The sequence below is a fragment of the Pseudomonas sp. KB_15 genome (genome assembly GCF_052114525.1).
Lineage (GTDB): Bacteria > Pseudomonadota > Gammaproteobacteria > Pseudomonadales > Pseudomonadaceae > Aquipseudomonas.
Map to the genome: position 1 here is coordinate 57672 of NZ_JBFREX010000012.1, position 57671 is coordinate 115342.

The window sequence follows — 57671 nt, forward strand, 5'->3', positions numbered from 1 at the left end:
GGAGCGGCCACGGTTTCACCGATGACCTTGGGGTTGGCCCCCGGGAAGTTGGCGCGCACCACAACAGTCGGCGGCACCACCTCCGGGTATTCGCTGATCGGCAACTGGAACAGCGAGATCGCACCGGCGATCAGGATCAGCAGCGAAAGCACCGCTGCGAAGATCGGCCGCGAAATGAAGAATTGGGAAAAATTCATCGTAAAAATCCCTTAACCGCGTGGGGTCGTGGCAGCCAGTTTCACAGCCGTGCCCGGCGCAACCCTGACAGGCGCGACTTGGGGCAGGTTGCTGGCTTCCAGCGCTTGGCGTTGTTGTGCGAGTGCTGCGAGGGTTTGTTCGCTGGCCATCGGAATCACTTCAGGTGTGACCGGTGAACCAGGGCGTACCCGTTGCAGGCCCTTGACGATAATGGTGTCGTCCTTGTTCAGGCCGTTGCGCACGATACGCAAGCCTTCAATCTTCGGACCCAGTTCCACCGCGCGGTAGGCGGTCTTGTTGTCGCCATCCATCACGATCACGAATTTTTTGCCAAGGTCGGTACCGACCGCTTCATCGTTGATCAGCATGGCGTTGTAGGTGCCGCTGCCCACCAGTTTCAGGCGTGCATACAGGCCCGGGGTGTAGCTGCCATCGCTGTTGTCGAACACGGCGCGACCACGGATGGTGCCGGTCTTGGGGTTGACCTGGTTGTCGACGAAGTTCATCACGCCCTGGTGTGGGTTGCCGTCTTCGTTGGACAGGCCCATGTAAACCGGGGTGGTGGCGCCGCGTTTGCCCTGGCGGGCAAGTTCGGTGTACTTGAGGAACACACGCTCGTCTGCGTCGAAGTAGGCGTAGACCTTGTCGGTGGAAACCACGCTGGTCAACGGGGTGGTGTCGGCGGTCACCAGGTTGCCGGCGGTGATCTCCGCACGGCTGACGCGGCCGCTGATGGGGGCGGTAACGCGGGTGAAGCTCAGGTTCAGTTTGGCCAGGTCAAGCTGCGCTTGCAGGGCACCGACAGCGGCGCGGGCTTCCTGGGCAGCGCTGGTACGCGAATCGGCCAACTCGGCGGAAATGGCGTTGCTGGTGCGCAGGCGCTCACCGCGCTGGGCTTCGTTTTCGCTGCGGGTGGCATTGGCGCGCGATTGTGCAACCAGTGCTTCGAGGCGGCGGACCTCAGCCTGGAACGGACGCGGGTCGATCTGGAACAACAGGTCGCCTTTCTTGACCAGCGCACCTTCAGTGAACGCCACTTCATCGATCTGGCCGGAGACCCGTGGACGAATCTCGACGGTTTCCGGAGCTTCGAGGCGCCCGGTGAATTCGTCCCACTCGTTGACCGGTTGTTCCAGCACCTTGGCCACGCTGACCTTGGCTGCGGGCATGGTAGCGGCGGTTTCCGGGGCCTTGCCGCAAGCGCTGATCACCACTACGGCCAACAAAGCCAAGGGGAAGCGCAAATGTTTGAATGACTGTTCCATGGATGCATCCGCCAATGTGTTGAGATTGGCGAATGATGCGCGGCGGGGTTGTATCTCACGAATCGAATGGGGCAAAGGTAACTATCATTCGGAATGATATAAGACCCAAGCCAGCCGTCTAGATTGCGCCTTTGATTAATCGGCGATCAATTGGGTTGATGACAATTGTGTGTTGCATTGGATGCAATAGTCAGACTTGAAACCGTGTTGCGGCCATCGCGAGCAAGCTCGCTCCCACACTGGATCTCATCAGCCATTGGTTCAACGGGGTCCAACTGTTTGCGCTGTGCCAATTTCGTCACCGCCAATGCCCAAACCCATCAAGCCATAACGCCTCGGACAGACCACTCTGACCGGTCTGTCCAAGGAGATGACCATGATCCGACTGACCCTGATCGAAGCCCGTGAGTTGGCCGAATCGATCTTGTTGCACAACGGTTTTAATCTGGCCCATGCACAAGCGGTGGCGGCGACGGTGATTGCTGGCGAACGTGATGGCTGTGCCTCCCACGGTTTGTACCGGATTCTGGGGTGTGTGAATTCCCTGAGGGCCGGCAAGGTGTCAGCCGATGCCGAGCCACAGGTGATCGACCAGGCGCCGTCGATTGTGCGGGTGGATGCTGGCGGTGGGTTTTCGCAGTTGGCATTTCAGGCGGGGTTGCCGTTGCTGGCGCAGAAAACCCGGGCCAACGGCATTGCGGCGTTGGCAATCAACCGCTGTGTACATTTCTCGGCGCTGTGGGTGGAGATCGAGCAGCTGACTGCTGCCGGTCTGGTGGCACTGGCGTGTAATCCGAGCCACGCCTGGGTGGCGMCGGCTGGAGGACGACTGCCGGTGTTCGGCACCAATCCCATTGCCTTCGGTTGGCCGCGTGCGGGGCAAGATCCGTTTGTGTTCGACTTCGCCACCAGCGCGATTGCCCGTGGCGATATCGAACTGCACCGGCGTGCCGGCAAGGCGATTCCCGAAGGTTGGGGCGTCGACGCCCAAGGCCAGCCGAGCACCGACGCCAACGTGGTGCTCGACAGCGGCGCGATGCTGACGTTCGGCGGGCACAAGGGTTCGGCGCTGGCGGCGATGGTGGAGTTGATTGCCGGGCCGCTGATTGGTGACCTGACCAGTGCCGAGTCGTTGGCTTTCGACGGGGGCAGCAAGTCGTCGCCGTACCATGGCGAGTTGATCATCGCCCTGGACCCTCGGCGCTTTCTGGGGGACGCCACTGAAGAACATTTGGCCCGGGCCGAAACGTTGTTCCAGGGCATTGAAGGGCAGGGCGCACGCTTACCGTCGCAACGACGTTACGCGGCGCGGGTACGCAGTCTGGTGGAAGGCGTGCAAATTCCCGAGGCGCTGTACAACGACCTGAAAGCACTGCTGGCTTGAATGGAATGGGTGCGCCCACTCCTGTGGGAGCGAGCCTGCTCGCGATGAGGGCATCAGATTCGACATTTTCGTCGACTGACACACCGCTATCGCGAGCAGGCTCGCTCCCACAGGAGGTCGTGTTGTTAAACCGGCTCGCGTTGGCTGCTGCCATCCACCAGCCGTGCAATCCCCAGCGGGTTGGCGTTTTTCAAGGCGTCGGGTAGCAAGGCGTCCGGGCAGTTCTGGTAGCACACCGGACGCAGGAATCGCTCGATGGCCAGGCTGCCAACCGACGTGCCACGGGCGTCGGAGGTTGCAGGGTAAGGCCCGCCATGGACCATGGCATCGCAGACTTCGACCCCGGTGGGGTAACCGTTGAACAGTACCCGGCCGACTTTTTGTTCCAGCAGTATCAGCACGTCCCCATGGGTCTGAAGATCCGATGCTTCGCCAATCAATGTCGCAGTAAGTTGCCCGTGCAAACTGTTCAACGCCTGCCGCAGCTCAACCTTGTCCGCCACTTCAACGACAATGGTGGTCGGCCCGAACACTTCTTCCTGTAGCAGCGGATCCCCATTGAGCAGCAGGCTGACGTCGGCCTTGAACAGTTGCGGCCGCGCCTGATTGCCCTGCTGGTCGTGGCCCGCCAGGTGCGTCACGCCCGGATGCTCGAGCAAGGCCCGCACCCCTTTTTCATAGCTGCCGAGGGTGCCAGCATTGAGCATGGTTTGCGCCGGTTGTTCGGCCATCAGGTTGCTTAGTCGCGCAGTGAACGCCGTCCATTCAGGGGCGCGAATACCAATTACCAACCCCGGATTGGTGCAGAACTGCCCGCAACCCTGGACCACCGATGCCACCAGTTCAGCGGCGATTTTCTCGCCGCGCGCACGCAAGGCTTCGGGCAATACCAACACTGGATTGATACTGCTCATCTCGGCGAACACCGGGATGGGTTGTTGCCGTGCGGCGGCCATGTCGCAAAGGGCACGGCCACCTTTGAGCGAGCCGGTGAAACCGACGGCCTGAATCGCCGGGTGCTTGACCAGCGCTTCGCCGACGCCAGCACCGTAGATCATGTTGAACACACCCTTGGGCATGTCGGTCTGCTCGGCGGCGCGCAGGATCGCATTGGCCACGCATTCGGCGGTTGCCATGTGCCCGCTGTGGGCCTTGAACACCACCGGGCAACCGGCGGCCAGGGCCGCTGCGGTATCGCCGCCAGCAGTCGAAAAGGCCAACGGAAAATTGCTGGCGCCGAACACTGCCACCGGGCCGACGCCGATCCGGTACTGGCGCAGGTCAACCCGTGGCAGCGGCTGACGCTCCGGCAGGGCACGGTCGATGCGCGCGCTATAGAAATCGCCCCGACGCAGGACCTGAGCGAACAGACGCATCTGGCCGCTGGTGCGGCCGCGCTCGCCCTGAATCCGGGCGCTGGGCAGGGCGGTCTCACGGGTCACCAGGGCAACGAACTCGTCATCCAGGGCATCCAGTTGCGCGGCGATGGCTTCAAGGAACTCCGCCCGGCGCGTCGCCGGCAAATTACGAAAGGCTGGATAGGCGGCCGCAGCGGCCTGGGCGGCCGCGTCGACTTCTTGCGCGGTGGCTTGCACGAAAGAGTAGGGCAGTGCTTCGCCGGTGCTGGCGTCATGGCTGTTCAGGATGATGCCGCCGCCGGCGCTGCGCGCTCCGCCGATGTAGTTGTGGCCAAGGATTTCGAGCATTGAAAATCTCCGGTCTGGAAAGGGTAAGGGCAAAAGATCGCAGCCTGCGATCTTTCAGGGCCATCAAGCCAAAGAGTCACCCCGGTGCGGGGTGGCTGGCACGGCTGCGTCCACGGCAGCAACCCGCGCCGCCGACTCGGCATCCACCTGGCGCAATGACTTGCCACGGGTCTCGCGGGTCAGGCTGACAGCCACCACGGAAATCAGCGCGGCGCCCACCAGATACCAGGCGATCGGAGTCGAGCTGTGGTACTTGTTGAGCAAGGTGATGGCGATCAGCGGTGCCAGGGAACCGGCGAAGATCGGTGCCACCTGGTAGCACAGGGACAGAGCGGTGTAGCGTACGTGGGTCGGGAACAGTTCAGCCATCAGTGCCGAGTAAGGCGCATAAGTCATCGACTCGATGGCCAGGCCCAGGGTGATGGCGGCCATGATCAGCCAGTTGTTGCCGGTATCCATCATCGGGAAACCGATGAAACCCCAGAACGCTGTGAGCACCGCGCCGGTCAGGTACACCGGCTTGCGCCCGACGATGTCCGACAGATAGCCCATCAGCGGGATCAGGAAAAAGTGCACCAGATGCGCGCCGAACATCAGCAGCAGAATTTGCGAAGTGTCCTTGTGCACCACCAGTTTCAGATAGGTAATCGAGAACGTCACCACGGTGTAGTAGAGGATGTTCTCGGCAAAGCGTGCGCCGATTCCCACCAGCACCGAGCGCCAGTGATGACGCAACACTTCCACCACACCGAGCTGTTGTTGTTTGGTCTGTGCCTGACGGGCCTGGGCTTCCTTGAAGATCGGCGCGTCATCGACGCTGGTACGAATCCAGTAACCGATCAACACGACTACCGCCGAGAACCAGAACGCCACGCGCCAGCCCCAGGCAAGGAACTGTTGCTCTGACAGGTTCGACGACAACAGCAGCAGGGCGACCGTGGCCACCAGGTTGCCGGCCGGCACCCCGGCTTGCGGCCAACTGGCCCAGAAGCCCCGACGATTGTCCGGGCAGTGTTCGGACACCAGCAGAATCGCGCCGCCCCATTCGCCACCGAAAGCGAAGCCCTGGATCAACCGCAACAGCACCAGTAGCACCGGCGCTGCGTAACCGATCTGGTCGAAGCCAGGCAGGCAACCCATCAGGAAGGTGGTGATGCCGACCACTACCAGGCTCAGTTGCAGCAGGCGTTTTCGGCCGAATTTGTCACCGTAGTGACCGAATACCAAACCGCCCAACGGCCGGGCGAGAAAGCCGACCGCGTACAAGGCGAAGGCGGCGATGATGCCGTCGATGGGGCTGTCGGTCTGGCGGAAGAACAGCTGACCGAAGACCAGCGCCGAGGCGGTGCCGTAGAGGAAGAATTCATACCATTCGGCGACGGTGCCAGCCATGGCGGCGGCCACTACGCGTTTGAGTCCCGAGGGTGTGGTTGCGCTTTGCGTGTGTTGAGGATTGGACATGCTGACGTTCCTTGTTGAGGCGCAAAAAACGGGCAGCCGGGCTGGGTCCGCATAGACCCGCCCGGCAATCACTCAGAGACCGACGTCCGGCAGTTCCGGGCGGTTGGCCAAGGCCTTGGCCATGATCTGCTCGACGAACACGCGGTCGGCTTCCGGCAGGGCCAGGCGTGGCGGACGGGTCAAGGCGCTGCCGCGACCGGCGATGGCTTCACACAGCTTGATGCACTGCACCAGGTCGGCACGGGCATCGAGGTGCAGGATCGGCATCAGCCATTCGTAGATCGGCATGGCTTCGGCGAAACGACCGGCCTTGGCCAGGCGGAAGATGGTTTCGCCTTCTTTCGGGAACACGTTGGACATGCCCGAGACCCAACCTTCGGCACCCACGGCGATGCTTTCCAGCACCACGTCGTCGAGGCCGGCGAACAGCACGAAACGGTCACCGACTTCGTTGCGCACGTCGATGAAGCGGCGGGTGTCGCCGGAAGAATCCTTGAAGCACACCACGTTGTCGCAGTCGGCCAGGGAAATCAGGATGTCCGGGGTGACGTCGTTCTTATAGATAGGCGGGTTGTTGTAGACCATCAGCGGCACGTCGGCGTTTTTCGCCACGTAGCGGTAATGCTCGGCGGTCTCGAACGGCTTGGAACCGTAGACCAGCGCCGGCATCAGCATCACGCCATCGACGCCGACCCGGCGTACGGCATTGGCGACCTTGGCCGCTTGTATGCTGGTGAACTCGGCCACGCCGCAAATCACCGGTACGCGACCACGGGCGGCATCGACAGCGACCTCAGTCACGGCGATTTTCTCTTCGGCGGTCAGCGAGGTGTTTTCACCCACCGAGCCGCAGACCACCAGGCCCGACACGCCGTCGCGGATCACGTTGGAAATCACCTGATGGGTTTTTTCCAGGTTGATGGAGAAGTCATCGTTGAATTGAGTGGTCACCGCTGGGAAGACGCCACTCCAGTTAATGCGCTTGCTCATTGTTGCCTCCGGTTCGTTAATTGTATTTCGTATACGATATTTAAAATGACAATGCTCGGCTAGTGTTTTTTTTGGTTTTCAAGGGTTTTTACTGGCCGTTGGTCTGGGGGTTCAGGGATTGCGTGATCAGGCGCCGGGCCAAGTGTCGGACAGGCGATAGCCTTGTGGCCACGGATCGCTTGGGTCGAGCAGCAATTGATGGGTGCCGGTGATCCACGCCCGGCCGGAAATGCACGGGTAAATCGCGGCGCGGCCGGCGACTTCGGTCAGCGAATCAATGCGGCAGTGGAACTCGGAGCCGATAATCGAACGGCCGACAAAGCGCTCGCCAACCTGCATCAAGCCTTTGGCCTGCAACACCGCCATGCGCGCCGAGCAACCAGTGCCGGTGGGGGAGCGGTCGATCTTGCCCGGTTGAATCACCACCGCATTGGCGCCGGTGGCGATGCCGTTCTCATGGACGATGGGCGCGGCGATCTGGCAGAAGGAAATGTGCGACCACTCGGGATTCAGCGGATGCACGAAGCCCAGTTGTTCGTTGGCCGCCCGAGTGATTTTCAGCCCGACCGCCACCAGATCGGCCGCTTCATCCGGGCGGATGGAGAAACCCAGGCCTTTGGCATCGGCAATCACAAAACTGTCGCCACCATAAGCGGTGTCAACCTTCAGCGAGCCGATGCCTTCGACTTCAATCCACGCATCCAGTCGATCAGCGAAGGACGGCACGTTTTTCACTTCCACCCGTTGCACCTTGCCATCCCGGCAGTCGGCCACGGCTTCGATCAGGCCGCCGGGCGCTTCCAGCACCAGGCGGGTTTGCGGCTCGGTCATGGGCAGGATGCCGCTGTCGAGCAATACGGTGGCGACGCACAACGAGTTGGAGCCGGACATCGGCGGGGTGTCCGCCGGTTCCATGATGATCCAGGCCATCTGCGCCCGTGGGTCCTTGGCCGGGACCAGCAGGTTGACATGGCGGAACACGCCACCGCGGGGTTCGTTGAGGACGAAGTTGCGCAGGGTTTCGTCCCGGGCGATCCAGCGCGACTGTTCCCACACGGTGGCGCCGGGCGGCGGGGCGACACCGCCCACGATCACGTCGCCGACTTCGCCTTCGGCGTGGCAGCTGACGACGTGGATAACTTTTGATGAGCGCATGGGTGACTCCTTGTTTTGTCTGTGCGGGCCTCATCGCGAGCAGGCTCGCTCCTACACTGTTCGATATGCACCGCTAACCCTGTAGGAGTGAGCCTGCTCGCGATTGGGCCGTTAGTTATTTCACCGATTTCAGAAACGCTGCAGTCTCCGCATGCACCGGATTGCCGATCACTTGATCCGGCGAACCAATCTCATGCACCAGGCCATTGCGGAAGAACGCCACGCGGTCGGACACGTCCCGGGCAAAGCGGATTTCGTGGGTCACCAACACCATGGTCATGCCGTCTTCGGCGAGCATGCGCATGGTGTCCAGCACTTCACCGACCAACTGCGGGTCGAGGGCCGAGGTGGCTTCGTCAAACAGCATGTAGTCCGGTGACATGGCCAGGGCGCGGGCGATGGCCATGCGTTGTTGCTGTCCACCGGACAGCTTGCCAGGGAAGGTCTTGAGCTTGTCGCCCAGACCGACGTGGGCCAGTTGCTTCACCGCTAGCTCTTGCGCTTCAGCCTTGCTTTTGCCCAGCACTTTGCGCGGCGCGAGCATGACGTTTTCCAGCACCGTCAGGTGCGGGAAGGCATTCCATTGCTGGAACACAATGCCGATTTTCTGCCGCAGGCGATTGAGGTCGGTGGCGCTGTGATGGACCTCGACGCCGTCAACGCGGATGTTGCCTTTCTGGATCGGTTCCAGGCCGTTGATGCACATCAGCAAGGTCGATTTGCCGGAGCCGGAGCCGCCGATGATCGACACCACTTCGCCCTTGTTCACCGTCAGGTTGACGCCCTTGACCACTTCGAGGTTGCCGAAGGATTTATGTACGTTGTCGATCTCAATCATTTTCTTGCCACCTTCTTTCCAGACGAGCGCCCAGGCGTGCGACCACCAGGCTCATGACGTAGTAGATAAGGCCCGCGATGCACAGCACCAGCAACGGTTCCTGGATGCGGGTGACGATGGTTTGCGAGGCGCGCAGCAGTTCGACGATGCCGATCCACATCACCAGCGCGGTGTCTTTCATTACACCGAGCACCAGGTTCAGCCAGCCGGGGAACGCTACTCGGGTGGCCATCGGCAGGACGATCCAGCGCAAGTCCTGCAAGAAGCTCAGCCCCAACGAACGGCTGGCCCGGCGCACGGTGAACGGCACCGCCAGCACGCCGGCACGCACGATCTCGGTGAAGTACGCCGCAGCGTAAACCCCCAACACAATGCAGCCGACGCTAAAGGCGCTGATGTTCAAACCGATGATGCTTTTGAGTGAGTTGAACAGTACGAACTGGATCAGCAACGGCACGCTGCGAAACACGTCCAGCACCCAGGCCAATGGCTGGCTGGCCCGTGGCAACAAGGCCCGCAGCAGGCCGAAGAACAACCCGGCCAAGGAGCCGAGAATGATCGACCAGAACGTCAGTTGCATCGTGACCCACGCACCGTTGAGCAGGAACATCAGGTCATTCGAGGAAAAATCGGTGGAAAACATGGACAGCTCCTCAGTAACGGAACAACCGCCAGGCCATCAGCCGGGCTGYCGCGACGATCGCCTTGGCAATCAAGTAATACAGCACCGCTGCGATGGCGAAATACTCGAAGGTGCGGAAGGTTTTGACGTTGTATTCCTGGGTCACACCGGTCAGGTCATTGTTTAGCCCGACGATCACCCCCAGCGACGTCATCAACACCGCCCAGACCATCTGATTGGTCAGCGGGTAGAACACGATCCGCAGCAGTTGCGGGACGATGATCATGCGGTAGGCCTGGAAGGCACTCATGCCGAGGGAACGCGCCGCACGCACCTGCGTGTCAGGTACGGCCTTGAGGCCGCCGCGAAAGTTCTCCGCCAGATACCCGGCATTGTTGAAGGTGATCCCGGCCAGCAGGGCGAACCAGGAACTGACATGCAGGTTCAGCGAGCCGAGACCGAAGTAGAGGATGTAGATCTGAAACAGCGACGGGGTGTTGCGGGCAATCGATACCCAACCGTTGCCGAACCCGCGCAGTAATGGGTGTTTGGCCTCGCGCATCACCGTCAGGGCCAGGGCGATCAGCACGCCGAAGATCATCGACAGCGCGGCGGTTTCGAAGGTGACGATGGCACCGGCAAGCATGTCCGGCAGGGCGCGCAGGGCGGAGCGCCATTGGAAGCTGTAGTCAAACATGCGCAGGGCTCTCCAGTAGGGCGGCAGGTTGTAGCCAGGCCGGCAAACGTCCACTGGCCGTTGCGGTGCAGGCCGCGTCGACGCATTCGGCAAGGCTGGCGAAGTGCACCTTGCGGCCGACCAGGCCCGGTGCGTAGTGGGCGTATTTGCCCGAGTTGGTCATCAGGGTTTTAGCCGCCAGGGGGATTACGGGTTCGCCGAGCATGCACCAGCAGGTGTCGGTAACCAGGGTCGCGCCAAACGCTTGGATCACGGCGATGTGCCCGGCCTCGCGGGCCTGCTCCAACACCGCACGGCCGCAGGTGATGGCAAGCACCACATCCGGGTGTCTTTGTCGTCCCCGGCACAGTCGCGCCAGGTGAGCGAACTCGCTGAGGGAAAAGTGCGGGTTACCCAGCGACACCACATCCACCCGGTTATCGCGAGCACTGTTGAGTTCGCGCCAACTGCGCAGCAGGTCCTTCAGGCGGATTTTTTCCGCGGGAATGGAAGTGTCCGCATCCAGTACCTGCGCCGGGTCAATGGCCTCCGGGGTGACCCCGGCGATGTGGAACAGTGGCGCCGCAGAGGTGGTGGCGAAGGCCGCGCCAAAGGCTTTGAGGTCGTCCAGGCTCGGCTTGCGTTTTTCCAGTCCCAGCACCAGCGGCACGCGACTGCCAGTCAGGGCACCAATGTGGTAACCCAGCAGCGGGTAGAAGGCATCGTCCAGTTCACCGAGGGCAGGCAACTCGAGCTGCAACCGGGCCTTGCGTGGCGCGTCCAGGTGGCAGCCGATCAGCGGGGCGCGACCGGTGAGGGCGATGCTGATGTCCAGGTAATCCGGGTATTTCAGGGTGCGTGCACCGAGCACGCTGTTGGCGTAGACCACTGCGTTGGATTCCGCCCAGACGATTTGCTCGCCAGCCTTCGGTGCAGTGTCGAGCAGGTACGGCGCGCAGGTGAAACTGAGCTGTGCGCCCATCGCCATATAGGCATCGCCCAAGGCACTGGCCGGTTCACCCAGTGCCGGGTCGATACCCAGTTCGCGCCAACGGCGCTGGTCGACGGAAATTGAATTGAGGGTGGTGGGCACTCGCACTTTTGCTCCCCATTGCACCAGTTGCCGGGCAAAGCGCAGGCTCGCAGGTCCCGTGTAAATGCAGCCGTCGATGTGTGCTTGGGTGACATCCACCAAGTGGTCGGCACCCTGCAGTTCGGCCATACGCAGGACGATCTGCATGGCCATTTGCGCGGCCTTGCCATGCCGGCCATCGAGCAGCGCCCGATCGTGCCCGGTGAGCCTGATCGAGGCGGTGCTGTCAGTGTCTGGTAATGGGCTGTCGAGCGCCTGCCAGGCGTCGCCCGGCAGGTGATCGAACAGGCTCCGCGTTGTATTTTCGACCCGGGCGAAGGCCTGGCCGCGCAAGGCGGCGAAGGCCTCCCGACCGATGCACAGCACCGGCAGGGAACGGGCAAAAATGGTCTGCGCCACCAGCACGCCCAAGGTCAGGATCTCGTCGGCTTCGGCCAGCACCAATGCCGCCGGTGCATGGCCGTTGCTGATCAGTTCCATCAACACACTGCTGCCGGTGCACGAGCCGCGACCACTGGGAATCGCCAGCACGCGGCCGGCCAGGTGTTGGCCGCTGAGCGGGTGATGGCGGTCGATGACTTCACCCGTGCAGGGATCGACTCCGCCCCAGAAGCTCAAGCCGACATCGGCGAACAGCAGGGCGCCTTGCGCGGCACCCGCCACCAGGCTGCGTCCGGTCAGAGAAATTGGCCCAGGCATGCCGGACATCTCAGTAGTAGACCTGAGGCACGGTCAGGTTAGTCGGCGGGATCTCGGTGCCGACCCATTTAACGAACAACTCCTTGTAGCGACCGGTACGCACCTGTTGATTGACGAACAGGTTGAGGTAGTTGAGCAGGCCGAACTCGCTGCGCTTGGCACCCAGGGACACGTAGTCGATGACGTACGGGGCATTACCGGCGACTTTCAGGTTTTTGTATTTGCCCGACTTGAGGGTGGCGGCGGCCACGGTGTTGGTGACGACGGTGGCATCGATGTGGCCTTGGGCGACGGCTAGCAGGGTATCGCTCTGCGACTGGTAGGCTCGGAAACTGCCCGAGCCCCAGTTCTTCACGTCTTTCTCCAGGGCGATGGCCTCATAGGTGCCGCTGGTGTTGCCCACTGCTTTGCCCTTGAGGTCGTCGAAGCCATTGATGCCGGTGTCGTCGCGGGTCAGCACCACCATCTGGAAGGCAAAGTAGGGCACGGTGAGGCCGACGGTCTTGGCGCGTTCGAGGGTGTCGGAGGTGGACGCGACGATCACGTCAGCCCGCCCGGAGACCAGTGCCGGAATGCGATCCGGGAACGGCGTTTCCACCACTTCGGCCTCAACCCCGAGGATCTTCGCCAGGTCGCGGCAATAGTCCACATCGAAGCCGGCCGGCGAGTTGCTGGCATCGCGAAAGCCCATGGGCGGGAAGTCCAGGGTCACGGCGCAGCGCAGCTTGCCCGAACCGATGATGTCGTCGAGCTTGTCGGCCTGGGCAGTGGCGATAAAGGAGGTACTGAGAACAGCGCTGAGGGCTACGGCAAATGCGGGGTTTTTCATAGAGGCCTCGTTGATGTGAAGTGCTGTTGAATATCGTATTGGGGATTTCGTATACGATATTAACAATAGCAATCAACGTGCCTATTTCCAGTCCGTGGGGTGAATTAGTTGTCAGGCCTTGGCGTAGAGGTTTTGTAGCGGTGCAACCCGTAGCGAGGTGACGCCACGGCAGTGAGGACCGGTGTTACATATGGGAGCAGCGGTAGCGTGGGCGCACCTTTAAGGAACACTGGCAGGTGAGAGGTGCGTGCCTGCTTATCGGTTCATTGCAGGTTTTGTGGTGGATGGGCTGGCCTCATCGCGAGCAGGCTCGCTCCCACAATTGACCGCGTGCGCAAGGTAAATGCGATCCCCTGTGGGAGCGAGCTTGCTCGCGATGAGGCCCGGAAGAACACTCTTCATCACCCGCCTAACGCTGGTTATCGCGATACTGACTCGGCGACAAACTGGTCAGCGCCCGAAACTGCCGGCTGAAGGCACTGTGGTCGGTGTAACCACAGCGCAAGGCAATCTCGGTAATCGGCAACTCGGTGTGCAGTAACAACCGCGAACCTTCTTCCAGGCGCGCCTTGTGAATCATTTGCCGTGGGGTGAGCTGGAACACCCGTTTGCAGTGCCGCTCCAATTGCGCCACGGAATAGCCAGCGATGGCGGTCAGTTCGGCGAGGCTGATGGAGCGGGCGAAGTGGCGGCGGATATGGGCATCCACGGCGGCGAGTTTCTGGAACGCCGGATGGTTCGACTGCGGCGATTGCAGGTCGCGGGAGATCCCGGCCAGGCCCACGATTCGACCCTGTTCATCCTTCAAGGCGAGTTTGTGGGTGAGGCACCAGATCGGCTGATTGCCATAATACAAATGCAGCTCCAGCTGATCGGCCAGTTCGCGACCGCTGGACAGCACTCGCCGATCCTGCTCGGTGTACAGCGGACCGAAGCGTTCCGGGAAGACCATTTCGGCGGTGCGCCCCAGCAGCTCGTCCCTGTGTTTGAAACCACAACGCCGGGCCAGGGTCTGGTTGACGAAGGCGTAGCGGGCCTCGCAGTCCTTGATGAAAAACACCACGTCCKACAGGGTATCGAGCAACGGCGCAATGGGCTGAAGGCTGTTCAGCAGCGTCGGCAGATCGCAAGGTTTAAAGGTGGTGAGCGAGGGATACATGGCGCCGGGGGTCTGAGGGTGACCCCCGGGATCATAGAGACTCGGCAGCGTGGCCGAAACCCCCGGCGTGGTCATCACGCTGGCGGGGTATCGTCCAGGGACATCAAGGTTTCGATCCGCGCCGGGCTGAAGGGTGGGCGCGGTGCTGAGGGCTGCCAACCAAACAAATGCTGCACTGCGCCACCACACACACGGCCTTGGCAGGCGCCCATGCCGCAGCGACTGGCGAGTTTCGCTTCGCGCCAGTCAGAGTGACCGGTCAATGCCGCGTAGGGTACGTCTTCGCAGCGGCAAACCAGGGTGTCGGGTTGGGCCAGGGACTTGAGTCGCGGGTCGAGGGCGAACGCGCTGTTCAGCGCCTTGGCGAAACCCTGCCAGCGCGCCCGGCGCGGCCACAATTGCCTGGCGGCTTCCAGATTGCCGACCGCAGCGTGCCCGGCAATCGCGCCTTCCACCAAGGCCAGTTCGCTGCCGCCGAAGCCGGTGCATTCGCCTGCCGCATAGTGATCGGCGCGGCTACTGGCCTGCCAGTCATCCACTGCGATGGCTTGATCTTCAATGGCGCAACCCAATGCCTGACCCAACTGGATATTCGGAATCAACCCGAATCCACAGGCAAGCCGATCACATTCCAGTTCGACGATGTTGCCTTGTTGTTGCAGCCGCACGCCTTCCACTCGGTCGGTGCCGAGCGCGGCCAATACGTGGGTGGCGGTGCGGTAATGGTGGTCGAACAGGCTGAACGATTGCAGCCATTTGCCGGGCCAGCGCGGCAGTTGCGCGGCGAAACCGGCGACGGCGCTGCGGCTGGCTTGTTCGGCGATGCGTTGCACTTGCGCGCCATGCTGTTTGGCGGTGGCGGCACTGGCCAGTAACAGCGGGCCGCTGCCGGCGATCACCACGCGCTCGTTCTGCACCGGCAAACCGGCCTTGATCAGCGCCTGCAAACCACCCGCACCGGTGACACCCGGCAGGGTCCAGCCGGGGAAGGGCAGCAGCAATTCACGGGCGCCGGTGCACAGAATCAGTTTGTCGTAGCTGATCAACCAGCCATGGTCGTCATCTTCCACCAGCAGTTGTTTCGCGCCGGGGGCGGCGATCACTCGAGTACCGGCGTGATGGCGGATGTTGTTGCACGACGCCAGACGCTCGCGCAGGCGCCGGGCCTGACCGGGCACGTTGGCTTGAGGTCCGTCGCGCCAGATTTGCCCGCCCGGCAGCGGGTTGTCGTCGAGCATGACAATGCGGGCGCCGCTGGGGGCGGCGGCAAGGGCTGCGCTCAGCCCGGCAGGGCCAGCGCCAATGATCAACAGATCAGCGTATTCAATCATGGGCGAGTCTCCACCTGCATGCCGTCACGGCACAGGGTCTGGCAAGCCAGGCGACGCCGGCCATCGATGGTCACCCGGCATTCCTGACAAATGCCCATGCCGCACAGCGGCGCACGGCGCTGACCGCTGACTGAGGTGCGCGTGCAGCCGTCACTGGCCAACGCCAGGGCAGCGGCGACGCTGGTGCCTTCGGCGACCTTCAGGGCGTGGCCGTCCAGCAACAATTCAGGCATAGACCGGTTCTCCGAGAAACCGCTGGGGCAGATAAGGTTGTGCGACCAGTGGCGGGGTTTCGTTGAACAGTTGCGCCACCAGTAAATCGGCGGTGCCGGGGGCGGTGGTTACGCCCAGTCCTTCGTGACCGACTGCCAGCCACAAGCCTTGACGTTGTGGATGTTGGCCCACCAGCGGCAAGCCGTCGGGGCTGGCGGCGCGAAAACCGGTCCAGGCACGGATGCCATTGAGCCGGGCCAGCCCCGGCATGTACTCGGCGGCACGCTTGAGCATTTTCGCGAGCATCCAGCCTTCGACCTGCGGGTCGGTGGTGCCGAATTGCCGCGAGGCGCCGATGAACAGTTGCCCGGTGGGGCGCGGCTGGATATTGCAGGCGGTCGACGGCCCCGTGGCGTTGTGGGCACTGGTGACGTAACCCAGTTCCACCAGCGTATGGGTGACGCTGCCGGGGTAGCGGTCAGTGATCAGCAAGTGGCCTTTTTTCGGCTCGATGGGCAATTCCGGGCACAGCTCGTTGGCTTGAATACCGTTGGCCAACACCACGGCATCGGCACTCAACCAGTGACCATCATCGAGGCAGACGCGGTAGCCATCGACCGCACTGACCCGTGCCCGGCGCTGGCGGATGTTCGGTGTTTCGAGCATCCATCCGGCCGTCGCCGGAGCGTATAGAATGCCGTCGCCATTGATCAGCAAGCCGCCTTCCAGTCCTTCGCTCAGTTCCGGTTCGCGCTGGCGCAGGGCACTGGCGCCGATCAGTTCACAAGCCACGCCCTGGGCTTGCAGGTTCAGGAATTTGCTGTGGGCCACCGCCATTTCTTCGGCATTGGCCGCCAGCCACAGCGTGCCGTTGCAGCGGTAGGCACAGCTGTCGGGCAGGTCCGCGCCCAGTTCGCGCCAGCGCTGCAACGAATATTGACTCAGGGCCAGTTCGGCGGGGTTGTCGTCGAGTACCAGCAAGTGACCCATGCCGGCGGCCGTGGCGCCGTGCAGGCCGGCGTCCAGCACCAGCACCTGCAAGCCGCGACGGGCCAGCGCCTGGGCACAGGCGGCGCCGATAATGCCGGCGCCGATCACGATCACATCGGCCACCTGGCCCTCGTTCATGGACGAATGCCCCAGGCGAACGGGTCGTCCTGTTCGATGATCAGGCTCGCCTCGGCACTGATGAACGCGCGACCACGAATGGTCGGCACGATGCGCTCACCCTGCAGTTCGTAGGAACCCTCGAACTCGCTGCCGATGACGCTGGCCTGGCGCCAGATCTGCCCCGGTTGCAACTTGTCGTCGGCGGCCAGGCATGCCAGTTTGGCACTGGTGCCGGTGCCGCAGGGCGAACGGTCATAGGCTTTGCCGGGGCAGAGCACGAAGTTGCGGCTGTCGGCGTGATCGTCATCGGCGAACAACTCGACGTGATCGATCAAGCCGCCGTCTTCACCGCGAATGCCTTGGGCTTCCAGTGCTTGCTGCACGGCGAAGGTGTAAGCGGTCAGCGCTTCGAGGTTGTCGCCGGCCACCCGCAGGCCATGCTCGGCGATCAGGAAAAACCAGTTGCCGCCCCAAGCGATATCACCGACCACTTGGCCGATGCCCGGCACCTGCACCGCCAGCGCCTTGCGATAACGGTAGGCCGGCACGTTGCGCACGCTCACCGAATGGTCTTCGTGCAGGGTTGCCTGCACCGTGCCCACCGGCGTTTCGATGCTGTGCACGCCGGGGCCGATCTTGCCCAGGTGCGCCAACGACGCCACCAGGCCGATGGTGCCGTGGCCGCACATGCCCAGATAACCTGTGTTGTTGAAGAAAATCACCCCGGCACAGGCATCAGGGTCCACCGGCGTGCAGAGCAGGGCGCCCACCAGCACGTCACTGCCCCGTGGTTCCAGCATACAGGCGGCGCGCCATTGATCATGCTGTTCGGCTAATACCTTGCGCCGTTCGGCCATGCTGCCAGTACCCAGCTCAGGAAAGCCGGCGGTCACCAGGCGGGTCGGTTCGCCGCCGGTGTGGGAGTCGATCACAGAGATGCGTTTCATGGGAGGGCCACGTCCATTCGGTTGAGTGAACGCAAGAGTGGCCCGTGCGGCGAGGTGTCGGCTTGATGGATTTAGTCTGTGTCGATGACGAAATCGGCACAGCATCCGCAGCTGTCAGTGGGTGTGGGGCAGGTGCTCGAACAGGGTCGTGCAGACGCCGGCAATGTGCTCGTCCAGAAGCTTCACCGCCAGGTCCACATCCCCGGCGCGGCAGGCCGCCAGGATCTCGCGGTGTTCGTGATCGGCCCGTTCCTTACCGGCCGACAAGCTCATCTGCATGCGTAGATAACGCTCCAGCTTGTCGTTGACCGAACGGATCAGACTCACCAGAAACGGTCGCTGCGCCGGCTCGTACAGGCAGGAATGCAGCTCCCAGTTGAGCTCGGCCCAGCGCCCCACGTCGTCCTCGCCGATGAACTCCTGACAGATGCGCTCGGCACGGGCGAAGGTCTCTTCGGTCATGTTCGGAATGGCCAGGCGCAGAATCTTGTCCTCCAGCAACATCCGCACTTCGAACATCTGCGCCAGTTCCGCATCGGAAACCCGCGTGACCATCGCCCCGCGATTGCGCTGGAACATCACCAACCCTTCGGCCTCCAGCCGCTTGAGGGCTTCACGCACCGGGATCTTGCTGACATTGAACTGGCGGGCGATGTCGTCCTGGCGGATCGGCTCATCCTCGGCAAAATGCCCGGCGACAATCGCATCCCGCAGATGGCGGGTGATGATTTCCGAAGTCGAAGGCGTGTTACCAAGATCGGGTGCGTTGAGTTTGGGTAGGTTCACGGCGGCGGTCATTTGGAGTGAGATAGCGCTAGGGTATACGAAATTCTTTTGCTGATCTTCCCCGGTTCGACGTCGATGTACCCGATGTCGGTAATACAATCCGCTACAACATAACGGGCGCCTGTTAAGGCGCCCGTTTTCATTCCGGCCTGTGCCGCGCCCACTTCACCGTTTGCCATGGTTTTACGCTGGATGGATGGGCCCGGTGCATAGCCGATCAGGCAGCCAATACCGAAAGCCGAGCCTGTAATGTGCTGAGCGACCGAAACGGGGATTCTGAGTGAATTCTTGTTAGCCGAGAGGACGACGAGTCCGTATGTCCGGACTCGTCGATCCGGGTCCTATTGCCAAAGGCTTTCCCAAGTGGATGGGCCTCTGGCTGATTAAGGTTCTTGACCGTCAGTCCACCCGGCTCTGTCACGTCAGCTTGAAGGGCAGCTCACGCACCGATCTACCCGTGAGGCGTGCGACCGCGTTTGCAAATGCGGGGGCCAGCGGTGGAAGGCCGGGTTCACCCATCCCTGTGGGAGGCTCGGCGCTTGGCACGACATGGATGGAAAATTCCGGCATATCGGTGATGCGCGGAACGCTGAAGTCTGCAAAATTACTCTGTTGCACGACGCCGTCTTTCAGGGTGATGGCACCGCCCGGCAAGCACATTGACAGCCCCATAAGGGCGGCACCTTGTACTTGGGCCTCAACGCTGCGCGGGTTGACGACCAGGTTGCAGTGGACGCCGGCGGTCACATGGTGCAGTACCGGACGATCGTTCTGCACCGAAGCTTCCACGACGTAAGCCACTACCGAACTGAACGACTCATGTACCGCAACGCCCCAGGCTCGACCAGCAGGCAGCTCGCGTTTGCCGTACTCGCTCTTGTCCACCGCCAGTTGCAACGCAGCGCGATGACGCGGACTTCGATCGGCAAAAAGTTTCATCCTGTAAGCCACAGGATCCTGTTTGGTTGTTCGGGCGACCTCATCGATCACCGTCTCCATCACGAAGGCTGTGTGGGTGGAGCCCACACTGCGCCACCACAACACCGGCACGTTGAGTTTCGGGTGATGCACCGTCAGGCGCATCGGCAGTGGATAGGGATCGCGCATACCTTCGGTTGCCGTGGGGTCTATGCCGTTTTTCACCCGTCCCCCGAACATGGTGCCACTGATGATGGACTGTCCTACCACAACGTGGTCCCAGGCCAGCACCTTGCCGGTATCGTCAAAACCGATACGAGCGCGATGCAGGTGCATAGGGCGGTAGTAGCCGCCTTTGATATCGTCCTCGCGGCTCCATAGGGTGCGCACCGGTACATTTAAACCGGCCATTCGCGCGGCCTTGGCCACCTCGCATGCCAGCACCACAATGTCGCTGGTGGCTATGCCACGCCGGCCAAAGCCGCCGCCAGCGGTCTGTACATTAATTTGAATTTGCTCGGGCGTAAGGTTCAGTACACGTGCGGCTGCCGCGCTGTCAGCCCCGGGAAACTGGGTACCCACCCATAGTTCGCAGCGTTCTTCGGACAGTTTGACGGTACAGTTCAACGGTTCCATTGGCGCATGGGCCAGGTAAGGAAACACGAACTCGGCTTCCAATCGATGAGGTGCCGTTTCCAGTGGCGCCATGTCCGCCTCGAAGAGCCGTGGACCAGGACGACCCGCCAGCTCCCGGTAGTCGGCCAACTGCTTCTCGCTATCGACTTTTTCGACAGTCGTCGTATCCCATTGCAGCTTGAGTGCATCACGCCCTTGTTTGGCTAGCCAGTAACCGTCAGCAACGACGGTTACGCCTTCAGCCCCCCCATCGAGCGGTACACGCAGCACCGCTTTCACGCCTTTGATGGCACGTGCAGCACTGTCATCCAAAGACGCAATTTTGGCACCGAATACTGGCGGTCTGGCCACCACGGCCGTTAGTTGCCCCGGTAGTTTCATGTCGATACCGAAATCCTGCTGGCCACTGCTCTTGGCCTTGGCATCGATGCGGGTGGTGGCATGGCCAATAATTCGGAAGTCTTTGGGGTCCTTGAGCGTGATCGTTTCGGGCACAGGCAGCGCCATGGCGGCCTCCGACAGTTCGCCATAGCTCGCTTTGCGGCCCGCGGGGCCGAGCACCATTCCAGATTCCGTACTCAGGTTGGCCACATCCACATTCCAGCGCGCGGCCGCCGCCGCGAGCAGCATGGCGCGAGCGCGGGCACCCAGTTCGCGGTACTGGGTATAGCTGTTCTTGATCGAATTGGAGCCGCCGGTGAGGTGCATGCCGAAGAGTGGGTCCTGGTAGGCGATGTCGCTAGTGCCGTTGCGGCTGCGCACGAGGCTCCAGTCGGCATCAAGCTCTTCGGCGAGGATCATCGGTAGGCCAGTCTGCACGCCCTGACCGAACTCCAGCCGGTTGATGGTTACTGTTACTTCCCCATTCGGCGCTATCTGTACGAATGCCGAGGGTTGCTGACTCGGCTTGAGAGTTTCTGCGCGGTTGTCGCCAGGCTGTTGCGCCAGGGCCAAGTGAGGAAATGCCCCCAATGCCAGGCCGCCGACACCAAGGATTTTCAGGAAGCTGCGGCGGGGGAGCGTGGTGGGACCGTCGATCTGGTTGCGTTCGAGCATGTGTTGCAATACGCGAGGGAGCTCGTCTGGATAGGCGTCGTTGAACATGGAAAACTCCAGTCAAGCAAGGACTTTGGCGGCGTCAGCCACCGCCGCGCGGATACGAGCGTAAGTGCCGCAGCGACAGATGTTGCCAGCCATGGCCGAGTCGATCTCGGCCGCCGTTGGCTGCTTGCCCTTGGGTTGAGCCTTGAGGAAAGCCGTCGCGCTCATGATCTGCCCGCTCTGGCAATAGCCGCATTGCGCTACGTCGTGTTTGACCCATGCCTCGTGTACGGCTGTGCCCACTGGGTCACTGCCATTGGTCGCTGCTTCGATGGTGGTGATCTTCCTGCCCTCGGCGGCCGCGACAGGCGTGATGCAGGAACGAATGGCCTGCCCATCAAGGTGAATAGTACAAGCGCCACACAGGACTGCTCCGCAGCCAAACTTGGTGCCGGTCATGCCCAGCGTGTCGCGCAAAGTCCAGAGAATCGGGGTGCCAGGGTCTACGTCAACCGTGTAGTCACGGCCATTGATGTTGAGGGCGCTCATAGTGGGACAGCTCTCCATGAATCAGTGCGACCGTGTTCCGGGCGTTTGCCAACTGTAGCGCCGTACTTCCTGGATCGAATGCACGATCCGCTTCAATGATTGCCCAATTTGATGGATGAGCTGAGCATCACGACCAAGACGCTTGAAGTTCTTGAATCGGTGATTGAATCAGGCAATGAAAGAGCTAGTTATCGCCTGAGCTCCTTCACGAGCCGTGAAGAACTGCTGCTGGAGGTCAGAGCGAAGAGGGTTGAACTGACACAATATTCGTCATTTTAGGCAATGAATACGCCGATTGATGCAGCAACCAAAAGGAGAGACTCGACACAATAGGCACTCGTTAGAAAAGGAACAATCACATGACTGAGAAAAAAGTTTGGTTCATCACCGGTGCTGGCCGTGGACTGGGTGTAGACATCGCCAGAGCGGCACTCGCTGCCGGACATGCCGTCGTTGCCACCGGCCGTGATGCCGGGAAAGTGCTGGCGGCAATCGGTGAACATGAAGACTTGCTGGCCATCAAGCTTGATGTCACCCGTCCCGATGACGCCCAAGACGCCGTCGAGGCCACTATCGGCAAGTTCGGACGGATTGATGTACTGGTCAACAACGCGGGTAACTTCTATGCGGGCTTCTTCGAAGAGCTCAGCCCGGAACAGGTGCGCAGCCAGATCGAAACGCTGTTGTTCGGTCCGATGAATGTCGCTCGTGCTGCATTACCGGCGATGCGCAAGCAGCGCTCCGGTCTGTTGCTGACCATTTCCTCTACGGCGGGTATCGCTGGCGGCATGTTCTGTACGGCCTATGCGGCGGCGAAATTCGGCCTCGAAGGATGGATCGAGTCGCTCACGCCAGAGATTGAATCCTTCGGCATTCGCACGATGTTGGTCGAGCCCGGGTTCTTCCGCACAGAACTGCTGACGGCCGATTCCACCACTTTCGCACCACCCTCCATCGACGATTATGCCCAGCGGACGCGAGAGACCGTCACGGCCTGGAGTGGCATGAGCGGTAAGCAGGGTGGTGATCCTGCCAAGCTAGCTGACGCGATTGTGCAGCTGGCAGGGCTCGACGAGCCACCGGTTCGTTTCGCTGCTGGCGCTGATGCGGTGCAGACCTTCGAAGCCAAGGCCAATGCGTTGCTGGCACAGGCCGACGCCTACCGTCAGCTGTCGTCCTCTCTTGCTCACGATGATGCGTGATTCTCGTCAATATCTCATTCATTACCGGCCGTGTAGCAAGGGCCAACTATGGCGCCTGGCACATGCAGGGCGGCTGATCATTACGACATCGGGATGAGGGCACCGGCAAGTCACGACCGGAAGATAAGAATCGATGACCCGGAGTTACAGCAGCAACTGCAGGCGGCGGGTATTGCTCTGGATGATCGGCCGTACGTCGAATACATCTTTCATCGACTGTAGAGTGGCTTCATTGGATTAGGCATTAAGGCGATCTGAAATACTTTGTAATATCTAGCTATGGCAAGCCGGCGTTACAAAACCCCGTTGAATCGTGCAAGCAACAGCGTCAATCAGGCAATCAGCCGATGCTGGGGCCACCTCATACTGTGGACCGCACGATGACCTCTCTTTTCACGCCCTATACCCTGAAAGACGTCACTCTGCGCAACCGTATCGTGGCTTCGCCGATGTGCCAGTACCAGGCCCATGACGGGCTGCTGAATGAATGCCAGTATCGGTAAGCAAAACTCCTGCGCAGATTGCTCTGGCGGTCATGGCAGACATTGTTCGTGTCAGCAACGGTGTCGTTCGTGACCAGCTATAGACCTCGTTTTTTCAAGGAGACCACTGTGCAGCCTGCTACCAAAAGTCACCAAATTGCCACCAACACAACACGTCTCGCCGGCGTCGTCAGCCAGATTGTGCGCAGTGATGGCGACCTGATCACCGCCGTTCCCGGCCTGAGCCTGCATCGACGCAAGTCTTCCACTGCGCCTGTGCACTGTATTTACGGACTGGGCATTGGTGTGACCTTGCAAGGCTGCAAACAAGTCATGGTGGGGGAGGAGGTGCTTAGTTACGCGCCGGGTCAGTCCATGGTTACCAGCGTTGACCTGCCGGTCATCTCACATGTGACTCAGGCGAGCGTCACACAACCATTCCTGGGCATGATGCTCACGTTCGACAGCGCTACGGTGATACAGCTCGCCGAGCGCATGCAGTTGTCACAGCGCATGAGGGATGAAGGATTCCGGCCAATCACCGTACAGGCGCTGGACGCCGGGGTGCTTGATGCCCTGGGGCGTTTGGTCGGGCTACTTAGCGAACCTGAACTGCTTGAAACCCTCGCGCCACTGATCAAGGAGGAGATCATCGCTCGCCTGTTGAGCGGTGCTCACGGTTCGCAGTTGCTTCATGTCGTCGCCGCGGGCTCACCCAGTCAACACATCGCCAAGACGCTTGCCTGGCTGAAGCTTAATTTTCGCCATGCGCTGCGCATGGACGACTTGGCGGCGAATGCACACATGAGTCCGTCTACCTTTCGGCAGCATTTCCGCACCGTAACAGGCATGAGTCCACTGCAGTATCAGAAACAATTACGGCTGCAAGCGGCTCGACAGTTGATGCTGAGTCAGAATATCGATGCAAGCAGTGCGGGCGGATTGGTGGGCTATGAAAGCTCGTCGCAGTTCAGTCGCGAGTACAGCCGGCTGTTCGGAGAACCGCCGCAGAGGGACATAAAACGAATGCGCTTGCAGTGAATAAGTTACGGCTGCCAATGGCGTGTTGGCGCTATTGCGGAGTTGCCCTGCCTGCTGGGGCAAGACTGCCCCAACATGGATAGGTAGATACCCAGCACAGACGGCCGTAGCCTTGAAGGCTGCTTGGGTCAGCGTTTTTTCGGCAGATGGGTCAATTCTTCATCAGCGCCTACAGCATCGCCCTCGCACTTGCAAAAACTGCGTCTAAACTCGGTCTTGCTGGCCCAGAAGGATCGACGGCTGCCATAGGTTTTCGTTGGGTCCTTTGAAAACTTTCTTTGAGACAAGGAGCAGTCATGACTACCCCAGACACACTTGTGCAAAGGCAAATCAGTCTTACACATGCTTTCGTGGTCAATAATGCGGCGCTGTATTCGCAGTCCTGGAAAAACATCCAGAACCCGAAGCCGAGCCAGGTTAAAGACAATATTCTTACGCGTCTCAATGGCTCGAAGGTAGGCGGCGGCTATGGCGTAGCCTGGGGCCCCGCGCTGGTAATGGATGGCGAGTATGCGGCGCACATCACCGTGGTGCTGACCGGCGGGAGAAGCGGGAACGACATCGTCGTGGTGACGAGTGGGACACTCACGGATTCTTTGAAGGATCAGGTGGACGATCTCGATATTTTTCCAATGGTGCCGTTGCAGAGCGTAATCCCGGGCTGCCAGGGATCGGCGAGTATTGCCCAGGGAACTGCAGACGGGGTGCAGGCGATATTGACCACAGCCTCTACTATCAGTCCTCAGGGCACACTGTGCGATTTTCTTGGGACGCAGCAAAGTGGAGCAAACATCCGTTTGGTTGGTCATAGCCTCGGTGGTGCGCTCATGTCAGTGCTCGCGCTTTATCTGAAAGACAGATTTCCGGGCTTTAACTTCTTCTGTGAAACCTTTGCTGCGCCCACGGCGGGAGATGGTTTTTTCGCCAGCTATTTCAATAAGCAAATGGCCGGTAATGCGCTGCGCATCTACAACACCCTGGATGTTGTTCCGATGGCGTGGTGCGCAACTTCTCTCGATTACTCCCTGACCCTTTATGATGATCCCATTCATGAACACACGAGGAACATGGTTTGTTCCGGCATAGACAAGGTTGTGAATAACAACCTGAACTATACGCAATGGGGAATGGGCAGCGCGAACATGGAGCTGCGGCTCTGTGGGAAACCTCAATCCGACTGCACAAGCTACGAGTCTCAATCCGGCTATCAGCACGTCTATGAGTACATGACACTGTTGGGCCTGCAGCCCGCCGATATACCGATGCCGCCGTTCGGCAGCTAGTGGGGCAGTCTCGCCGTCCAGATGTTTGAGTTGCAGTTGCCGAGGTTTCCTTGGGGAAGTCGACGCAACTGCAATTCGCTTATCCGGAAGCAGATTGCGCTGTCGTAGCAGTTGGCCAAAACCCAATTCGACGAACATGGATCAACCTCCTGACGGTGACGTTTCATCCAGCGCAATGACGTCCAGCATCACGCCCGTGCGCCTCACCACCCGGACCTGTTGGCCCAGGTGCAGGGGCGAGCAGCTCTGAACTTGCCATTTTTCGCCCTGCAGTTGCACCCAGCCGCTCATAGGCAGACCCGGCAGCAGCCCCGTCACCGTGACCTGACTGCCGACCAAGCCCGCATCGCCGCTGACCAAGGCACGGCGTCTGGCCTTGAGCGCCATGCCGACCAAAGTCATAAGCAACAGGGCGCTGATTAGTGCCATGCCGATGATCAGCGTCAACGGAATGCCAAAGCCCGGTACATCGGTGTCCATCAAAATCACTGCGCCAACTACAAAAGCAACCACCCCACCGAAGCCGATTACACCGAAACTCGGTAGAAACGCCTCGGCGATCATGAAGGCGATCCCTAGCAGAATCAGTCCGACCCCGGCGTAATTCACGGGCAACAGTTGCAGGGCATACAGCCCCAGCAACAGGCAGATGCCACCTAGCACCCCACCAACGCTCGACCCAGGGTTCATGAACTCGAATATCAAGCCATAGACCCCGAGCATAATCAGCAGCAACGCCACGCTGGGGTTGGTGATCACCGCCAGCAGTTGTGTGCGCCAATCAGGCGCATGGTCGATGAGCGCAACCCCGGCGGTGCTCAGCCTCAACGTTTGACCGGAGACATTCAGGCTCTTGCCGTTCAATTGCTTGAGCAGGTCTGCCACGTCATTGGCCACATAATCGACCACGTTGAGTTTGAGCGCTTCGTGGGCCGACAGGCTGAGCGATTCACGTACCGCTTGTTCGGCCCAGTCGGCATTGCGTCCGCGTAGTTGCGCAAGGCCACGGATGTAAGCCGCCGCATCGTTGATCTGTTTTCGAGTCAAGGTGTCCTGCAACTCACGCGCAGTACTCTTGTCGGTGGTGGGTGGGCTCGGCGGTTCGGGCGCGGTCCCGGGCAGGCCGCCGATCTGCACCGGTGTAGCAGCGCCCAGGTTGGTGCCCGGGGTCATCGCGGCAATGTGGCTGGCATACAAAATATAGGTGCCGGCGCTGGCCGCACGTGCGCCACTAGGGGCGACGAAACTTGCCACTGGCAAGGGACTGGCCAGAATCGCCTTAATAATTAAACGCATTGAGGTGTCCAGCCCGCCGGGGGTGTCGAGGCTGATGACCACCAACTGCGCACCCTCGGTCACCGCACGCGCCAGGCCGCGCTCCACGTAGTCGGCACTGGCCGGACCAATAGCATCGTTGACGGTCAGTACCACGACACTGCCTGCAGCCGTCGTCGAACCCGTCGGTAACCCGATCAGCATTACTAGCAGGAGCAGGCGGCACCACCAGTGACTGTTCACGGGACCTCCCGGTTGCGGGTATGACAGCCTGCAACCCTCCCTTAAAGCGTAGTTGAGTCAGTCATGGGCGATGCAGGCGCGGCGATTAGTCCGTTGCCTATACAGGTAGGGGCGATCATTGCCAGCCATCAAACAATATCGTCAATCACGATATGCCGTTGCCCACGACTGCACTGCTCAATCCGGGCCTCAACCTTATAAACGTTGCGCAGCATCAATTCGGTAATCACCTCGTGACTCGGGCCGCTGCCTTGCGTGGTGCCGTCGGCAATTACCAGAACCTGATCGGCGAAACGCAGTGCCTGATTCAGGTCGTGGATGGCGATGAACACAATGACTTCGCGTTTTCGGGCCAGGCTGCGCATGAAGTTCAGCACCTGAACCTGCCGATGCATGTCGAGGGCACTAGTCGGTTCGTCCATCAGCAGTATTTCCGGTTCGCGCACCAGGGTTTGCGCGATGGACACCAACTGTTGCTGACCGCCGCTGAGTTCACCGAGGTTGCGAAAGGACAATCCGGTGATGCCCAGCGCCGCGAGAATCTCATCGACCAGTTTCAATTCATCATCGTGAACGACCCAGCCCGGCGTCAGTTGCTTGCGCGCCAGCAGCACCGACTCATACACCGTCAATCGGGCGCTGGCATTCAGACCCTGGGGCATGTAGCTGATGCCCGCTGGGCCTTTTTTCGACTCTTGCAGGATCACCTGTCCGGGGCCGTCGATCAGCCCGGCCATGCGCTTGAACAGCGTCGATTTGCCCGCCGCGTTGGGCCCGACTACGGCGACCACCTGCCCGCCGAAAAACGTCGCCGTCGAGACACCACGAATGATCTCGCGCTGGCCGTAGCGGGCACCGAGATTCTCCAGCTGCAGCTTCACCATGAGTTTTTCTTCCCGCCGAGAATCAGAGATATGAAGAACGGTACGCCGATCAGCGACGTGACCACGCCGATGGGGAATATCGCGCCGGGGATCAGGGTTTTGCTGACCACGGAGCTGGCCGACAGAATCAACGAGCCGGTCAGCAAGGAGGCGGGCAGGAAAAACCGCTGGTCTTCACCGATCAGCATGCGGGCGATGTGTGGACCGACTAGCCCGATGAAACCGATAGTGCCGACGAAGGCCACTGGAAACGAGGCGAGCAGACTGACCATGATCAGTGTCTGAAAACGCAGGCTGCGCACATTGATGCCGAAACTGGCGGCCTTGTCGTCGCCCAGGCGCAGGGCGGTCAGGGCCCAGGCACGTTTGGCGAAGATCGGCAGGGTGATGAGGATCACCAGGCAGATGACCCCCAGTTTCGGCCACGTAGCTTTGGTCAGGCTGCCCATGGTCCAGAACACCACGGCGGCCACGGCTTGTTCGGTGGCAAAGAACTGCACCAGCGCCAACAGCGCATTGAAGGTGAACACCAGCGCTATACCGAGCAACACGATGGTTTCGGCGGTGACGCCGCGACGCATGCTCAGAAAGTGGATCAGCAGCGCCGACAGCATGGCCATGATGAACGCGTTCAGCGGCACCATGAATTGCGCCGCCAGCGGGAACAGTGCGACGCCGAATGCCAGCCCCAACGCGGCGCCGAAGCTGGCGGCGGCGGAAATGCCCAGGGTGAACGGGCTGGCGAGTGGGTTGTTGAGGATTGTCTGCATCTGCGCGCCAGCCAGCGACAACGCCGCGCCAACGGCAACCGCCATTAACGCCACCGGCAAGCGTATATCCCACATCACCACGCGTACCTGCGGTGAAGCGCTGTCCGGCGAAAACAATGCGCCGAGTACCTCGCTGAGGCTGTAGCTCGCCGGGCCCAGGGCCAGATCGAGCAGCACGCTGCACATCAACAGGATCACCAGCCCGGCGAGGATCAGGCGTTTACGCAGCACCAGGCGACGATAGGTTTCGCGCTGCACGACCACGACGTCGGTCAACGAGCTCATGGTTTAACCTCAGGCTGACGCAAGCTGACAAAGTAGCCCGACTCATACGGCACCGGCAGGAAGCGCTCATGCAGCTCGCGGAATGAGGCGTCCGGATCGAGATCGGCAAACAGCTCCGGATGGAACCATTTCGCCAATTGCGCAATGGCGACGAATTGGTAAGGACTGTTGTAGAACTGATGCCAGATGGCATGGAAGGCTTGATTGTCCTGGGCCTTGATGCCGGAGTAGGCCGGACGCTGGGTGTACCAGGCGAGTTTTTTCCTGGCTTGTGTCATGTCCGCGCCCGGACCGACGCCGACCCAATGGCCGCCGGGGGCAAAAGCTTCCCAGTTGGCGGTGGTGACCACTACGTGCGCAGGATTGGCAACGATGACTTGCTCGGGGTTCAACTGGCCGAACGTGGTCGCAATGATGCGGCGGGCAATGTTGTTGCCACCGGCCATCTCGACGAACAGGCCAAAGTTCTCGTTGCCGAAACTCAGGCAGCAATCATCGGTGTAGCCGCCAATGCGCTCAATGAACACGCTGGGGCGGGGCGGGTGTTGTTTCTCGATGATGTCGGTGACGCGATGAATCTGCTGGTTACGGAAATCGATGAAGGCTTCGGCGCGTTCCTCTTTGCCGAACAGTTGGCCAAACAGGCGCATGGTCGGCTCGGTGTTCTGGATCGGGTTGTTGCGAAAGTCGACGTACACCACCGGGATGCCCAGAGCGTCGAGCTTTTCGATGTAGCGGGCATCTTCGGTGGCGTGCTGCGCCTCGATATTGAGGATGATCACGTCCGGACGCTGGGAAATTGCCTGCTCAATGTCGAAGGTGCCGTCTTCAAAGCCGCCAAAGGTGGGAATCCTGGCGATGTCGGGGAATTTGCGCAGGTATGCGTTGTAGGTGTCGGGATCCGACTGGATCAGGTCCTTGCGCCAACCGACGATGCGTTCGATGGGGTTTTGTGTGTCGAGGGCGGCAACCAGATACAGCTGGCGGCCTTCACCAAGAATGACGCGTCTGACCGGCAAGTGCACCTTGACCTTGCGCCCCAGCAGATCGCTCACCTCGGTGCGCGCCGAGTCCACTTCGGCGGCGTGCACGTTGCGCGGAGCGAGGAAAAAAAGTGCCAGGCCCAGCAGTCCTGCCAGTAGCAGCGCAGCGAAAGCGTGGCTGCGTCGATCAAAAGTCACCATGGTCAAAGCCTTTGCAAAAGTCAGATCGGTCAACGGCTCACACCGTCGCCCGGCTGAACGTTTCAGAAATCGACAGTCGCCGACAGTAATAAGGTGCGCGGTGAGCCTTGGGAGAACGCGCCATAAGAGGCAACGCCTGACCAGTACTCGTGATCCAACACGTTCTGCACAGTGGCGCGAAACGTGGTCGGTCGTTCATCGATGCGAGTGGTGTAGCGCACGCCGACATCAAAGCGGGTCCAGTCATCCAGTTTCTGGGTGTTGGCCTGGTTTACGTACTGGCTACCGGTATGGATCGCACCACCGGTCAACGTCAGGCCTTCAACCCATGAGGTGTCCCATTCGGCCCAGAGATTGGCTTGAACTTCCGGCACCCCCACCGGATTATTGCCGCGGTTGGCGGCCGCAGCGGTTTTGGTCAATTCGGCATCGAGCAGGGTCACGCCACCGAGCAGTCGAGTGCCTGGGGCGACTTCGCCGAACACATTCAGCTCCAGCCCACGGTTGCGCTGTTCGCCCTGCACGGAAAACACCCCGGAGGCCAGTTCGCCGCTGGGTTTGGTGATTTGAAACAGGGCGAGGGTGGAGGTGAAAGTGCCGTAGTCGGCCTTGACCCCGAGTTCGTGCTGGCGGGAGACGTAAGGGGCAAAGATCTCGCCGGCGTTCGATGCGGTGGAAGGCGCGATGTCACCCTTGCTCAGGCCTTCGATGTAGTTGTAGTAAAACGAAACATGGTCCCAGGGTTTGATCACCGCGCCAAACAGCGGTGTGGTTCTGCCGTCGTCGTATGACGTGGTGACCACCCCGGCCGCGTTGTAGTTGTCGGATTTGATGTTCTGTTTGCGCACGCCCAAGGTCACCTGAACGCGTTCATCCAGAACCGACAGCGTGTCGGCCAGGGCCACGCCGGTCAGTTCGCTCTCGGATACTTTGGGCGTATCCGGCTTGGGGATGAAAGGCTTCGGACGATCAACCGGGTGGTAAATGTTCGACAAAATCGGCGCACTGGAAATGATTCCTCGGGACAACACATCGTGATAACGGCTGACTTGCAGGGCTGTGCGGTGACTGATCGGCCCGGTGTCGAAGCGCAGGCGGGCACCGGCGTCGAGGGTGTACCGCTCGACGTCGAACTTGTAATAGCCGGGGATTGAAGAGGTGTCGCCGGCGGCGTTGATGATGGTCGGGGTCTGGTCGGACATCCGCGCAACATTCGATTTGCCACCACCGGCATGGGTGAAAACAGTCAGCGTGTCACTGAGGTCGTATTCGCCGCTGAGCAGGGCAGATTGGTCACGGGTTTGCGACCAGCCCCATTTCTGGCTGACGTTGGTTCGGCCATTGGCGGCGGAGGGAATGTCTACGCCCGAGGCGATCAAAAACGGCCGCGAAGCGGCGTCGAAGCGTTCTTTCTGGTTGAGCCAGTCGAGGCTGGTGCGCAGGCGTTCACCCTGATAATCGAGGGAAATGGCTCCAATATCGACGTGGCGCGATTGATCGTCGATGACCGTGTCGCCCAGCTGGGTGCTGCCGTTGATGCGCACACCGAACCGGCGATCCTCACCAAAGCGCCGACTGACGTCGATGTGACCACCGAGTTGCGAATCCATGGCGTAACTGGCAGTGAAACGGGTCAGATCCTCTTCCAGGGAGCGCTTGGGCACCACGTTGATGATGCCTCCGACCGCGCTGTTGGGTGACATGCCATAGAGCAGGGCGCCGGGGCCTTTGACCAGTTCGATACGTTCGGTGTATTCGGTGAACACCCGGTAGTTCGGAGCCACGCCGTACACGCCGTCGAACGCCAGTTCCCCTAGGTTGCCTTCACCGACAGGAAAGCCACGGATGAAGAACGAGTCGACAATCCCGCCTGTCTGGCCAGTGGAGCGCACCGATGAATCGCGTTCCAGCACATCACCGACCGTAACGGCCTGTTGGTCCTTGATCAGCGCCGAGGTGTAGGTGCTGACGCTGAAGGGGGCATCCATCACGTCGGTATTGCCCAGAACGCCCAGACGCCCGCCGTTGGCAACCTGCCCACCGGCATACACCGGCGGCAGGGTGTCGGTATGCCTGGCAGTGCCGATGATTGCCGTTTCATCCAGCGTCACCCGGCGCTGCACCAGTGTGTAGCTGCCGTCGCTGCGCAAAACCATGTCCAGGCCACTGCCCTCCAGCAGGCGAGTGACCGCCTCTTGCGTGGAGTAATTGCCGATCAACGCAGGACTGGTCAAGCCTTCGGTCAACGATGGCTGGAACGACAGGGCAATGCCGGCGTCCACGGCAAAGCCCGACAGAGTTGCGCCCAGCGGCCCGGAGGGAATGTTGTAGGCACGGACCGCGACAGAGTCCAGTTGCGCAGGCACGACGGCCAAGGCAAACGGGCAAACGGCACCGATCAGGACAAGGCTTAGCAACGCACTGCGAATAACTGGTTTGAACTGATGATCCGGACGCAGATGGCGTGCAGCGAACATGAATGGATGGACCTATAAAACAGGACGGAAAGGTTCTTCTTCCCCATAGCCAGTCGAGATCAAAAAAAGTATCAGATGATCGGCGATTTTTTTCGACTCAGGCGGGAGAGAGCATGACCCAGAAGCCATTCAAATGGCCGCTGACGAGGATTGGGTAGGTTTGCGCCAGCATGTTCAGCGTGCGCTGGGTGTCGCTGATCGGATAGGCACCGGAAATACGCAGATCGGCAATCGCAGGATCCAGACGCACGAAGCCGCGGCGGTAGCGTGTCAGTTCGGCAACGAAGTCAGCCAGGCGCATCTTGTCAGCCATCAACAAGCCTTGGGTCCAGGCGCCGATGTAGCGATCGACGGCGGTGACCCCGCCAAAGGTTTTGGATGAGAAGTCGGTGCGCTGCCCGGCGTTGATGACCAACGGCGTTCCTTGACGATTTTCGGCGAGTTCGACCTTCACTGCGCCGTCCAGCACTGCAAGGTGGGTGCGTGGCTGCAATTCTCGAACGGTGAATCGTGTGCCCAGAGCCTGCATGCGACCCTGGCGGGTGCTGACCAGAAACGGCCGGGCCAGCGGAGAAATATCCGCTGCGGTCTGCACCAGTATTTCGCCTTCGCGCAGGTGAATGAGTCGTTGGCTGGCGTCGAACAGCACGTCGATGGCGGTGTCGGTGTTCAGGGTGATTTTCGAACCGTCGGCCAGGGTCAGCTCGCGTTGCTGGCCGACGGTGGTGCGATAGTCGGCCGACCATTGCTGGGATTCTGCCAGTTTCCAGCTGCCCCAACCGGCCGGCAGGATTGCCAGAATCATCGCCAGCTTGCCCAGCGCCGCGCGACGCTCAGGGCTGCTTGGGCGGTCGAGTGCCGACATCGCCAGAGACGGTGGCAAGCCGCCGAGCTTGGTCTGCAATAACTGCGCACGGGCCCAGGCACGGCCGCGATCGGGCGTGCTGATTTTCCAGCATTCCCATTCGGTACGTTCAGTTTCACTGAGTTCGCCTTCACTCAAACGGATCAACCAGTCCGCGGCCTCTTCTAGTGCCTGGTGATCGAGGTGCGGCTCCTTGCGGCGAGTGAGCATTCACTCCACCAGCAACAGGCACTGTACGAAGGCTTGCTTCATATAGCGTTTGACGGTGATCAGCGATACGCCCAGCTGCTGGGCGATGTCGTCGTATTTCAGGCCGCTGATCTGCGACAGCAGGAACGCGCGTTTGACCAATGGCGGCAGGGCGTCGAGCATCGCATCGATTTCGTGCAGGGTCTCCAGCACCATGAAACGCARTTCCGGTGAAGGCACCTGCGGGGCAGGCATATGGGCGAGGGCATCCAGATAGGCGCGTTCAAGTGCCTTGCGCTGATACCAGTTGACCAAAATGCCCTTGGCCACGCAGCTCAGGTACGCGCGCGGTTGTTCGATGACGGTCACTTGAGAGGCGAGGATACGGGTGAAGGTGTCCTGCGCCAGATCCGCTGCATCCATGGCGTTACCCAGTTTTTTTCTCAGCGTCGCGTACAGCCAGCCGTGATGGCCGCTGTACAGGGCTTCGATCGCGCGCAGGTGATGGTCGTTATTCGCGGGAAGGGTTTCGCTCATGGCTGCAGGTTTTTTTGCAATTGAGAAGTATTCCCAATGCTAATTTACAAACCGGCTGCGACGCAAGTGCCGAGTGGAATCGCTTTCAGACTCTCGGCAGGCGGCTCAGCGCTGCAATCATCGTGTCGATTTCTGCTTCGGTGTTGTACGCGTGGAGAGAGGCGCGGCTGACCTCCAGCAGGTCCCGGTGCTGCATGTCGAGCAGCGTCGAGCGGAATGTCGAGGTGGTAACGTTGATGCGTTTTTCCTGTCCAGCCAGCCACTGCTGGAGCTGTGCAGCGCTGCTGTCCCGGTGGGTGAATGTCACGATGCCTGACTTTTGAATACCCAGGTCACGCAGCGCGAAGCCCGGAATGTCCGTCAGTCGCTGACGCAAGTAAGCAGCCAGTTGTTGAATCCGCAACCACGTCGGTTCGAGGCCTTGCGCCAGCGCGTACTCAACCGCAGTACCGAGGCCCAGTTTGGCGGCGACGTTACACTCCCAGTTCTCGAAGCGTCGTGCGTCAGCGCGGATTTTGAACGTGTCAGCTGTCTGCAAGGACGCGGCATGCAGGTCGAGAAAGACCGGCTCCAGGTTCTGGCACAGAGATCTTTCTACATACAAAAATCCCATCCCCCGAGGCCCACGCAGGTATTTGCGGCTGGTGGCCGCAAGCATGTGACAGCCGATTTTCTGCACGTCGATCGGCATTTGCCCGACACCTTGGCAGGCATCAAGCAGAAACAGCACGCCGGCAGCGCGGGCGAGGGCGCCGATCTGCTCGATGGGCTGCACCGGCCCGCCATTGGTGGCGATCACCGGCAGGGAAATCAACGCGACGCGATCATCGCCAAGCATGTCCTTCAGGGCCGGCAGTGACACCTGGCCGTGTTCATCGTTGGGGATGACGCGGATTTCAATGCCGCGCTGCTTCTTCAGTTGCAGGTAAGGAATGTAATTGCCGGCGTACTCGGTGGTCGAGGTCAGCACTACATCGCCGGGTTGCAGCGGTAACGAATAGAAAGCCATGTCCCAGGCGCGGGTCGCGTTTTCGATCACCGCGATTTCATCGGGCTGGGCGTTGATCAGACGACCGATGGCGCCATACACATTTTCCAGTTCGGCCGACTGTTGCCCGGCCGCTTCATAACCGCCAAGACTCGCTTCAAGCTGAATGTGGCGGGTCATGACTTCGATCACCGGCGTAGGCATCAGCGCCGCACCGGCGTTGTTGAAGTGGATCAGTTGCGCGACAGCGGGGGTGTCGGCGCGCAGTTGTTCAATGTTCAAAGCAAGGTTCCTTGATCAATCCCCGGGCGGGACATGACTCGGTTGCATCACCGCAGGCAAGTAACGCAAGGCGACAATCGGGATCAGCGCCACCACGTAGGCCAGGCAAACGAACAGGTAGGTGTACTGCAAGCCATAGACCTGACTGAGCAAACCGCCGGCCGAGATACCCGCAATCGACGCAAATTGCGCGGTGCCCTGGGCAATCCCCAGTACATGGCCTTGTTGCGAGCTGTCGGCGGTTTTCGAGATCAGCGCCATCAACACCGGTGTGGTAGCCCCCAGCAATACGCCCCAGATGAAGTAGGCGATGACAAACACCAGCGAATTGCGCGTGACACCCGCCACGGCGGTGAGGACGATGCAGCCGATGACCACATAGGTAATGCGATGCAGCGTTTCCTGTTGGCTACGGTGTTCGAAATAACGCGACCAGGCGGTGGCCGAAAGAATGAAGCCCAACGCCAGCAAGCCATAGCACAGGCCAACCACCGAATTGCTGACCTCGAACACCGAGCTGACATATAGCGAGAAAGAGGTCTGCGGGAGCATTCGCGCCAGCAGCAAAATGCCCATCACGCCAAGCAGCGACAGCAATGGCGAACCTTGCCACACACTGCCTGAACGGCTGGCCGGCGCTGCCTTGTCCGCGACCGGTGCTTTCTTCACCGGTGGCACATCCGGCAAAGTGACGGCCGCGATCACGGTGCACACCGCACACAATGCCGAGGCGATGATGTTGATCCAGAAGAACGTGGCGTAATCGAGGATCAACCCGCCGACGACCGCTCCCAGCAACGAACCGACGTTGGTCGAGATTTGCAGGATGGCGAACAGCCGCGCCCGCCGCGAAGGCGCTTCGATACTGACGCCGTAAGCCTGTGCCGGGGCGATGTACCCGGCGAAGGCGCCTTGCAGAAAACGCAGGATCAGAATGACCCAGATGTCGCTGAAGAGGGCCAGCCCAAGCTGGGTCAACGACAATCCGGCGAGGGCGCGGATCATCATCAACTTGTGGCCATAGCGATCGCCGATACGGCCCCAGAATGCACTGGTCAGAATAATGCCCAGCATCGGCCCGACGTACACGGCGATGCTGGCGAAGCTGAAAACCGACTCTGAGGCGGTCAGCCCACGCAGGTGGACAGGCCAGAACGGCCCGCTCATTTCCATCGCGCCCATGGACACCAACTGGATCGCAAATAGAATATAAATCAGGATTCTTACTCTCGAACCCTGGATGACACCTGCATGGGACATGGGTCAGCCTCGGTTAAACGCTAGCGAGCGGGTTGGTCAGGGTGTGTTGCAAACGATAGTTGGAGTACTGCATCAAGTGCATGCGCAACAACGATCGGGTCGGCCATGGATCTTCCACGAACGCCTTGCGTTCGACTTCCCACAGCGTTGGCGAGACACGGTCGCGCACAGCCTCGAATGCAAGGTCGGTCTCCTCGCGCAAAACCGCCCACAGCCGTGTGTTGTTCACCCCGTACTCCTTGGTCAGCCACAGCGCCATTTCGTGCAGATGCGTCAGGAACGCCGCGTCGAGCACGAACATGCGTACCGGCTCGATATCACCTGAGAATACCGTCGGCAGAATACCCGGCTGCACATGGGGCTGAAGGGCATAGCCGCGCTCTTCCAAAAGCGGTGCGTAAGTCCTGCCGTCGCCGAAATCGCGGATCAGCAGACTACGTGCTTTGCCGTCGGGGGAGAACAGCACCATGGTGTTTTGCTGATGCGCTTCAAGACCGATGCCATACATCAGATAGATCGCCACCACCGGGTGGGTCACCACTTTGGCGTACTGGCGGAACCAGCTTTCAACCTGGGTGGCATTCGCCCGCACGCCGTCGCGCTCGATCAGATCGGTGAACAGCGGCCGACCACTGCCGGGCAAGCGGGTGAACAGTGACGCCACGGTAATCGGCAGACATTCGTCGCTGCGTTCGAACGCTTGCTGACTGGCACGAAAGACCACGGACAGATGACGCCCGGGATTATCGTCCTGAGTAATCGCGTTTTTGTAACGCACGCCGATTTCTTCCGGGAAGATCTCCAGACGCTGATCGAAGCCTTTTTCGGCGTCCAGAATCCTGGCGATCACCGTGCTGATGCGCGGCCCCATGTGAATCGACTTGGCTTGCAGGCTGCGCAGTTCGCTGGTCATCCACACTGCAATCGGCAATTTGATCAGCGGCGCGCAGTCGTCCAACACCGGCATCATCGTGCGGTACGACATGGTCGGCAGGGTCGCAATGTCCGGGCCATCGGTGATTAGAATGCCTTCTTCGATTTCCGTCGCAAACGTCTTGAGCACATACGCCTGCAGGTGCCAGGCGTGAATCGGCAGCGGCAGCCACTGGGTTTCATCCAGCCCTTTGCTGTTGAGCGAGGCCTTCCATTGTTCCCATTGCGCCGGGAAGTTGCTGGCGAACCAGTCGTGGTAACTGGTCACGTGCGGCATGCTTTCGCTTTTCGAATGGTCGGCACGCAACGCGGCGATACGCAGCGGCACTTGAGCGTTGAACTCGGGGGACAACTGCTCGACTTCAGCATCGGTCAGGCCCGGGCGGGATTTCCATGTCGGGTAATATGGATGGCCTTCCAGCGAGCCCCACTGGTCGAGAAGGATGGCGGCGTCCTTGGTGTTGGCATGCTTGCGCAGATAATCGGTGAAGCTGGTGAGCCCCTGATCCTTGGTGGCCCGCTCCAGCCGCGCATTCCATTGCTGACGATGCTGGCGGGCGTGGGCGTCGTTGATCAGGCTGTTTTCCATGTCGGACTTGAGCCCGGCCACGCCTTCGTCGGTGGGCTCGAAGTCGAAGCTGTCACGCAGCACATCCAGCATGTCTTGATGGCTGGTGATGACCTGTCGCACACCTTCATCGGTCAACAGCACCACGTCACCGTCGTTGACCACGGTGTCGGCCGGGCCTTTGGCAATGTCGGAGAAAAACAGATGGGCGCGGGCACCCTTCAACGGATAAGTGGCCTGGTTCCCCTCGACGGAAAAGCTCAGGGCCGAACGGTCGAGAATGTTCTCGGCAAAAAGGCAACGGATCAAGCGTCGCATGGCGTTTTTGCGGGAGTAGGCGATCAGTGTCTTGAAGTCATCCATATCAGCGGTCTGCTCGTCGAAAATTAAACAAAGAGATCAAGCGGCGGCGTTTGCCGTGCGTGGCCAGTGGCTTGGGAAGTAGTCGAGTGCCGAATCGCGCAGGCCTTGCATGTAGGCAACGCTCCACTGCAAGACTTCTTCGATGTAGGGCACCTTCAGCTCGAAGCGCCTGGCCATTTCCACCAGCAAGACCAGGCCATAGGCGACGTCTTCATTGAAGGCGCGGCTCTCGCGTTCGATCACGTAGCCGGCGCGGTTGTCGCCGGCCGGCACCATCGGCGCGAGGATGTCGTTGTAGGCCTGGTTGGTGCGCAGAATCGAAAGCATGCTGCTCTGGTCGCGGATCTGGTCACCGTAGGCCTCGACGATTTCCTGTTTCAGGGATTTGACCGAGGACAGGTCGATGTCCATGCGCTGGCTGATGACCGCACACAAGTCCTGGCTTTCCTGATCCATGCGTTCGAGGAAGTAGGCGCCCAGTTCCGGGCACTCGGTCCACCAGCACATGCGTTGCGGGAAGATCTTGCGATGCCATTGGCCGTAGGGGCCGATCAGCCCGTAGATCACCGAGCTGTGCATGATCGGATTGCCCGGTGTCAGGGTGATTTCCAGGTAATTGTCGAGCATCGTCACGCATGGCCCGTACAACGTGGTGAGCATGTCCTGCAGCTGCTGGCGCGATTTCTGCGATTCTCGAGCGTGGGTCGCCACATACAATTGGCTTTTGCCGCCGCCCATTTTGATCGACCGCCCCGGTGTCAGCTCAAACGCAGTATGCGGGACATCCTTCATCCCCCAGATCACCAGGTTGGGGCGATCGGCCAGGGTGGCTTCGGCCAGCCAGTCGAAACCGCAGAAACCCGGAATCGCGCCGATGTACACCGGTTTGCTGGCGCTCAGATGCGGTGCAATGGCTTGCAAGGTTTGCGGCCGGGCATGGGCGGGGACAGTGATGATGACGATGTCGGCATCTTCAACGGCAGTCTTGGCATCGGTGGTCACGCGATCCAGTCGGGCACTCAGCGTCGAGCCATCGGGCAACAATGCCTGCATCGGCGTCTGACGCGCGTGCTGTTCGATGACCTGCGGATTGCCGGTGAGCATCGAAACCTGAACATTGGGCAGCTGTTTAAACAGGATGGCGTTGAGATGGCCGGTCCTGCCGCCACCACAGATGGCGACTTTCAACAGATTCATCGAGAGGCGTTCCTTGGTGATGGGTGGGTCATGCGACGCTCAGTTGCAGCGGCGCGGAAACGGATTCCAGCCATTGGGTCTTGCCCAGCCAGGCGTCCAGTTGCGGCGCGACGTTCGGATCAAGCAGATCACGCTCTTGCAGCCATTTATCGTCGAACACCGTGTGCAGGTACTTTTCGCCGCCGTCGGCGATCGGCACGACCACGTTGCCGGTCAACACGCCTTTGTGGATCAGTTCCAGTGCCTTGAAAATTGCACCACCGGTCGAGCCACCCACCAGCAGCGCGAGGTTGCGGGCGATGTAGCGGGCGCTTTCGAAAGCCTGTGAGTCGGTGACTTGCACGCCCAGATCGATGCAGCTGTAGTCGAGCACCAGGCCGACGGTGTCACCGGCCGGAGTGCCAGTGCCTGATTGGTAGTAGGGATAGCCGGGATGGCCGAAGACGATCGAGCCGGCCGGTTCGACTGCGACGGTCACGGTGCCGGGGTTGTGCAGTTTCAAGCCACGAGCGATGCCGGTCATCGAACCACCGGTGCCGACACAACCGACGTAGGCACCGATAGCGCCTTCAGCCTGAGCGATGGTTTCGCGGACGAAATCACTGTAGCCACCAGCGTTGGCCGCGTTGTCGGATTGATTCATGAACACGGCGCCAGGAATCTCGCTCGCCAGTTCCGCCGCAAGTCGCTGACGCTCGACCACCGCGACCTCATCTTCGCGATAGGTGCCTTTGACGAATCGAATGTCGGCGCCCAGCGCCTTCATCACCGCGATCTTGTCTTGCGCTGCGTGGTGATCGACCACGGCAATGAAGTGCAAACCAAACTCGACCGCTGCCATGGCCAGTCCAATCCCGGTGTTGCCGGAGGACGATTCGACGACCACACCGCCGGGTTTCAGGCGACCGGACTTGAGCGCAGCCAGCACCATATTGCGTGCCATGCGATCTTTGATGCTGCCGCCGGGGTTGTTCTTTTCAATCTTCAGCAACAAGCGTGCGTTGGTATCCGGAACATCAATGCCCAACATTGGAGTGTTACCAATAAGATCCGAAACTTTATTCAATATCATTTCAAATATTACCTTTAGTAGTCAGGTGAAAACGCATAGTTACCTTCCGTACAACAGGTCGCCGTCAACCGCCGGGGCAGGGGATGGCGATGAAACTCGTTCTCCAGCAAGTCCATCTGATAACCGGCGGTATTGACATAAATCAATAAGTCACCTGTTTGGGGGGCAGTGCCGAAATTGATAAGCCGATGCGTAATCACATCATCGTCCAGGCAACTGTGGCCTGCGATATAAGCTTGGGTCGGGGTGCATGGGAGTTCTTTTGTGCTGATCAGTATTGGATCTACCAGGTATTCAGAAGAAAACCAGGTTTCACAGGCGCTGAAGCTACTGCCTTCAACAAAGATGACGGCTTTATTGTCGGCGAGTTTTTTCGTGCGGGTGACGCGAAACAATGAAATAGCTGCTTGATCTACCAGGCTTCGGCCGGGTTCCAATGCCAGCGTTATATTCTGAAGCTTCAGGTAATTGGCAATGGACAGTCCTGTCGAATGATCGGCTTCGAGCAATAGCGTCAACCATTGCGGTGCCGTCAGGTCACTGCCATAAGGATAATAAGAGTCTGGGACTGACTGGTTGTAATAGTGGCTGGGCTTGTTCTCGTTTTGCAAAAAAAGACCGTAGGCCTGTGGCTCGACATAACGAATCGGCAGGCCTCCACCAATGTCGATCATCAGCGGATTCAAACCCATTTCCCGAGCTGCTTCGACAAACGCCGTTACCTCACGGAACGCCTGCGCGCGGGATTCGAATCCATAGCCGCCCAGATGGAAATGGAAACCCTCGAAGTGAAAAGTCGCAGATTGCCTGGTCAGCCGTTGAAGGCATTCAAGCAAGTCTTCCGGGCCCATTCCAAATCGGCTTTTCGGGCAGCTTTTCGGCCTGTAACGCAGTAAAAGTCTGGCTTTGGTGAGGGCAGGTCGCGATTCGATCACGATTTTGAGGTGCTCGAATTCCTCCAACGAGTCCACGCAAATCAGTGAGCCCGCACTGACCAGCGCCTGATGAAACATGGCTGTTTTTGCCGGTCCCGTGGCGCAGATTTTTGCTGCCGGCGTACCGGCCCGCAACGCGGCTTCCAGTTCGTGGATGCTCGACACATCGACGCCGATACCCGAGTTTGCCGCAGCGCTCAGCATGCTCTGGGACTTGTTGGCCTTGGCGCCGTAGAAGATGGCGTGAGTCACGTTGTACTGTTTCAACACGGCCTGCAGGGCCTTCGTGTTCACTTCAAAAGCATGGGGCCAAACCAGATTCAACGGCGACCCATGTTGTTTGACCAAGTCAATAAGTATGCCTGGGGAGTTATTAATAAGCGTATAAATAACTGGGTCGATCAGCGGTTTTAGCATGTCCGGCTGATGGACTTTATTTAGCTTTTCAATAGGCGATTTATTGGTTGCAAGCATAGTTAACCCCTGGCGTCTAAAATAACGTCGCCATTGATGTGTCGATAACTGATCGTTATCGAAAGATGTAGTCTTTTTTACTCGTCAGATACGAGACTTTAAACACCCTGGAGGCGGATGCCAGGCGAAATCTGAAGATGAATCCGTATGGCCGATCGTAATAAATGGCTCGCAAAACAATTGCATGAGAACCCCATTCCATAAGGTTTGTACGGATGTTCTGATTGGCCGCTAGTTGATGGCCAGTCCTCTGTAGATGACCAGTAACTGATATTTAAATGACATCACTGACATGTACTTCCCGTGATACTGATCGCTGGCTCTGAAACGAGGATAGTTCCTCTTGACGGCGTGAACCATATTGCGAACGCGAACGATTATCAAGTAAGGTTTTCAAATATTTTTGAATGAAGACCTGCGCAGGGCTAATTCATGAGCGTGTATTTACACGCTCAAGTACGCGTTCGTCCCTACATAAAAAAACCCTTAATACCTTGATCAATAAGGCGTTGAGGGCTGTTGCGAGACGGCCCGGGCAGGCACGGAAATCCGCCGCCGGCGGGGCCTGAAAATTTTCAGAAATCACGACTGGTTCACGCCAAGGAGCAACGCCATGCAATCCGATCGACTCAGCAGCAAAACCCCACTCGCGATCAGCTACCTGTTCGTGCCGGGCAACCGACCCGAACGGTTTTCCAAAGCCGTCGAAGCGGGCCCGGACGCGATCATTCTCGACCTTGAGGATGCCGTTCACCCAGACAGCAAAGCCGCAGCCCGCGCCGCCATCTGGGCGTGGCAGGAGAGCACGCCAAAGGTTTCCTGCGAACGTTACATCCGCCTGAACAGCGTCAGCAGCACACTGTTTCGCCAGGACCTGACCTGGCTCAGCGACATGCGCTATCCCGAGCGGTGCAGCGGAATCTTTCTGCCCAAGGCCGAATGCCCCGAGACCCTGGCGCGGGTGGTCGAACGCCTGCTCGAGTGGCAGCCGGAGCTGAAGATTATCGCGATCATCGAGACCGCCAAGGGCCTGCAACAGGTCGAGTCGATTGCGGCGATTCCGGGCCTGGCGCGGCTGGCGTTCGGCTCGCTGGATTTCTCGCTCGATGTCAACTGCAGTCAGACTCCCGATGCGTTTCTCTTCGCCCGCAACCGCATTGTGCTGGCTTCGCGCACGGCGAATTTGCCGGCACCGATCGACGGTGTCACGCCGGCGATCAGCGATCTGGCGGTTGTCACCAAGGACTCACATTACGCACGCTCGCTGGGATTCGGCGCCAAGTTGTGCATCCACCCCTCGCAACTGCTCTCGGTGCAGCGCGCTTTCCTGCCGGATTCGCGCCAATTGGCGTGGGCCGACCGGGTGATGAGGGCGGTGGCCACGGGCAGTCATGCGGTGCAAGTGGATGGCGAGATGGTCGACTTGCCGCTGATCGAACACGCCCAGCGCCTGCTCGATGTGGCCAGCCAGTACGCGCCAATTGCCCGCGCCGATGCCTGCTGAATCCCCGGCGAATCAGGAGATCAACCATGGAACACGAATATCAGATTACGCTGCGGCCGCTGTGCGAAGTGCTGCAGTCCGAGCAGGTGGACCCGGTCAACGTGGCGATGCTGCGCGAGTCGATTATCCGGGCCGGGCATTGGCTGGAGCCGATCATCGTCGAGCGCTCGCAAGGCATCGTGATGGACGGCAATCACCGGTTCAACGCGGCGTTGCAGCTGGGCTTGAAGCGAGTGCCGTGCATCCAGCTCGATTACACCGATCCGCGGGTGTGCGTGCGGCATTGGCAGACTGGGCAAGTGTTCGAAGTGGCGCGAATTTTCACCGCGATCGCCCGCGGCGAGATCTTTCCGTACAAGACCACCCGGCACGCGTTTGACCCCGCGTTGCCGGTGGTCGCGATACCGCTGCAACGCCTGTATGCCTAGCCTTGGCCTGGCAAAATCAAAGAAACTTTACTGCGGGTGATACTTTTTCGCAGATCGACTGGCAATAGGAGTGATAACCATTTTCCCTTGTTGAAAAGGATCCTCACGTCATGCCTGTTGTCAGTCGTCCTAGCGGTGAGCGCGTGTTAACACTCGCCATTCGTACCGCCATGCTGAATTTTGTTTTGGTCGCAGGAAGCGCCAACGCCTGGGCCGCGAGCCCCGAGCAACAAGACGTTGCCGCCGACAAGACCTCGAACATTCCAGCCGCGACGCCGACCGACGACAGCATGGATGCGCTGACTCTCGGCACCACCAACATCAACGCCCGTTACAACGGTCCGACCGCATTGCCGGAAGTGTTCGCCGGCGGCCAGGTTGCGCGCGGTGCCCGGTTGGGCATGTTGGGCAACAAGGACGTGATGGACACCCCGTTCAGTGTCACCAGTTACACCGCCAAGACCATGGCCGACCTGCAAACCGTGACCGTGGCCGATGCGCTGCAACGTGATCCTTCGGTGCGCTCCACCGGTCAGACGGGCGGCATCGTCGACTCGTTTTTCATCCGTGGCTTCCCGATCGGTGAAGGCAACCTCGGTGAATTGGCGTTCGACGGCGTGTACGGCGTAGCGCCGAACTACCGGGTGTTCACCGAGTACGCCGAGCGTGTAGAAGTGCTCAAGGGGCCGGGCGCGATGATGTACGGCATCTCGCCCAACAGTGGCGTCGGTGGCGTAATCAACATCGTTCCCAAGCGTCCACTGGACGAAGACCTGACCCGTTTTACCGGCAGTTACGCCTCGGACTCTCAGGTCGGCGGTCATCTGGATCTCAGTCGTCGCTTCGGCGAGGAAAATCAGTTTGGCGTGCGCTTCAACGGCAACCTGCAGGGCGGCGATACGGCCATTGATGATCAGCATCGAGACGTGGGTGTCGGCGCCATTGCCCTCGATTATCGTGGCGAGCGCTTGCGCTTGAACCTTGATTACATCAGTCAGAAAGAAAGCTTCGACGCAGCCTCGCGGCCATTCACCATCGCACCGGGGGTAGATGTCCCGTCCGCGCCGAATGGACGCACCAACCTGCCGCAGGACTGGGGCTGGTCGGATACCAAAGAGCAGTCGGCCTTGCTGGGGGGCGAATATGACCTGACTGATACGGTTACCGTGTTTGCCCACGCCGGTGGCGGCAAATCGGACGTCAAGCGTTTGTCTGACCAAGTGCCGAGAATCCTCAATGAGGCCGGCGATACCAGCAACATTCCGGGTTACTACAAATTCAACGTCGATCGTTCAACAGCCGATGTCGGCATCCGCGGCGTGTTCGCTACAGGGCCGATCACTCACACGACCACGCTGATGGCGACCCGGTACCAGGATGAACTGTCCCGAGGGATCAACAATGGTACCGAAATCCGTTCGAACATTTACCACCCGATCGATGTGCCCAGGCAATTCATCAACTCGCCGAAGGTGCTGCGCGTTTCCGAATCGGATCTGTCCGGCGTCGCGTTGACTGACACGTTGTCCATGCTCGATGACCGCTTTCAGTTGACCCTCGGTGTGCGTCGCCAGGACATCGAATCACGCAACTACAACGCCGCAGGTTCGGTCAGCTCGAAATACAGCGAAAGTGCCACGACTCCACTGGTCGCAGTGGTGGTCAAGCCTTGGGAGGATGTCTCGCTCTATTACAATTATGTTGAAGGTTTGAGCAAAGGAGACATCGCACCAGGCACGGCGGCCAACGCCGGTGAGACGTTCGCCCCGTACAAATCGAAGCAGCATGAACTCGGCGTCAAATATGAGTACGGTACGTTCATGACCACGCTGGCGTTGTTCCAGATCGAGAAACCGAGTGGTGAAATCGGCGCCGGCAACGTGTTCTCGGTGCAGGCCGAACAACGCAATCGCGGCATCGAGTTGAGCATGTTCGGCGAAGTCGCGCCGGGCACGCGCTTGATGGGGGGCGTGACTGTGCTTGACGGTGAGTTGACCGATTCGGCGACAGCGGCCAACCGCGGCAACAAACCGGTGGGTGTGCCGGACGTGCAAGCCAACCTCTGGGCCGAATGGGATACACCATGGCTTGAAGGCTTCACTCTGACCGGTGGTGCCATTTACACCGACAGCCAATTCGTCAATCAGGCTAATACGCAGGAGCTGGATGCCTGGACCCGCTTCGATGCCGGCGCGCGTTATGCCACCAAAATCGAAGGCCGGCCGACGACGTTCCGCGCCACCGTGCAGAACGTGTTTGATCGTGAGTACTGGTCGGGCGTTGCTTCGTACGGCGCATTCTCCCCGGGTTATCCGCGGACCTTGCAGCTGTCGGCCACCGTCGACTTCTGACGAAGACGGGAAGGGTTGCTACGGCTGACGTAGCAACCCCTGAACATTTCGGAAAGGGAGTTTCGCATGTTGAACAACTCAGGCTCAGCGGCTGTAAGCGCACCTTCACCGTTTCGCACAGCGACCAATCAGCTGGCGTTCGTATGCAATCGCAGCTCGAATGAACACATTCGTGAATTGCTTCGTTTCTATGGACTGCGCACCAGTCTGATCCGCATCAAGGTCCTCAATGCGCTGGTTGCCGCCACTTTGGATGGGCGTGCCGTCGGTGTCCGTGGGGTGTATGCCTATCTGGTGTCACTGTCTGCCGGGATGACATTTGTCAGTGTGCGCGAAGTACTTAAACGCCTGTGCAACGAGGGCGTGATCGTGCTTGAGGCCGACAAGAACTACCGTATCACCGAAGAAGCCTGGGCGATGCTGAAGCAGCACCTGGATGATTGAAAAGTGTGGCCCTCGAACGGATTCAGGCTCGAACGCTCTATAAAGAATGATCCAGGTTTGAACAGTGACGAGTGTCGAGGCTTTTGCGAGCTTCAACACTTGTCATGACTCACCCGCGACCTAAAAGAGAGATACGCCATCCTCTTTAAAGACTATCAGGGTCGCCAAAAAACATCTGAATCCGCGAGCGCAACCAGCGCTCACCCGGATCATTGTCCTGCGACCCTCGCCAAGCCATGTGCAGTTCGAAGCTGCGCACCGGCAATGGCGGGTCTTCCGCACGCACACCGCCCGCTGCAGTCAGTGCATCGGCGGTGTAGTCCGGCACGGTTGCGACGATGTCAGTGCCGGCCAGCAAGGTACTCAAGCCATTGAACTGCGGCACCGCGAGTACCACATGCCGTTTGCGCCCGAGCTTTTCCAGTTCTTCATCTATAAAGCCGCTGAGGTCACCGGCGAACGACACCAGTGCATGGGGGCGGGCGCAGTAGTCATCCAGGCTCAACGGCCCCGGCACGGTGTCGGCGCGCAACAGCTTCGGCTGACTGCGGCGCAGTACCTTGCGCTTGGCGTTGGCCGGCAGGTCGGTGGTGTAACTGACGCCGATGGAGATCTCGCCGGATGCCAGCAAACCCGGCATCAGGATGTAGTTGACCCTGCGTATCACCAGCACAATCCCCGGTGATTCGGCACGCAGGCGTTTGAGCAGCATTGGCAGCAAGGCGAATTCGACGTCGTCCGAAAGGCCGATGCGGAACACGGCGGTACTTGTGGCAGGATCGAACTCGGCCGCACGGCTGACCGCGGTGGAAATCGAATCCAGTGCCGGCGAGAGCAGGGCGAAAATCTCGATCGCCCGGGCAGACGGCTCCATGCTGCGGCCGGTACGCACAAACAAAGGATCATCGAACAGCCCGCGCAGGCGCGAGAGCGCCGCACTGATGGCTGGCTGGCCGAGGAACAGTTTTTCCGCAGCACGGGTCACGCTGCGTTCGTGCATCAATGTTTCGAAAACGATCAACAGGTTCAGGTCGACACGACGCAGGTCATTACGATTCATCTGGAGTCCTGGCAGAGTCAGCAAACTTGACGTGGGCGGCCATATGAGAACAATGGCCAGCAGGAATATTACGGGGAAAGACTGGTACTCTGCACCGAGTAATTCAGATTTCCTACAAAGGCAGCTTCAATTTCTTGCGACATTTGACGATGTTGCTGCCGCTGCGGAATCAATGACAGGCATGTCGACTATTAATAGCCACAGATAGTGTTGGGTTGAAAGCCCAGCTAGAGTTCAAGGCATTAGAGGTTCAATTGGCGAGGTTTGTGATGTCCCGCACGATTCGTTTTCACAAGTTTGGTCCAGCCGAGGTGCTCATATGCGAAGAGCATGCGGCGGCTCTGCCTGCACCGGGCGAAGTGCAGGTGCGCGTCGAAGCGATCGGCATCAGTTGGTATGACACGCTCTGGCGCCAGAACCTGGCGTCGTCCCGCGCCCATCTGCCTTCCGGCCTTGGCCAGGAAATGGCCGGTATCGTCACGGCTGTCGGTGAGGGTGTCGATGACCTGGCGATAGGTGACAAGGTCGCCAGTTTCCCGGCCCAAAGCCCGAACGACTATCCGGTCTACGGAGAGCTGATCGTACTGCCGCGCTCGTCGCTGACCCGTTACCCGGACGTACTCACCCCGATCGAAGCCAGCGTGCATTACACGCCGCTGTTGGTCGCCTATTTCGCTTATGCCGACCTGGCACGGGTCAAGCCCGGGCAATTCGCCCTGGTGACCGACGCCAGTCATTGCGCCGGACCTTCGTTCGTACAACTGGGCAAGGCCCTGGGTGTTCGAGTGATTGCCGCAACCAAGTCAGCAGAAGAGCGTGAGTATCTGCTGTCACTGGGTGCCGAAAAAGTCATCGTTACCGAGGAAGAAGATCTGCTCATGCGGATCAACAAAATCACCGACAACCGCGGCGTGGATGTGGTGTTCGATGGTTTGGGCGGTCCGCAGATGTCGTTGCTCGGCGATGTGTTGGCGCCTCGCGGCAGCCTCGTGCTGTACGGCCTGCAAGGCGGCAACCAGACACCATTCCCGGCTTGCGCAGCGTTCCAGAAGAACATTCAGTTCTTCGTGCACTGCATCGGCAACTTCACCGGCAAGCCGGAACTGGGCATCATCCAGGACCAGGTCGCACTGCAGCGTGCCTTGCGCGATATCAACCAGTTGACCGCTGACCGCGTGCTGCTGCCGCTCAAGACTCGGGTCTTCCCGTTTGCCGAGGTTGTCGAGGCACACCGCTACATGGACGAATGCCCGTGTCGCGAGAGGGTCGCGCTCCAGGTCGAACCGGCGTAGCACTTACCCAATAGCAATCGCAACAGCTATCCCGACAGCCTATCCAAGAGTCCGTGCCCACACGGACTCTTTCGTTTCAGCCCCGAAACCCCTCGATCCGCAGGCCTGTCCAGCAACTGAACTGGTTTTTGCTCGTAATCTGTAGCTTCTAATCAGCCACTAAGCCCTGATAATTGAATGATTACTTTCATCTCAAGGAACGAGTCATGGCTGGTGGTCAGGCTGAAATTTTTCAATGTGCGCCATCGGTGCAAATCTCCAAATTAGTTCGTTGTTGTGTAGTTGCCAAAAAAACAGCGACAACTTCCTTCCTTATTTCTTGTATTAAGTGTCTGTGGGACTTTGTCGGACGTTTCCTAGGACTCCGGTTTAAATCGAGCAAACCCTTGCCCGCCGGGTGGTACAGCCTCGCCTTCGTGGTTAAACCGAGGGGGTGCAGCGCTCACTTCAAATGAATGTCTGAAAATTCTAGTGTTAGCATTTGGCAATAAAGTCCATGACTCCATTCGTACAGACAGTCCAACGGGATTTGCTGTCTGCGCGATATTGAACTTACGAGTATCAGGTAAATAAAGATGACCAGCATCCATGACCAAGCGATGAACCATGTCTATCAACAAGTGCTGCAGCGATTGCTGGGTTATTTCTCTCGTGCCGAACGCACTGCATTGCAATTGTTGATTCAGCGCCTGGCGGTCACGGCGGGGGGCATGGAGCACATTGGTGATTACAAGGTGTTGGCGATCCAGTCCGGGGCCCGAGACAACTGCTACACCCTGGCACTGTTGCGTGCTGCGCAGTTGACCATTGCCACGCGGGCGCCGGCGACATTCCAGTTGCGCATCGCCTCGTTACGGTTGAACGGGACAAGCTGCGCGGCCGTGGAAAACATGCACCGGACCAACTGTGCGTTGTTTGTCCATGACGATCCCCGGGTCGAGGTGTTGATGGTCGATGATCGGGAAGTCTTGCCGTTCAACCAACTGACGCCGATCTCCGACGCCGGTCGCGAGTCCAGTCGCCTGAACCTGCTGCTGATCGGTCATCGCCGGGAGTGGCGCGGCGGGTTCGACCTGTGGGATGACGGTTATCTGGCCACTGGAGAGTTCTACGGACAAATCGCCCGCTGGGACGGTGGTGTCGACGCTTTGCTCATCAGTGACACGCCGCGTCAGCAGAAGCAGTTCATCGACGGATTGAAGCGTGCCGCCACCAAGGCAGGGCTCAAGCCTTCGCAGGTGGGCGAGGCCGGTTATGCGGGATTGTTTGCATTGCTCGATGAACTGGGCAGCGACTGTTATCACGCGTTCTACGCGGATTTCGGCCAGGCCCGGTGGCGTCCGCAAGAGCGCTTTGAGACCTGTCGTCGTACGGCCTGCATCGACATTCACGACCTGCTGGTCAGCAACCTGGTAGAGCGCTGGCCATTGCTGACTGAGTTTCTCGGGTTCCAGCCTGACGAACTGTCCGCGCAGATCAGCGAAAACGAATTCGTCAGCCCGTCGGTCTCGGCCCACGTCCGGGGGTTGCACGCGTGCTTCGTGCAGGGTCGCAATTATGAGTTCGGCATTGCGCAATACCTGCAACGTGCCTTGGTGATGATGCGCCGCAAGCGATTGCCTGAGCGTTTGTGCGAGCAGGCCATCGAGGTATTCGGCAATCCGGCGACACTGGACGAGCAGCGCGCCCGAGCGGCGGCCGAGGCGCAAAAGAACCTGGGCCTGAGCGAAGCACAACTGGTGTGCCTGCTTTTTTCGCCTTTTATCGAAAAAGGTGCGGGGCTCGAGCGTTTTCTGCGTCAGTGCCATCCGGGCATGCTGGTGGCCATGCCCGAGCTGCACCGGGCCATGCAGGGGGAACCAGTCGCCGAACAGATCATGCAATGGATGATGGATGTCAGCGGACTGCCCGTCAGCCTGATTGGCCAGCTTTATCGCATGGAGTGGGCGCCCGCAAGCGCTGGCGGGGCGCCTGAAGCACTGATCGAAACGGCCGCGTTGCAAAATGCCGTGGACGATCCTGACGCTGGCATCACATTGGTGGATGAATGGTCAGCAGGTCACTGACCGTGGGTGGATTTTCAGCCATTGCAATCGGCCTTCACCCATGAAAGGTCCTCGAGAAACGGATTTCGCCTATCAGGCGGTTTACCGGTACCTGGCCAGCCTGATCAACGAGTCTGAAGGGGATTCGCGCATCCGCCTGCCATCGTTGCGGCATCTGGCAGAACGTCTGAACGTGTCGATCTCGACCATTCAGTACGCCTATTCGCTGCTGGAAAAAGAAGGGCGCGTCTATTCGGTGGCCAAGTCGGGTTACTACGCATTGCCGGTGTCCTCAATCAACCCGCAGGATAGCGGCAGCGACCTGCTGGAAGCCGTCTACGTCAATGCCAGGCGTCCGGGGATGCTGGTCCTGAGCGCCGATGAACCGGCGTTGCTGCAGCCGCTCGACAGTCCTTTGTTACTTTTGGAGCGAGAGCTGYTGCGCCAGTATCCCCGACAGCCGCAGTCGCCTTCGCAACCCTGCGGTGAGCTGGAATTGCGCGCCGCCCTGGCAGCACGCTACACCACATCGCCAATGCGTTACTGGCACGCCGATGATGTCTACATCGGCGCCGACCTTCGCGGTGTACTGGAAATCCTGATCGCCGTGCTGGGCTTGAAAGACGCCACCGTGGTGGTCGAATCGCCGTGCGACTGGGCGATCCTGCGTTTGTTTCAAGCCGCCTGCGTGCAGGTGATCGAGTTGCCCGTGCAAGCCGATGGCTGCCTCGATCCGGAGCGCCTCAAACTGCTGCTGGATACCGAACCGGTAAGGCTGGTGATGCTGTCATCGGCCCTGAATATGCCCCGTGGCAGCCTGGCGCCTGATGAAAACAGGCAAGCCATTGCCCGGCTTTTGGCTGCGTATGACAGTTGGGTGCTGGAAAACGATTGTTATGGCGAACTCGGATTCGACCTGGGCGGCGTGCGCTTTCGCGACTTGCTGGACCCTGAACGGTTGATGGTGTTTTCCACGTTCGAGAAAACCATCGGTCCGGAAGCGCCTTACGGTTACCTGCTTTCAAGGCATTTGAGCGTTGAGTTGCAACGGCACTTTCTGCTGCGGTCCTTTCGTCTCTCGCCGATTCGCCAGAAAGCCATCGCCCGTTTGTACAGCAGCGGTCGCATCGATCAGCACCTGCTAGTGCTGCGTCGGCTACTCAAGGAGCGCAAGAGCCAGATGACCCTGTTGTTGCAGGAACGATTGGGTGATGCCTTGCATTTCGTCGAGCCTGAAGGCGGTGCAACGATCTGGGTGCGTTCCTTGCGTCGGGTCAATGTCCGTCGTGTGTTCCAGCGTCTGCTGGCGCATCAGGTGGTCATCGCGCCGGGTGAACTGTTTAGCCTCCAGGGTCTGCACGGGCAGCATCTGCGCCTGAGTCACACGTTCGGCGGCGATCACAATCTGGCTGCCGCACTGGGATTGTTGGGGGATGCGCTGCGCCTTGAATCAATCGAGTGAGTCAGGCAAAAAATAACATCCTGCACTCTGTTGGATCGATCCCATCGCCTTGCGGTCAAACTGCCAGTAAACTGCGATCCAATTCCTGAACCACTCTATTCCAGAGGTTTTGCATGACACTCAGTCCTTTTGCGGGTAAACCGGCACCGGCAGAATTGTTGGTCGACATCCCGCGACTGGTAACGGCCTATTACACCGGCCAGCCTGATGCCGCCATTTCGACCCAGCGCGTAGCGTTCGGCACGTCCGGGCACCGCGGCAGCTCGTTCGACTTGAGTTTCAACGAATGGCACGTGCTGGCGATCAGCCAGGCGATCTGCCTGTATCGCGAAGCTCAAGGCATCGATGGCCCGCTGTTTGTCGGCATCGATACCCACGCGCTGTCCACGCCGGCCGGCGCCAGCGCCCTCGAAGTACTGGCCGCCAACGGCGTGACCGTGATGATCGCCGCTGGCGACGAGTACACACCGACGCCGGCCATTTCCCATGCGATCCTCTGCTACAACCGCGGGCGCACTTCGGGCCTGGCGGACGGCATCGTCATCACACCGTCCCACAACCCGCCACAAAGCGGTGGCTACAAGTACAACCCAACCAACGGTGGTCCGGCCGATACCCACATCACCAAGTGGATCGAGGCCAAGGCCAACGAACTGCTGGCCAGCAAGCTCGCTGGCGTCAAGCGCATCAGCTACGAGCAGGCACTGAAAGCCGGCACGACCCATCGTCACGACTTCCTCAACACCTATGTCGCCGACCTGATCAACGTGATCGACTTCGACGCCATCCGCGAGGCCAAGTTGCGCCTGGGTGTTGACCCACTGGGTGGAGCAGGGGTGCGCTACTGGTCGGCGATTGCCGAGCATTACCGCCTGGACCTGGATGTTGTTAACAAAGAAGTCGACTCGACCTTCCGTTTCATGACCGTCGACTGGGACGGCCAGATCCGCATGGACCCATCGTCCAGCCATGCCATGCAAGGCCTGATTGGCCTGAAAGAGCGTTTCGACGTGGCGTTTGCCTGCGACCCCGATCACGACCGTCATGGCATCGTCACGCCGTCCGGTGGTTTGCTGGCGCCGAACAACTACCTCGCCGTTGCCATCGACTACCTGTTCCAGAACCGTCCGCAATGGCGCGCCGATGCTGCCGTGGGTAAAACCGTGGTCAGCAGCGGCTTGATCGACCGCGTGGCCAAGCGCCTGGGCCGGCGCCTGTACGAAGTGCCGGTTGGTTTCAAATGGTTTGCCGACGGCCTGTTCGATGGCTCCCTCGGTTTCGGCGGCGAAGAAAGCGCCGGTGCCTCGTTCCTGCGCAAGGACGGCKSSGTCTGGASSACCGACAAGGACGGTTTGATTCCGGCCTTGCTGGCTGCCGAGATGACTGCCCGTACCGGTCGAGATCCGAGCCAGGCGTATCGTGCCTTGACCGATGAACTGGGAGAACCGTTCTCGGTACGGGTCGACGCCAAGGCCAACCCGGAACAGAAGGCGTTGTTGAGCAAGCTGTCGCCGCAACAGGTCACTTCGACCCAACTGGCCGGCGAACCGATCCAGAGCATCCTCAGCCATGCACCGGGCAATGACCAGGCCATTGGCGGTCTCAAGGTCATGACCGAAAACGGCTGGTTCGCAGCGCGTCCGTCGGGCACGGAAGACATCTACAAGATCTACGCCGAAAGCTTTGTCAGCGACGACCACCTCAAGCAGCTGGTGGCCGAAGCGCAAACGCTGGTGGATAGCGCCATTTCTGCGAAATAAACACACAACCTTGTGGGAGCGGGCTTGCTCGCGAAGGCGGTATCAGCTTCAACATCAATGTTGACTGAAACATCGCTTTCGCGAGCAAGCCCGCTCCCACAATGGGTTCGGTGCAGCAGCAAAAAAAGGGGCGACCAAAACGGTCGCCCCTTTTTTTCGATTGCGCTCAGCGGATCACGCCAGGTCCACCAACACGATCTCACTGTCCTCGATGGCCGTTACGCGCAGAACCTGCTCATCGGCAACCGCGACGCCATCTCGAGCTTGTGCACGCAAGCCATTGACCTCAATGACCCCGGTGGCCGGCACCAGGTACGCACGACGCCCCTTGTCCAGCGGGTACTCGGCTGACTCGCCGGCCTTCAGGTTGGCCGCCACCAGCCGGGCATCGGCGCGGATGCGCAGGCTCTGATCGTCACCTTCCTTGCCGCTGGCCAGGGTGACAAAACCTTCGCGGTTGCCTTTCGGGAACGGCTTGGCGCCCCAGGAAGGGGCCAGACCGGATTCATTCGGGATGATCCAGATCTGGAAAATCCTGGTCGGCGTCGCTTCCAGGTTGTACTCGCTGTGGGCGATCCCGGTACCGGCACTCATGACCTGGACGTCACCCGCTTCGGTGCGGCCCTTGTTGCCAAGGTTGTCCTGGTGGGTAATGGCGCCTTCGCGGACATAGGTGATGATTTCCATGTCCCGGTGCGGGTGTTGCGGAAAACCGGTGCCGGGAGCGATCACGTCGTCATTCCAGACCCGCAGGTTGCCCCAGTTCATACGCTTGGGATCGTAGTATTCGGCGAACGAAAAATGGTGATGAGCATCCAACCAGCCGTGGTGAGCGCCGCCGAGCGAGTTGAAAGGTCTGAGTTCAAGCATGATCGTCTCCTGAAAAGGTTCGTCATGGGGCGAGGCGCCTGAGCCACGAAGCGAGACCGGTGAGTGATGACGGCCATCATCCATCAGGCAACAATCGATAAAAAGCGTAAAAAATGCAGCATTCCAATCGAATGGATTGATATAAAACCACCTCGAAAGTTTCTTATCCAGCCTTCACTTCATCGCATAAGCCAATGAGTCATAAGCAATTCACTAGAACTCGACGGCAAATGCAGACACCATAGCGCTCAACAGCCTCACACCCTGGAGTCAGTCCGCGTGCCGCGACACACCCCCGATCTTCCTCCTGAACTTCGCCCCCTGGCCGAGATGCCGCTGATCAAGCGACTGCTCGCCCGATTCTTCGGTTACAGCCTGACCCGCCTGCATGCCCAACATCGTGCGTCGTGGTTGCATGGCCAGGCCGACGGTTTTCGCAGCGGTCACAGCGCCGGGGTCGATTACGGCTACAAGGAAGGCAAGCTCGAAGGGCTGGAGGAAGGTCGACAGGTCCTGCTGATCCGCGACTCGCGCTCCACTGAACACCGGCCACCGAATGTCGATGACCTGTTGTTCGACGATTGGCGCCTGCCGTTGAGTGCCGAGTTGAAGAAGCGCATGAAGGCTGATGTCGCCCGGTTGCTGCCGGCCCATGCCCAACCCAGCGCCGCACAGTGGAAAATGATCTTCAGCGATACGCCGTCCACCTCGGTGATCGCGGGTGCCGGTGCAGGCAAATCGACCACGCTGGTGCTGCGTATCTTGCTGCTGACCCATTACCTGGGCTTCGAGCTGAGTTCGATGACGGTGGTGACCTTCACCCGTGAGTCGCGCAAGGACTTCATCAATAAGCTGATCGAACTGTTTGCGCTCTGGGGGCGCGTTATCAGCTTCAAGGAGGCGCGGGATCTGGTACGCACCTTTCACTCGCGGATCCTGCCGATGGTGCGCAGCCTTCCGGGTTTCGAGCGTTTGCACGCTTTCGAAAACCTCAGCCTGCGGGCTGCACAGGGTGATGAGGAGGTCGACAGCAATCCGTTCGATCTGCGGATCAACGACGCTCAACGCCAACAACTCAATGCCTGCTATCACCGTCTGCACCGTGACGATGAGCGTTTTCGCGAGCTGATCAAGCCATTGTCCCGCCATGCCTTGCAACTCAAGGAGCTGGAGCGGGATCACCCGGATGTACAGAAACGCATCGGCGTTACCGAACTGGCCGCCAAGCGCGATGAAGAATTGTGCGACGCCATAGAAGATCTGTGGATTCGCGCCGGTGCGTGGCCCATCAAGGGTATCGAGCCAAATCGCCAGTCGTTCGATATCAACGGTTCGAAATTCCATTGTCACGGCTACATACCGTCCCTGGATGCCTGGGTGGTGCTGGGGTTCGATCCTCGGGAAAACCCGCAGGTGGCACGTCCAAACGCCAAACTGACGGTGCGCGCAGAGTGGGCAGTGAAGCGCACCCTGTTTCAAGCTTTCTGTCGTAAGCCATTGATATGGCTGGATAGTTACGAATCATCAAAGCGTGTTTTGGCCTCGCTCGCCGGCGATGCCAGCGCCGGGCCGGGCTTCGATTACAAGGTCAAGGGCGAGCTTGCTTCCGCGCCGTTGCTCGATTGTTTTGTCGCCGCTGCCGGGTTCATCGAAAACCTCGGGCTGGATGTGCCGAGTGCCGTGGGTCAGATGAGTTTCGCCAAGGACGATCCCGACCGGTTCTTCTTCGAGGCCTTGAGCCTTTACTGGCGGGCGCTGGAAGATCATTTGCTCGATCAGAAACCGCCGATCATGACTTACAACCGGATGTTCGCCCTGTTCAGCGAGCACTCGCCAGAGAACCTCAAGCTGCTCGGCGATGAGTTGCTGCGACCGCTGTCGCACCTGATGATCGACGAATTCCAGGACGTCTCGCCGCAAATCGTCTCCTGGATCAGGGCCAGCCTGGCCGAGATCCGCAGTCGCGGACCGGCCATGCACGTCGGACGCGGCGCCCAGCGTTCCTCGCTGCTTTGCGTGGGGGATGACTGGCAGTCGATCTATGGCTGGCGCGGCAGTTC

47 protein-coding genes and 1 pseudogene (2 of these 48 cut by a window edge) are annotated in these 57671 nt (G+C 59.9%); 14 read left to right on the top strand and 34 right to left on the bottom strand.

Annotated elements, in window-relative coordinates:
• Both AB4Z35_RS13335 and mexE read right to left on the bottom strand, forming a co-directional pair.
• Nucleotides 1-197: the start of an efflux RND transporter permease subunit gene (locus AB4Z35_RS13335; protein ID WP_442097517.1), read on the bottom strand. Its footprint begins 2992 nt before the window's first position; the window shows 197 of its 3189 coding nt (coding positions 1-197); its start codon is at nt 195-197; the stop codon falls past the left edge of the window.
• A 12-nt stretch (nt 198-209) separates the two neighbouring features.
• Nucleotides 210-1463, bottom strand: coding sequence for a multidrug efflux RND transporter periplasmic adaptor subunit MexE (mexE, locus tag AB4Z35_RS13340; RefSeq protein ID WP_442097519.1), 1254 nt, complete (start codon nt 1461-1463; stop codon nt 210-212).
• A gap of 376 nt (nt 1464-1839) precedes the next feature.
• Between mexE and AB4Z35_RS13345 the strand changes: the two genes are divergently transcribed.
• Entirely contained in the window at nt 1840-2847 is a 1008-nt protein-coding gene (locus tag AB4Z35_RS13345) for an Ldh family oxidoreductase (RefSeq protein ID WP_442097520.1), read from the top strand.
• Between the two features lie 125 nt (nt 2848-2972).
• Here the strand turns inward: AB4Z35_RS13345 and AB4Z35_RS13350 are convergent, their stop codons facing one another.
• From AB4Z35_RS13350 to AB4Z35_RS13430, 17 genes are all read right to left on the bottom strand, one after another.
• Nucleotides 2973-4553, bottom strand: coding sequence for an aldehyde dehydrogenase (NADP(+)) (locus tag AB4Z35_RS13350; RefSeq protein ID WP_442097522.1), 1581 nt, complete (start codon nt 4551-4553; stop codon nt 2973-2975).
• A 63-nt stretch (nt 4554-4616) separates the two neighbouring features.
• Nucleotides 4617-6014: a fosfomycin efflux MFS transporter AbaF gene (gene abaF, locus AB4Z35_RS13355; RefSeq protein WP_442097524.1), complete on the bottom strand. Its 1398-nt coding sequence runs from the start codon at nt 6012-6014 to the stop codon at nt 4617-4619.
• A 72-nt stretch (nt 6015-6086) separates the two neighbouring features.
• Nucleotides 6087-7004 (bottom strand): dihydrodipicolinate synthase family protein, encoded by a 918-nt coding sequence (locus AB4Z35_RS13360; RefSeq protein ID WP_007997732.1) that lies wholly within the window; start codon nt 7002-7004, stop codon nt 6087-6089.
• Between the two features lie 126 nt (nt 7005-7130).
• Nucleotides 7131-8159, bottom strand: a complete 1029-nt coding sequence (locus AB4Z35_RS13365) for a trans-3-hydroxy-L-proline dehydratase (RefSeq protein ID WP_008018645.1) — start codon at nt 8157-8159, stop codon at nt 7131-7133.
• Nucleotides 8160-8274: 115 nt separating this feature from the next.
• Nucleotides 8275-8997, bottom strand: coding sequence for an amino acid ABC transporter ATP-binding protein (locus AB4Z35_RS13370; protein ID WP_442097525.1), 723 nt, complete (start codon nt 8995-8997; stop codon nt 8275-8277).
• The gene (locus AB4Z35_RS13375) at nt 8990-9640 is read right to left on the bottom strand and encodes an amino acid ABC transporter permease (RefSeq protein WP_007997727.1); all 651 of its coding nucleotides are present in this window, start codon (nt 9638-9640) and stop codon (nt 8990-8992) included. Before AB4Z35_RS13375 ends, AB4Z35_RS13370 begins: the two co-directional genes overlap by 8 nt.
• Nucleotides 9641-9650: 10 nt before the next feature.
• On the bottom strand, nt 9651-10316 hold the full coding sequence (locus tag AB4Z35_RS13380; protein ID WP_442097527.1) for an amino acid ABC transporter permease: 666 nt from the start codon (nt 10314-10316) through the stop codon (nt 9651-9653).
• Nucleotides 10309-12087, bottom strand: a complete 1779-nt coding sequence (gene lhpI, locus AB4Z35_RS13385; protein ID WP_442097529.1) for a cis-3-hydroxy-L-proline dehydratase — start codon at nt 12085-12087, stop codon at nt 10309-10311. Before lhpI ends, AB4Z35_RS13380 begins: the two co-directional genes overlap by 8 nt.
• A gap of 10 nt (nt 12088-12097) precedes the next feature.
• Nucleotides 12098-12916 carry an ABC transporter substrate-binding protein gene (locus tag AB4Z35_RS13390; protein WP_046042020.1) on the bottom strand — a complete coding sequence of 273 codons (819 nt, stop codon included), beginning with the start codon at nt 12914-12916 and terminating at the stop codon, nt 12098-12100.
• A gap of 409 nt (nt 12917-13325) precedes the next feature.
• Nucleotides 13326-14075: a helix-turn-helix domain-containing protein gene (locus tag AB4Z35_RS13395; protein WP_442097531.1), complete on the bottom strand. Its 750-nt coding sequence runs from the start codon at nt 14073-14075 to the stop codon at nt 13326-13328.
• Nucleotides 14076-14149: 74 nt separating this feature from the next.
• Entirely contained in the window at nt 14150-15406 is a 1257-nt protein-coding gene (locus tag AB4Z35_RS13400; protein ID WP_442097532.1) for an FAD-dependent oxidoreductase, read from the bottom strand.
• Complete coding sequence (locus tag AB4Z35_RS13405) at nt 15403-15639, bottom strand: 2Fe-2S iron-sulfur cluster-binding protein (protein WP_007994312.1); 237 nt, start codon at nt 15637-15639, stop codon at nt 15403-15405. Before AB4Z35_RS13405 ends, AB4Z35_RS13400 begins: the two co-directional genes overlap by 4 nt.
• Nucleotides 15632-16747: an NAD(P)/FAD-dependent oxidoreductase gene (locus tag AB4Z35_RS13410; RefSeq protein WP_442097533.1), complete on the bottom strand. Its 1116-nt coding sequence runs from the start codon at nt 16745-16747 to the stop codon at nt 15632-15634. Before AB4Z35_RS13410 ends, AB4Z35_RS13405 begins: the two co-directional genes overlap by 8 nt.
• Nucleotides 16744-17676 (bottom strand): 4-hydroxyproline epimerase, encoded by a 933-nt coding sequence (locus tag AB4Z35_RS13415; protein ID WP_442097535.1) that lies wholly within the window; start codon nt 17674-17676, stop codon nt 16744-16746. The genes AB4Z35_RS13410 and AB4Z35_RS13415 overlap by 4 nt, the downstream gene beginning before the upstream one ends.
• 114 nt (nt 17677-17790) lie before the next feature.
• A complete protein-coding gene (locus AB4Z35_RS13420) occupies nt 17791-18462 on the bottom strand; it encodes a GntR family transcriptional regulator (protein WP_033051988.1) in 672 nt (223 codons plus the stop codon).
• A gap of 417 nt (nt 18463-18879) precedes the next feature.
• On the bottom strand, nt 18880-21120 hold the full coding sequence (locus AB4Z35_RS13425) for a molybdopterin cofactor-binding domain-containing protein (protein WP_442097537.1): 2241 nt from the start codon (nt 21118-21120) through the stop codon (nt 18880-18882).
• 12 nt (nt 21121-21132) lie between these two features.
• Nucleotides 21133-21606: a (2Fe-2S)-binding protein gene (locus tag AB4Z35_RS13430; protein WP_442097538.1), complete on the bottom strand. Its 474-nt coding sequence runs from the start codon at nt 21604-21606 to the stop codon at nt 21133-21135.
• Between the two features lie 359 nt (nt 21607-21965).
• Here AB4Z35_RS13430 and AB4Z35_RS13435 point away from each other — a divergent pair, with 359 nt between their 5' ends.
• The 4 genes and pseudogenes from AB4Z35_RS13435 (at nt 21966) to AB4Z35_RS13450 (ending at nt 25614) form a co-directional block, all read left to right on the top strand.
• Nucleotides 21966-22808 (top strand): SDR family oxidoreductase, encoded by an 843-nt coding sequence (locus AB4Z35_RS13435; RefSeq protein ID WP_442097539.1) that lies wholly within the window; start codon nt 21966-21968, stop codon nt 22806-22808.
• Between the two features lie 380 nt (nt 22809-23188).
• A pseudogene (locus tag AB4Z35_RS13440) lies at nt 23189-23296 on the top strand (oxidoreductase); the annotation flags it as partial.
• 123 nt (nt 23297-23419) lie between these two features.
• Nucleotides 23420-24331 (top strand): AraC family transcriptional regulator N-terminal domain-containing protein, encoded by a 912-nt coding sequence (locus AB4Z35_RS13445; protein WP_442097584.1) that lies wholly within the window; start codon nt 23420-23422, stop codon nt 24329-24331.
• 296 nt (nt 24332-24627) lie between these two features.
• The gene (locus AB4Z35_RS13450; protein WP_442097541.1) at nt 24628-25614 is read left to right on the top strand and encodes a lipase family protein; all 987 of its coding nucleotides are present in this window, start codon (nt 24628-24630) and stop codon (nt 25612-25614) included.
• A gap of 141 nt (nt 25615-25755) precedes the next feature.
• Here AB4Z35_RS13450 and AB4Z35_RS13455 read toward each other — a convergent pair whose 3' ends face one another.
• The 13 genes from AB4Z35_RS13455 to AB4Z35_RS13515 form a co-directional block, all read right to left on the bottom strand.
• Nucleotides 25756-27132, bottom strand: a complete 1377-nt coding sequence (locus AB4Z35_RS13455) for an NfeD family protein (protein WP_442097543.1) — start codon at nt 27130-27132, stop codon at nt 25756-25758.
• 128 nt (nt 27133-27260) lie between these two features.
• Nucleotides 27261-28016 carry an ABC transporter ATP-binding protein gene (locus AB4Z35_RS13460; RefSeq protein WP_442097545.1) on the bottom strand — a complete coding sequence of 252 codons (756 nt, stop codon included), beginning with the start codon at nt 28014-28016 and terminating at the stop codon, nt 27261-27263.
• Nucleotides 28010-29071, bottom strand: a complete 1062-nt coding sequence (locus AB4Z35_RS13465; RefSeq protein WP_007994325.1) for a FecCD family ABC transporter permease — start codon at nt 29069-29071, stop codon at nt 28010-28012. The genes AB4Z35_RS13460 and AB4Z35_RS13465 overlap by 7 nt, the downstream gene beginning before the upstream one ends.
• Complete coding sequence (locus AB4Z35_RS13470; RefSeq protein ID WP_442097547.1) at nt 29068-30255, bottom strand: ABC transporter substrate-binding protein; 1188 nt, start codon at nt 30253-30255, stop codon at nt 29068-29070. The genes AB4Z35_RS13465 and AB4Z35_RS13470 overlap by 4 nt, the downstream gene beginning before the upstream one ends.
• Nucleotides 30256-30317: 62 nt before the next feature.
• A complete protein-coding gene (locus AB4Z35_RS13475) occupies nt 30318-32732 on the bottom strand; it encodes a TonB-dependent siderophore receptor (protein WP_442097549.1) in 2415 nt (804 codons plus the stop codon).
• A 97-nt stretch (nt 32733-32829) separates the two neighbouring features.
• A complete protein-coding gene (locus AB4Z35_RS13480; RefSeq protein ID WP_442097551.1) occupies nt 32830-33807 on the bottom strand; it encodes a FecR domain-containing protein in 978 nt (325 codons plus the stop codon).
• Nucleotides 33808-34323, bottom strand: a complete 516-nt coding sequence (locus AB4Z35_RS13485; RefSeq protein WP_007994329.1) for a sigma-70 family RNA polymerase sigma factor — start codon at nt 34321-34323, stop codon at nt 33808-33810.
• Nucleotides 34324-34408: 85 nt separating this feature from the next.
• On the bottom strand, nt 34409-35593 hold the full coding sequence (locus tag AB4Z35_RS13490) for an aminotransferase class V-fold PLP-dependent enzyme (RefSeq protein WP_442097553.1): 1185 nt from the start codon (nt 35591-35593) through the stop codon (nt 34409-34411).
• A gap of 15 nt (nt 35594-35608) precedes the next feature.
• Nucleotides 35609-36853 carry an MFS transporter gene (locus AB4Z35_RS13495; RefSeq protein WP_442097554.1) on the bottom strand — a complete coding sequence of 415 codons (1245 nt, stop codon included), beginning with the start codon at nt 36851-36853 and terminating at the stop codon, nt 35609-35611.
• 13 nt (nt 36854-36866) lie between these two features.
• Nucleotides 36867-38717: an IucA/IucC family protein gene (locus AB4Z35_RS13500; RefSeq protein ID WP_442097556.1), complete on the bottom strand. Its 1851-nt coding sequence runs from the start codon at nt 38715-38717 to the stop codon at nt 36867-36869.
• Nucleotides 38718-38753: 36 nt separating this feature from the next.
• A complete protein-coding gene (locus tag AB4Z35_RS13505) occupies nt 38754-39914 on the bottom strand; it encodes an NAD/NADP octopine/nopaline dehydrogenase family protein (protein ID WP_442097557.1) in 1161 nt (386 codons plus the stop codon).
• A gap of 28 nt (nt 39915-39942) precedes the next feature.
• Complete coding sequence (locus AB4Z35_RS13510; RefSeq protein WP_442097558.1) at nt 39943-40986, bottom strand: PLP-dependent cysteine synthase family protein; 1044 nt, start codon at nt 40984-40986, stop codon at nt 39943-39945.
• A gap of 14 nt (nt 40987-41000) precedes the next feature.
• Nucleotides 41001-42395, bottom strand: a complete 1395-nt coding sequence (locus AB4Z35_RS13515) for a Y4yA family PLP-dependent enzyme (protein ID WP_442097559.1) — start codon at nt 42393-42395, stop codon at nt 41001-41003.
• A 613-nt stretch (nt 42396-43008) separates the two neighbouring features.
• Here AB4Z35_RS13515 and AB4Z35_RS13520 point away from each other — a divergent pair.
• From AB4Z35_RS13520 to AB4Z35_RS13535, 4 genes are all read left to right on the top strand, one after another.
• Nucleotides 43009-43899, top strand: coding sequence for an HpcH/HpaI aldolase/citrate lyase family protein (locus AB4Z35_RS13520; RefSeq protein WP_442097561.1), 891 nt, complete (start codon nt 43009-43011; stop codon nt 43897-43899).
• Between the two features lie 26 nt (nt 43900-43925).
• Nucleotides 43926-44327 carry a ParB N-terminal domain-containing protein gene (locus AB4Z35_RS13525; RefSeq protein ID WP_116260804.1) on the top strand — a complete coding sequence of 134 codons (402 nt, stop codon included), beginning with the start codon at nt 43926-43928 and terminating at the stop codon, nt 44325-44327.
• A gap of 110 nt (nt 44328-44437) precedes the next feature.
• On the top strand, nt 44438-46678 hold the full coding sequence (locus AB4Z35_RS13530; protein WP_442097562.1) for a TonB-dependent receptor: 2241 nt from the start codon (nt 44438-44440) through the stop codon (nt 46676-46678).
• Nucleotides 46679-46744: 66 nt separating this feature from the next.
• Nucleotides 46745-47122: a fe2+ zn2+ uptake regulation protein gene (locus AB4Z35_RS13535; protein ID WP_442097563.1), complete on the top strand. Its 378-nt coding sequence runs from the start codon at nt 46745-46747 to the stop codon at nt 47120-47122.
• 145 nt (nt 47123-47267) lie between these two features.
• On the opposite strand, the gene AB4Z35_RS13540 is transcribed toward AB4Z35_RS13535, so the two are convergent.
• On the bottom strand, nt 47268-48182 hold the full coding sequence (locus AB4Z35_RS13540; RefSeq protein ID WP_108228796.1) for a LysR family transcriptional regulator: 915 nt from the start codon (nt 48180-48182) through the stop codon (nt 47268-47270).
• A 269-nt stretch (nt 48183-48451) separates the two neighbouring features.
• Between AB4Z35_RS13540 and AB4Z35_RS13545 the strand changes: the two genes are divergently transcribed.
• From AB4Z35_RS13545 to pgm, 4 genes are all read left to right on the top strand, one after another.
• Entirely contained in the window at nt 48452-49474 is a 1023-nt protein-coding gene (locus tag AB4Z35_RS13545; protein WP_442097565.1) for a zinc-dependent alcohol dehydrogenase family protein, read from the top strand.
• A 575-nt stretch (nt 49475-50049) separates the two neighbouring features.
• Complete coding sequence (locus AB4Z35_RS13550) at nt 50050-51540, top strand: hypothetical protein (protein WP_442097566.1); 1491 nt, start codon at nt 50050-50052, stop codon at nt 51538-51540.
• Nucleotides 51541-51580: 40 nt separating this feature from the next.
• Nucleotides 51581-52981, top strand: coding sequence for an aminotransferase-like domain-containing protein (locus tag AB4Z35_RS13555; RefSeq protein ID WP_442097567.1), 1401 nt, complete (start codon nt 51581-51583; stop codon nt 52979-52981).
• Nucleotides 52982-53094: 113 nt separating this feature from the next.
• Entirely contained in the window at nt 53095-54741 is a 1647-nt protein-coding gene (pgm, locus tag AB4Z35_RS13560) for a phosphoglucomutase (alpha-D-glucose-1,6-bisphosphate-dependent) (RefSeq protein ID WP_442097568.1), read from the top strand.
• Between the two features lie 174 nt (nt 54742-54915).
• Here the strand turns inward: pgm and AB4Z35_RS13565 are convergent, their stop codons facing one another.
• Entirely contained in the window at nt 54916-55611 is a 696-nt protein-coding gene (locus AB4Z35_RS13565; protein WP_008002066.1) for a pirin family protein, read from the bottom strand.
• Nucleotides 55612-55890: 279 nt separating this feature from the next.
• On the opposite strand from AB4Z35_RS13565, the gene AB4Z35_RS13570 reads away from it, so the two are divergent.
• Nucleotides 55891-57671 carry the 5' portion of a UvrD-helicase domain-containing protein gene (locus tag AB4Z35_RS13570; RefSeq protein WP_442097570.1) on the top strand. The gene runs 694 nt beyond the window's last position, so the window shows 1781 of its 2475 coding nt (coding positions 1-1781); its start codon is at nt 55891-55893; its stop codon lies beyond the right edge, outside the window.

Coding starts and splice junctions, on each gene's coding strand:
- AB4Z35_RS13410 (WP_442097533.1), bottom strand. CDS start 16,747: ATGAACGAGGGCCAGGTGGCCGATGTGATCGTGATCGGCGCCGGCATT.
- AB4Z35_RS13530 (WP_442097562.1), top strand. CDS start 44,438: ATGCCTGTTGTCAGTCGTCCTAGCGGTGAGCGCGTGTTAACACTCGCC.
- AB4Z35_RS13360 (WP_007997732.1), bottom strand. CDS start 7,004: ATGAGCAAGCGCATTAACTGGAGTGGCGTCTTCCCAGCGGTGACCACT.
- AB4Z35_RS13500 (WP_442097556.1), bottom strand. CDS start 38,717: ATGGATGACTTCAAGACACTGATCGCCTACTCCCGCAAAAACGCCATG.
- AB4Z35_RS13495 (WP_442097554.1), bottom strand. CDS start 36,853: ATGTCCCATGCAGGTGTCATCCAGGGTTCGAGAGTAAGAATCCTGATT.
- mexE (WP_442097519.1), bottom strand. CDS start 1,463: ATGGAACAGTCATTCAAACATTTGCGCTTCCCCTTGGCTTTGTTGGCC.
- AB4Z35_RS13470 (WP_442097547.1), bottom strand. CDS start 30,255: ATGGTGACTTTTGATCGACGCAGCCACGCTTTCGCTGCGCTGCTACTG.
- AB4Z35_RS13550 (WP_442097566.1), top strand. CDS start 50,050: ATGACCAGCATCCATGACCAAGCGATGAACCATGTCTATCAACAAGTG.
- AB4Z35_RS13465 (WP_007994325.1), bottom strand. CDS start 29,071: ATGAGCTCGTTGACCGACGTCGTGGTCGTGCAGCGCGAAACCTATCGT.
- AB4Z35_RS13430 (WP_442097538.1), bottom strand. CDS start 21,606: ATGAGCGCCCTCAACATCAATGGCCGTGACTACACGGTTGACGTAGAC.
- AB4Z35_RS13475 (WP_442097549.1), bottom strand. CDS start 32,732: ATGTTCGCTGCACGCCATCTGCGTCCGGATCATCAGTTCAAACCAGTT.
- AB4Z35_RS13390 (WP_046042020.1), bottom strand. CDS start 12,916: ATGAAAAACCCCGCATTTGCCGTAGCCCTCAGCGCTGTTCTCAGTACC.
- AB4Z35_RS13375 (WP_007997727.1), bottom strand. CDS start 9,640: ATGTTTTCCACCGATTTTTCCTCGAATGACCTGATGTTCCTGCTCAAC.
- AB4Z35_RS13520 (WP_442097561.1), top strand. CDS start 43,009: ATGCAATCCGATCGACTCAGCAGCAAAACCCCACTCGCGATCAGCTAC.
- AB4Z35_RS13365 (WP_008018645.1), bottom strand. CDS start 8,159: ATGCGCTCATCAAAAGTTATCCACGTCGTCAGCTGCCACGCCGAAGGC.
- AB4Z35_RS13425 (WP_442097537.1), bottom strand. CDS start 21,120: ATGTTCAACGACGCCTATCCAGACGAGCTCCCTCGCGTATTGCAACAC.
- lhpI (WP_442097529.1), bottom strand. CDS start 12,087: ATGCCTGGGCCAATTTCTCTGACCGGACGCAGCCTGGTGGCGGGTGCC.
- AB4Z35_RS13415 (WP_442097535.1), bottom strand. CDS start 17,676: ATGAAACGCATCTCTGTGATCGACTCCCACACCGGCGGCGAACCGACC.
- AB4Z35_RS13535 (WP_442097563.1), top strand. CDS start 46,745: ATGTTGAACAACTCAGGCTCAGCGGCTGTAAGCGCACCTTCACCGTTT.
- AB4Z35_RS13435 (WP_442097539.1), top strand. CDS start 21,966: ATGACTGAGAAAAAAGTTTGGTTCATCACCGGTGCTGGCCGTGGACTG.
- AB4Z35_RS13565 (WP_008002066.1), bottom strand. CDS start 55,611: ATGCTTGAACTCAGACCTTTCAACTCGCTCGGCGGCGCTCACCACGGC.
- AB4Z35_RS13480 (WP_442097551.1), bottom strand. CDS start 33,807: ATGCTCACTCGCCGCAAGGAGCCGCACCTCGATCACCAGGCACTAGAA.
- AB4Z35_RS13400 (WP_442097532.1), bottom strand. CDS start 15,406: ATGATTGAATACGCTGATCTGTTGATCATTGGCGCTGGCCCTGCCGGG.
- AB4Z35_RS13515 (WP_442097559.1), bottom strand. CDS start 42,395: ATGCTTGCAACCAATAAATCGCCTATTGAAAAGCTAAATAAAGTCCAT.
- AB4Z35_RS13525 (WP_116260804.1), top strand. CDS start 43,926: ATGGAACACGAATATCAGATTACGCTGCGGCCGCTGTGCGAAGTGCTG.
- AB4Z35_RS13350 (WP_442097522.1), bottom strand. CDS start 4,553: ATGCTCGAAATCCTTGGCCACAACTACATCGGCGGAGCGCGCAGCGCC.
- AB4Z35_RS13460 (WP_442097545.1), bottom strand. CDS start 28,016: ATGGTGAAGCTGCAGCTGGAGAATCTCGGTGCCCGCTACGGCCAGCGC.
- AB4Z35_RS13540 (WP_108228796.1), bottom strand. CDS start 48,182: ATGAATCGTAATGACCTGCGTCGTGTCGACCTGAACCTGTTGATCGTT.
- abaF (WP_442097524.1), bottom strand. CDS start 6,014: ATGTCCAATCCTCAACACACGCAAAGCGCAACCACACCCTCGGGACTC.
- AB4Z35_RS13405 (WP_007994312.1), bottom strand. CDS start 15,639: ATGCCTGAATTGTTGCTGGACGGCCACGCCCTGAAGGTCGCCGAAGGC.
- AB4Z35_RS13450 (WP_442097541.1), top strand. CDS start 24,628: ATGACTACCCCAGACACACTTGTGCAAAGGCAAATCAGTCTTACACAT.
- AB4Z35_RS13505 (WP_442097557.1), bottom strand. CDS start 39,914: ATGAATCTGTTGAAAGTCGCCATCTGTGGTGGCGGCAGGACCGGCCAT.
- AB4Z35_RS13545 (WP_442097565.1), top strand. CDS start 48,452: ATGTCCCGCACGATTCGTTTTCACAAGTTTGGTCCAGCCGAGGTGCTC.
- AB4Z35_RS13510 (WP_442097558.1), bottom strand. CDS start 40,986: ATGATATTGAATAAAGTTTCGGATCTTATTGGTAACACTCCAATGTTG.
- AB4Z35_RS13370 (WP_442097525.1), bottom strand. CDS start 8,997: ATGATTGAGATCGACAACGTACATAAATCCTTCGGCAACCTCGAAGTG.